We start from the raw sequence: 56,299 nt of genomic DNA, 5'->3' as shown, positions 1-56,299 counted from the left end.
TCCTGACCGCGAGAGGAGCGCTCCAGCTTCCCGAGCAGCGCCGTCCGCGCGCTCTCGGAGAGGCCGAACTCCGGCTGCCACTGCCGCAGTTCACGGGTGAGGGCGAGCCGTGCCCAGTACAGCGGCCGGTCGTCGTCCCGGCTCAGATCGCCGCGGGCGGGACCGCGGCCCTGCGCCCGGTCCACCGCCCGCTGCCACAGCCGCGCGCCGCTCCGTACGACGGCCCGCTCGGCCTCGGCGTACGAGTCCGTGCCGCGCAGTGACCGTACGAAGTCCGGCGCCACCGCGTCGAAGCCGCTGCGCCGCAGGATCTCCTGGGGTACGGCGCGGTCCAACCGCTGTTCCTCGATGGTGAACGCGGTGGCGGCGGTGGCGGGCCGGGCGGGGGCCGGCCGCGCGGCGAGGGGCTGCGCGGCGGCGAGCGGGGGCGCCGCGCCGAGGGTGAGCGCGGTGGTGGTGAGGAGTACGAGCCCGAGCAGTTCGGGGCGTACACGTATGTGGCCCAGGGGCCTCATGAGTCTCACGGGGGAGTCCTTCCATCGGATGGCGGAAGTATCACCTCCGGGCAGGGCGGATGACCATGGGCACCTCAAACTCGGCGTGCGGCGCCCGCACGCGTACAACCACTCCGCGCGGCCGGGATCGCTGTGCGACGATCCGGCGGAGAGACTTCGACGAGGAGGTACGGCCGTGGCAGACGCATCCGACATCCGGGCCCGTCACGCACGCGAGGCAGCCGTCGAGGCGGCGTTCGGCAAGCTGGACCTGGACGCCAAGGCGAGGCTGCTGGCAGGCCAGGACATGTGGTCCCTGCCCGCACTCCCGGAGATCGGGCTGGCGTCCCTGGTGATGTCCGACGGCCCGATCGGGGTCCGGGGGGTGCGCTGGACGGCGGACGACCCGTCCATCGCGCTGCCTTCGCCGACCGCTCTCGCCGCCTCCTGGGATCCGGAACTGGCCCGCCGGGCCGGCGGACTGCTCGCGCAGGAGGCCCGCCGCAAGGGCGTGCACGTACTGCTGGCGCCGACCGTGAACCTGCACCGTTCACCGCTCGGGGGCCGCCACTTCGAGGCGTACAGCGAGGACCCGTACCTCACCGGCGAGATCGGCACCGGCTATGTGCGGGGCGTTCAGGACGGCGGGGTCGGCACCACCGTCAAACACTTCGTCGCGAACGACGCCGAGACCGACCGCTTCACCGTCGACAACATCGTCGCCCCGCGCCCGCTGCGCGAGTTGTATCTCGCCCCCTTCGAGGCCATCGTCGCCAACGCCCACCCCTGGGGCATCATGGCCGCGTACAACCAGGTCAACGGCTCGACGATGACCGAACACCGCTATCTCCAGAACGAGGTCCTGCGCGGTGAGTGGGGCTTCGACGGCTATGTCGTCTCCGACTGGCTGGCGGCACGTTCCACCGTCGGCGCCCTGCTCGGCGGCCTCGATGTCGCGATGCCCGGACCGCGCACGGTCTACGGAGAGGCGCTCGTCGCCGCCGTCCGCGCCGGTGAGGTGGCGGAGTCCGCGGTCGACGACGCGGTACGCAGGGTGCTGCTGCTCGCCGCCCGGGTCGGCATCCTCGACGGTGCCCCCGCGGCCGTCACCGACCTGCCCGCGCCGATCGACGGCGATGCCCTGGCCCGCGAGATCGCGTGCCGCTCCTTCGTCCTCCTGCGCAACGAGCCACGGGCACCCGGCCAGGGAGCCGGAGACGACGGCGCCGGGCACCCGGCCCTCCCGTTCGATCCGGCCAGGACCGGTACCGTCGCGCTCAGCGGCGCTCCCGCGCGCGACGCCCGGGTGCTCGGCGGCGGCTCCGCGGTGGTCTTCCCGGACCATGTGGTCTCCCCGCTCGACGGCCTCACCGCCGCCCTTCCCGACGGCTCCCTGACCTACTCCCTCGGCGCCGACCCCCACGAGGAACTCGCCGACGCGGGCACCGGCTTCGAGTTGACCGCCGTCTGCCGCGCGGCGGACGGACGGATCCTCGGGACCTCCACCGTCCCGGGCGGCCGGGTGCAATGGGCGGGCAGCGACCTGCCCGACGGCGTCACCCACGAGGAACTGCACAGCGTCGAACTGACCGGCACCTTCAGCCCGCGCGAGAGCGGCGAGCACACCTTCGGCACGCGCGGTCTCGGCGGCTTCGTCCTCACCGTCGGCGGCCGGGTCCTCTTCGAGGGCACGGAGGAACCGGGCGCCGCCTCCGACCCGTTCGAGGCGTTCTTCGGCGGGCGGGTGGAGCGCGCCCGCGCGGAACTGACCGAGGGCGAGCGCGTCACGGTCTCGCTGCTGCACACCGCCCCCAAGATCCCGGACGCCCCGATCAGGGCCGTCGCGTTCTCGCTGCTCCACCTCGGCCCGCGGCACGACCCCGACGAACTGATCGCCGAGGCCGTCGAGGCGGCCCGTACCGCGGGCACGGCCGTCGTGGTGGTCGCCACCACCGAACGCGTCGAGTCCGAGGGCTTCGACCGCGAGAACCTCGAACTCCCCGGCCGCCAGGACGATCTCGTCCTCGCGGTCGCCGCCGTCAACCCGAACACCGTCGTGGTCGTCAACACCGGCTCCCCGGTGGAACTGCCGTGGCGCGAGGACGTGGCGGCGATACTGCTCAGCTGGTTCCCCGGCCAGGAGGGCGGCGCCGCGCTCGCCGATGTGCTGCTCGGCGCCGCGGAGCCGGGCGGCCGGCTGCCCACCACCTGGCCGGTCGCGCTGGCGGACGTACCGGTCTCGGCGACCACTCCGTCCGACGGCGAACTGCGCTACAGCGAAGGTCTGTTCATCGGCTACCGCGCCTGGGAGCGGTCGGGCGTGGCCCCCGCGTACCCGTTCGGACACGGCCTCGGATACACCGGCTGGGAGTACGAGACGATCGCGGTCACCACGGACGACGCGCGGGTACGGCTGCGCAACACCGGTATCCGCGAGGGGCGCGAGGTCGTGCAGATCTATCTGGCCCCGGTGGACGACACCGTGGAGCGCCCGGCCCGCTGGCTGGCCGGCTTCTCCTCGGTCGAGGCCGGACCGGGCGAGACGGTCGAGGTGCGGATCCCGCTGCGCCGCAGGGCCTTCGAAATCTGGGACGAGGAGTCCGGCCGCTGGTCGTTCGTCCCCGGTAGGTACGAGATCCAGGCGGGCCGGTCCGTCGCCGACCGCCGGCTGAGTTCCCTGGTGGACGCGCGGGCCTAAGGCGTGTCTTCAAAGGAGCGCCGTCCGCCCGAAGGGCGGGCCCGGCGGCGGCCGGCACGCGCGCTCGCGGCGTTGGCCAAAAGCCCGGGTAGCTCCGCTACCAGGACTTCCGGCCGCCTCGCGATCACACGCACCGGCCGCCGCTCCTCGACGGGCAAACCTTGCCGGTCGCGGCACCAGCGAGCGAGACATACGGGACGCGACGGCCCCGGGGGCGGACCCGACACCGCTCCCGGGCCGTAGCCGTACTTCTTCTACCGGACGCCGAAACCGAACGTCGTGGTCGAGACGAACACCTCACCCGGCCGCAGCACCGTGCTCGGGAACGCGGGCCGGTTGGGGGAGTCCGGGAAGTGCTGCGTCTCCAGGGCGATTCCGTCCCCGGGACCGTACGGCTCTCCGTCGAAGTGGTCGCCGGTGTAGAGCTGCATCCCCGGCTCCGTGGTGGTCACGGTCAGCACCCGGCCCGACATCGGGTCGTACAGCTCGGCCGCCGGATCCGTCCCGTCCAGGACGAAGTTGTGGTCGTAGCCGGAGCCCACCGGGCGCGGCTCGCGGAAGTCGAAGCGGGTGCCGTCGACCGGAGCCGGCTTCCCGGTCGGTACGGCGGTGCCGTCCACCGGCGTGATGTGCCCCGCCGCGATGCGCAGTTCGTGGCCGGTCGCGGGGCCGCTGCCCGCGCCGCCCAGATTCCAGTACGTGTGATTCGTCGGATTGACATGGGTCGGAGCGTCCGTCACCGCGCGGTAGCCGATCCGCAGCGCACCGTCCGCTTCCAGCGTGTACGTCGCCGAGATGTCCAGCCGGCCGGGGAAGCCCTCCTCGCCGTCGGGGCTGATCCGCGACAGCCGTACCCCGTGGTCCCCGGCCGGTTCCGCGTCCCACACGCGCCGGTCGAAGCCCCGCTCACCGCCGTGCAGACTGTTCGGCCCGTCGTTGGCCGCGAGCCGATAGGTGCGGCCGTCGAGGGTGAAGGCCGCGCCCCCGATGCGGTTCGCGTACCGGCCCACCAGCGCCCCGAAGTACGGCCCGCCGACGCCCAGATAGCCCCGGAGATCCGGGAAGCCGAGCGCCACATTGGCGACGTCGCCGTTCCGGTCGGGAGTCTCGACCGACTGCACGATGCCGCCGTACGTCAGCAGACGTAGCCGGGTACCGGCCCGTTCGAGGGTCCAGCGGTGGACGGGCGTACCCTCAGCGGTCGCACCGACGGGCTCCGTGCTCATGACAGTCACGATCGAGAACCCTACGCCGGGGAGGGCCGGAGAAGCCCTTCCGGGCCACCCGGGCTCCTCACAGGCCCCTTGCCGGGCCGCCGGGCTACGCGGGCGGCTTCACGGCCGTGACATTGCGGTACGCGATCTCCGCGAGCCGGCTCTGCCCGTTCTTGCTGGGGTGGAACCAGTCCCAGTGGCTCAACTGGTCCCCGGTGAACCGGAAGTCGAAGACCGCACCGCCGTCGTAGCGGCAGCGCGGATCCTTCGCGCACACGTCCTTCAGCACGTCGTTGTACGCCACGACCCGCTCGTACACCATGGTCCGCCGGTCCTGCGCCTGCTTGCTCATGTCCTGCGAGTCCCCGAGCATCGTGGCGCAGATCCCCAGCTTCCAGATCTGCCGGCCCAGCGGATTGCCCCGGCCGGTCGACCAGAGCCGCTTCAGATCCGGCACGCTCGACACATACACCTGCGCCTTGGGCGCGCCGGCGCGCAACTGGCGCATCGACGCCTCGAACGACTTACGGAAGTCGGCGACCGGCGTCATCTGCTTCGCCGTGTCCTGGCAGGCGTCATTGGCGCCCACCATGATCGTGACCAGCTCGGGCTTGTTCTGCGCGGCCTGTGCCAGCTGGCCCGGGAGATCGGACATCTTGGCGCCGGTCGCGGCGTGGTTCCAGCTGCGCTCCTTCGCCGCCGGAGCGCCGAGCAGCCGCAGGGCCAGGCTGCGTACCTTGCTGTCCGTACCCGTCGACCAGGACACCTCCGGGCAGTCGGCGAGCACCACACACGCGTCGAAGCCACGGGTGATGGAGTCACCGACCGCCGCCACCGAAGCCGGGGCGCGGTTCCACAGGGGCGGGCGCGAGGAGGGGGCGGAGCGCTTGACCTCCGTGTCGGTGGAGGACCCGCCGAGAGCGCCGCAGCCGGTCAGCAGGCCGGTCACGGTCAGTGCCGTGGCGGTCGCGGCGGCCGTCCCGGCGCGTGACCGCCGCCCTCGGCACCCCTTCGGGGCCGGGCCGCGATCCCCGCTCCGACCGCCGTTCGCGCTCCGGCTCCGAAGACTCTTCCGCATCAGGGTCCCTCCCCTTGGCGTCCTCTTTGGCATCCTTTTGAGGAGTCTGGCGTTGTCAGGCATCCGGTGGCGTCCTGCCGAGTGAAAGCTTCGCGCATATCGGCCCCGGGACTGACCGTACGTCACCGCGGGCACCCCGCCGCACGGTAGTTTTTTCCACGTCGAACCAGAGGCGTCCGTTCCCTTGGCTCCGGTAAATTACATCACGTCACATGCTGTCCCTTTTGCGGAGTTTCACTCCCGATGCTGTTTACTGAGGCCGCTGGGAAAGGCGAACCTCGTCCCACACTGGAGGTCCCGGTGACGACACGTGGAGTTCTGTACATTCACTCCGCACCACGCGCGATGTGCCCGCATATCGAATGGGCGGTGGCAGGAGTGCTCGGCCTGCGGGTCCAGCTCGACTGGATCCGGCAGCCGGCATCGCCCGGCACCTGGAGAGCCGAGGTCTCCTGGAAGGGCCGGGCGGGCACCGCCTCCAAACTCGCCTCCGCCCTGCGCGGCTGGCAGATGCTCCGCTTCGAGGTCACGGCGGAACCCTGCGCCACCGCCGAGGGCGAGCGCTACAGCGCCACGCCCGATCTGGGCATCTTCCACGCCGTCACCGGTATGCACGGCGACATCCTGGTCCCCGAGGACCGGCTGCGCGCCGCGCTCGCGCGCTCCCAGCAGGGCGAGACCCAACTGGAGGCGGAGGTCGCCAAGCTGCTCGGCAAGCCGTGGGACGACGAGCTGGAGCCGTTCCGGTACGCGGGTGAGGGCGCCCCGGTCCGCTGGTTGCACCAGGTCGTGTGAGCAGGCGGGGCTCCCCCGCCCTACCGTGGTCCCATGGCTGATCATCTCGCAGTAGCTGTCCTCGGCACCGGCATCATGGGCGCCGCGATGGCCCGTAATCTCTGCCGCGCCGGACATGACGTCCGCGTCTGGAACCGCACCCCCGCCAAGGCCGAAGCGCTGGCCGCCGACGGCGCACGGGCCTTCACGACCCCCGCGGAGGCCGTCGCCGACGCGGATGTCGTCCTCACGATGGTGTACGACGGCCCGGCCGCCCTGGAGGCCATCACGGCCGCCGGCCCGGGTCTGCGGCCCGGCGCCATCTGGCTCCAGACGACGACCGTGGGCGTCGAGGCCATCGCCTCGCTCGCCGATCTGGCCCGCCATCACGGACTGGTCTTCGTCGACGCACCCGTGCTCGGCACCAAGGCGCCCGCGGAGAGCGGCGACCTCGTGATCCTGGCCGCGGGCCCCGAGGAGGCGCGCGGCCCGCTCACGTCCGTACTCGACGCCATCGGCCGCCGTACCGTCTGGCTGGACGAGGACGGTTCCGGCGGCGCCGCCAGCAGGCTGAAGCTCGTCTGCAACAGCTGGGTGATCACTCTCACCAACGGCACGGCCGAGGCGCTCGCCCTGGCCAAGGGCCTCGACGTGGACCCGAGGTACTTCCTGGAGGCCATCGCCGGAGGCACGCTGGACTGCGGCTATCTCCACGCCAAGTCCGCCGCCATCATGGAGGGCGACTACACCCCGAGCTTCTCGGTCGCCACGGCGGGCAAGGACGCCCGGCTGATCGTGGAGGCGGGGGCGTCGGCGGGCGTACGGCTGGATGTGGCGGCGGCGTCCGCCGAGCGGTTCCGCCGGGCGGAGGCCCAGGGGCGCGGTGACGACGACATGGCGGCGACGTACTTCGCGAGCTTCGACGGCTGAGGCGCTGCCGGTCGTTCCTCCTGCCCAAACCCCGTTCCCCCGATGGGGTGTTCGTCCGGCCGGTCCGGGCGTGTCGTTGTGTCCGGCTGCGAGCCTTCGTATACGGCGACTTCGTCATACGGCGACTTCGTGTGCGGGTGCCTGCGTGCGCGGGCGCCTTCGGGAACACGGGACAGGGCACGGGACAGGGGGGAAGCGGTGTGACCACACCCGGGACGGTCTGGGGTGCCTTCCAGCCGCTGGGAGGCACCCTCGTCAACGATCCGGCCGTGGTCGCCCGCCCGGACGGCCGGCTGATCGTCCTCGCCGAGGGCCGGAACCACGCTCTCCTGTCCATCCGGCAGAACAGAGATCTGAGCTGGTCCCCGTGGACGGAGTTACCCGGGGCCCGGATCAGCGGGGTGCCCGCCGCGATCCTGGGCCGTGACCGACAGATACGGGTCTTCTGGCGCACGCCCGGCGACGAGCTGTTCGCCGGCCGGATCCCGGGGATCCCGGGCGAGTCCGGCACTCCCGCGGTCGAGGTGGCCGACGGCGCCGTGGGCGATCCCGCCGCGGTCCTCAACGCCGACGGGCGGATCTCGGTGTTCTACCGGGGTGGAGACCACACGGTCCGGTCGGTCAGCCACACCTCGGTGGCGTACGCCGTCTGGGCCCCCGCCGCCACGATCGGCGGAGTTGCCGAGGGTGTTCCGTGCCCGGTCCTGGCGGCCGACGGGCGGGTGGCGGTGTTCGTCCGGTGCGGTGACGACGAGCTGTGGATCTCGGAGCAGCGGGTCCCCGACACCACCAGCGACTGGATCCCCTTCGGGCGGTTCGCCGAGCTTCCGGCCGTCTCCGACCCGAAGGCCGCGCTCGACGCGGACGGCCGCATCCGGGTCTTCTGGCAGGGCCGGGACGGAACGGGCTGCTTCCTGGGCCGGCAGGGGGACTACACCGCGTGGAATCCGGAGGGCACGCTCAAGGGAGGTCTGGCGGGCGCGCCGTATCCGTTCCGCTCCCCGCTCGACGGCCGTCTTCGGATCTTCGCGGCCGGCCCCGACCACGCGCTGTGGGTCGCCGGGCAGAAGACCGTCAACAGCGACCAGTTCACGGACTTCGCCTGCCTGAACGGCGCTCTCGCGGGCGCTCCGGTCGCCGCGTGCCAGCTCGACGGCCGGATCTCCGTCTTCGTCCGCGGCACCGACGGCGTGCTCCGGTACGTGACGCAGGACTGGGTTCCCTAGGGCCTGTCTTCAAAGTCCCGCCTGCCCGGCGGCGTCCGGCACGCACGCTCGCCGCGTTGTCGGGGTCTCCCCAGTACGTCCAGTACGGGGGTGACCCTCCGCCTTGCGATCGCGCTCGGCATCCGCAGGACAGTTCCCTGTGCCGAGACGGAGCGAGCGAAGCGAGTGCAGTGCACCGGACGCCGCCGGGCCCGCCCTTCGGGCGGACGGCGCTCCTTTGAAGACAGGCCCTAGGTCTGGAGTCCGGGCCGATGGATCCGGGCCCGGTCCGACGCCGAGCGGAAACCGAAGACGCCCGGCCGGGAACCCCGGGCCGGGCGTCTGGGCGAAGGTTCGCCGGGAACCGCCGCGCGATCAGACCGTACGCAGCGCCAGCACCACGTTGTGGCCGCCGAAACCGAACGAGTTGTTGATCGCCGCGATGGTGCCGCTGGGCAGATCGCGGGGGCCGTCGACGACGATGTCCGCGACGACCTCCTCGTCCAGGTCATCGACGTTGATGGTCGGCGGGGCCTTGCGGTGGTGGAGCGCGAGGACCGTCGCGACGGTCTCGATACCGCCCGCGCCGCCCAGCAGGTGGCCCGTCATCGACTTCGTCGCGGAGACCGCGACATGGTCGAGATCGTCGCCGAGTACCCGGCGCAGCGCCTTGATCTCGGCGACATCGCCCTGCGGCGTCGACGTGGCGTGCGCGTTGAGGTGCATGACCTCGGCCGGCTTGAGGTCCGTCTGGTCGAGCAGGTTCTCCATGGCCTTGGCGATACCGCGGCCGGTGGGCTCGGGCTGGGCGATGTGGTGGGCGTCCGAGGACAGGCCCTGGCCCAGCACCTCGCAGTAGACCCGCGCGCCGCGCTTGGCCGCGTGCTCCGCCGACTCCAGGACGATCACGCCCGCGCCCTCACCGAGGACGAAGCCGTCGCGGCCCTTGTCGTACGGGCGCGAGGCCTTGGTGGGCTCGTCGTTGTTCTTGGACATCGCCATCATGTTGGCGAACGCCGCGATGGGCAGGGGGTGGACGGCCGCTTCCGTACCACCGGCGACGACCACGTCGGCGCGGCCGGTACGGATCATCTCCACCGCGTAGCCGACGGCCTCGGCGCCCGACGCGCAGGCGGAGACCGGGGTGTGCACACCCGCGCGGGCGCCCACTTCCAGGCTGACGTTGGCGGAGGGGCTGTTGGGCATCAGCATCGGCACGGTGTGCGGGGAGACGCGGCGTTCGCCCCGCTCCTTGAGCACGTCGTACTGGTCGAGCAGGGTCGTCACGCCGCCGATGCCGGAGGCGATCACGGTACCGAGCCGGTCGGGGTCGACCGAGGGGTCCTCCCCGGCTCTGGCGGTGTAACCCGCGTCCGCCCAGGCCTCCCTGGCCGCGATCAGCGCGAACTGCGCCGAGCGGTCCAGTTTGCGGGCAAGGGGACGGGGCAGGACATCACCCGGATCGACCGCGGCGACCGCGGCGATACGGACCGGCAGTTGGGCGAAGCGTTCCTCTTCGAGGGCACGTACTCCGGAGCGGCCCGCGAGCAGACCCTCCCAGGTCGTTGCGCTGTCGCCACCCAGTGGTGTGGTTGCGCCGATACCGGTGACGACCACAGTGCGATTGGTCGAGTTCACTGGAATTCTTTCTCCACGTGTAGAGGGTGCTGAATTTTTACGGCGCCACCACCGGGTGGCGGATGCCGCGCGATGGGTCAGCGCGAGAGATCAGGCGGTCAGGCGGCCTGGTGCTTCGCGATGTAGTCGGCGGCGTCGCCAACCGTCTTGAGGTTCTTGACGTCGTCGTCCGGGATCTTCACGTCGAAGCGCTCTTCGGCGGCGACGACGACCTCGACCATGGACAGCGAGTCGACATCCAGATCGTCGGTGAAGGACTTGTCCAGCTGGACGTCCTCGACCGGGATACCGGCGATCTCATTAACGATCTCGGCGAGACCGTCGACGATCTCTTCCTGGGTGGCGGCCATGTTGGCGCTCCTTCGATGTTGAGCAGAGGGATATATCGGAACACGCTCCGGAAAGATCCGGTGTGCCTAGGGGAGGGTAACGACCGTCGCGGCGTAGGCAAGACCCGCCCCGAAACCGATGACGAGCGCGGTGTCGCCGCTCTTCGCCTGTCCGGTCGCCAGGAGCCGCTCCATCGCGAGCGGGATCGAGGCGGCCGAGGTGTTGCCGGTGGTTTCCACGTCACGGGCGACCATGACGTGCTCCGGCAGCTTCAGAGTCTTCACCATCGAGTCGATGATCCGCATATTGGCCTGGTGCGGAATGAAGACGTCCAGGTCGGCGGAGCTGATTCCGGCGGCGTCCAGCGCCTGCTGGGCGACCTTCGCCATCTCGAAGACGGCCCAGCGGAAGACCGCCTGGCCCTCCTGCGTGATGGCCGGAAACTTCTCCGCCGTTCCGTCGCGGTAGACGTCCCACGGCACGGTCTGTTTGATGGTGTCGGACTTGTCGCCCTCGGAGCCCCAGACGGTGGGGCCGATCATCGGCTCCTTGGCGGGTCCGACGATCACGGCGCCCGCGCCGTCACCGAACAGGAAGGCCGTCGCGCGGTCCTCCAGATCGGTCAGGTCCGAGAGCCGCTCCACGCCGATGACGAGTACGTACTCCGCCGAGCCCTCGACGACCATGCCCTTGGCCAGGGTCAGTCCGTAGCCGAAGCCGGCGCAGCCCGCGGAGATGTCGAACGCGGCGGGCCTGCCCGCCCCGATCTTGTCCGCGATCTCGGTCGCGACGGCCGGGGTCTGCTTGAAGTGTGAGACGGTGGAGACGATCACACCGTCGATCTGCTCCGGTGTGATCCCGGCATCCGCGATCGCCTTGCCGGACGCCTCGATGGACATCGCGGCGACCGTCTCCTCCCGAGAGGCCCAGTGGCGGGTCGCGATGCCGGAGCGGGAGCGGATCCACTCGTCGGACGAGTCGATCGTTTCGAGGATCACCTCGTTGGGCACGACCCGCGTCGGGCGATAGCCGCCGACGCCCATGATGCGCGCGTACGGGGAGCCCTTGCTGGGCTTGATCTTCGGCATGCTCTCTGACTCCTATTCAGCCGTGGAGGAGTGCTCGGCGATCAGCTCGCGGGCCGCGTCGAGATCGTCCGGTTTCTTCAGCGCCAGGGTCTTCGTACCGGGCAGGGCGCGCTTGGCGATACCGGTCAGGGTGCCGCCGGGGCACAGCTCGATCAGCGCGGTCACGCCCCGCTCCTTGAAGGTCTCCATGCACAGGTCCCAGCGGACCGGGTTGGCGACCTGGCCGACCAGGCTCGTCACGATCCCGGAGCCGGTGGCGACCGTCCGGCCGTCGCGGTTCGAGACGTACGGTACGACCGGGTCGGCGACGGAGACGGAACGCGCGGCCGTGTCGAGCTTCTCGACCGCGGGCGCCATGTGGTGCGTGTGGAACGCGCCGGCGACCTTGAGCGCCACCACGCGCCGTACGCCCTCCGGCTTGTCCGCCTCCAGCGCCGCGAGTTGCTCACGTGTGCCGGCCGCGACGATCTGGCCCGCGCCGTTCACATTGGCGGGGGTCAGACCGAGCTTCTCCAGATGCGCGAGGGTGGTTTCCGGCTCGCCGCCGAGCAGCGCCGCCATCCCGGTCTCCGTGATGGCGGCGGCCTCGGCCATCGCCATACCCCGGGCGCGTACCAGCGACAGGGCCACCTCGTCGGTGATCACACCGGCCAGCGCCGTGGCGGCCAGCTCACCGACGCTGTGGCCGGCCGTGACACCGACGGCGCGCGCCACGTCCCCGGTGGTGGGGAAGAGCTGGCGGGCGGAGAGCAGGGCCGCGGCGACCAGCAGCGGCTGGGCCACGGCGGTGTCCCTGATCTCGTCCGCGTCGGCGTCGGTGCCGTAGTGGACCAGATCCAGGTTGATGGCGTCCGACCAGGACCGCAGCCGGTCTTCGGCACCGGGCAGTTCGAGCCAGGGGGTCAGGAAGCCGGGCGTCTGAGCGCCTTGGCCGGGAGCGACGAGTACGAGCACCCTCACACTCTCTCTTGCGATGGGTCTTCACCGCCCGTGGGGAGGGGAACGAAGAACCGACAGGGGAATTGTTGAAGTACCACAAAAGTCTAGGTCTGCGGATCCCCGCCGGCCAAGCGCCCCAGGATCAGGGCAATTCGCAGCGTGAACGCGGACCTCACATCGGAGGGTGACCACCCGGTGACGTCAGTCACACGTCGCAGCCGGTAGCGCACGGTGTTGGGGTGCACGAACAGCATCCTCGCCGCGCCCTCAAGACTGCTCGCCTGCTCCAGATAGACACTCAGAGTCTCCAGCAGAGCGGACCCCGCTTCTTCAAGCGGTCTGTAGATCTCCTCCACCAACTGCTCACGCGCGGCGGGGTCGGAGGCGATCGCGCGCTCCGGCAGCAGATCGTCGGCGAGCACCGGGCGCGGTGCGTCCTGCCAGGCAAAACACGCCTTGAGGCCGGCCGCCGCGGCCTGCGCGGACTTGGTGGCGGCCAGCAGATCGGGTACCACGGGGCCCGCCACGACGGGGCCCGCCGCATAGGGGCCGATCAGCGCCTTGGCGACCTGGAGCGGGTTGTCGCTGCCGCCCGCGATCACCACGAGCCGGTCGCCGAGCACCCCGGTGAGGACCTGGAGCTTGGCGTGCCGGGCCGCCCGGCGGATCGCCTCCACGGTCAGTTCGCTGTCGCCGTCCGGGGCGGTGCCGAGCAGGACGCAGACATGCTCGGGGGAGTTCCAGCCGAGGGCCGCCGCCCGGGAGACGGCGCCCTCGTCGGCCTCCCCGGAGAGCACGGCGTTCACGACGAGCGACTCCAGCCGCGCGTCCCACGCGCCGCGCGCTTCGGCGGCCTGCGCGTACACCTGCGCCGTCGCGAAGGCGATCTCCCGCGCGTACACGAGCAGCGCCTCGCGCAGCGCGGACTCGTCGCCCGGGGCCGCGACCTCCTCGATCGCCGTCTCCATGACCTCGATCGTGGTCCGCACCATCTCGACGGTCTGGCGCAGGGTGATCGCCCGGGTCAGCTCGCGGGGGGCCGTGCCGAAGACATCGGTGGAGATGGCCTGCGGGGTCTCGGGGTGGCGGAACCACTCGGTGAACGCGGCGATACCGGCCTGGGCGACCAGCCCGATCCAGGAACGGTTCTCCGGCGGCATCGCGCGGTACCACGGCAGCGTCTCGTCCATGCGGGCGATGGCGTTCGCGGCGAGCCGTCCTGAGGACTGCTCCAGCCGGCGCAGCGTCGCGGGGTGCGGATGGGGTTCGTTCGAGGGTTCGGCCACGGGGTCAAGAGTGCCTTATCGGAGCCACCGCCCGCCGGGCCGGGGTCGGCGGGCGTCTCGTGCCGACCCCGGCGGAGCGCCTACCGTGAAGCCGTGATCCTCGTACGGTACGCAGCGCAGCGCTATGTCGGCGGCGACCCCTCGGCGGGCATCGAGTCCCTGCACGCCTTCTCCTTCGGACACTTCTACGATCCGGACAATCTGCGCTTCGGCGCGGTCCTCGCCTGCAACGAGGAGCGGCTCGCGCCCGGCGCCGGGTTCGACGAGCACCCGCACAGCCATACGGAGATCGTCACCTGGGTCGTCGAGGGCGAGCTGACGCACCGTGACTCGGCCGGACACGCCACCGTCGTGCGGCCGGGGGACGTCCAGCGGCTCAGCTCGGCCGGCGGGGTGCGGCATGTGGAGCGCAATGACGGCGACCGGCCGCTGGTCTTCGTCCAGATGTGGCTGGCGCCGCTGGAGCCGGGCGGCGACCCCGCGTACGAGGTCGTGCGGGGCATCGCCGACTCCACGCCGTACGCCCTGCCGGGGGCCGGGGCCATGCTGCACGTACGGCGTCTGCGGGACGGCGAGCGCTCGGCCGTGCCGGACGCGCGCCATGTGTATGTCCATGTGGTGCGCGGTGGGGTACGGATCGACGGCGCGGGCGGGGCGGAGAGCGGGGCGGAGGGTGCGGCCGGGCCCGCGCTGGGGCCCGGCGACTCGGTGCGGATCACGGACGCGGAAGGGCTCGAACTGACCGCGGGCCCGGCGGCGGAGGTACTGCTCTGGGAGATGTCGGGCTGAGCGCTCGGGCTGAGCGCTCAGCCCGACAGCTCAGGCCGCGAGCTCCGCGAGGACCGCGTCGGTGAACGGCGGCCAGGCCGCGACCGCCCACGGCCCGAAGTCCCGGTCGGCCAGCGCCACACAGGCCGCCCCCGCGTCCGGGTCGACCCACAGGAACGTACCGGACTGCCCGAAGTGCCCGAAGGTGCGCGGCGAGGACGAGGCGCCCGTCCAGTGCGGGGACTTGGTGTCCCGGATCTCCAGGCCGAGACCCCAGTCGTTGTTCTTCTGGTAGCCGTAGCCGGGCAGCACTCCGGAGAGCCCGGGATGGACGACCGTCATCGCCTCCAGCACGGTGCGCGCGTCCAGCAGCCGGGGTGCCTGGAGTTCGGCGGCGAACCGCGTCAGATCGTCGACGGTCGAGACCGCGTCCCTGGCCGGCGACCCGTCCTCGGGCAGCGAGGTGGCGGCCATGCCGAGCGGCTCGAACACGGCCTCGCGGAGATAGTCGGCGAACGGGATCCCGGTGGCCTTGGCGATATGTTCGCCGAGCGTCTCGAAGCCCGCGTTGGAGTAGAGCCGGCGGGTGCCGGGCGCGTTGGCCACGCGGTGCTCGTCGAAGGCCAGACCGCTGGTGTGGGCGAGCAGATGCCGGACGGTGGACCCCTCGGGCCCGGCCGGCTCGTCCAGCTCGACCGCCCCCTCCTCGTACGCCACCAGCGCCGCGTACGCGGCCAGCGGCTTGGTCACGGAGGCGAGCGGAAAGCGCCGCGCCGTGGGACCGTACGACCCGGCGACGGTGCCGTCCGCGCGTACGACGGCGGCCGCGGCGTTCGTCACCGGCCAGTTCTCGATCATCGCCAGGCTCTGCATGGCTACGAGGTTAGCGAGAGCATCGAACGCGTCGAGGGGGCGGGGGTACGGACACCCGCAAGGCGGCGTCGGCGGGGACCGCGGGACGTACGAGACTCATGGGGCAGGAGACTCATCCGAGGCGGCGGGAAACGCGCCGACCTTTCCGCTTGCTTCGAGTGCACTCCAAGGATCTAGCGTTGAGGGTATGACGCTGATGGAGAGCACCCCGGTACGGACGGCCCGCGTGGACGAGTGCGCGGCGGCGCCGCGCGCGCATCCGCGGCCCGACGGCGCGGCGCGCTACACGATCAGCGAGGTCGTCGCCTTCACCGGGCTCTCGGCGCACACCCTGCGCTGGTACGAGCGGATCGGCCTCATGCCGCATGTGGACCGCTCGCACACCGGCCAACGCCGTTTCAGCAACAAGGACCTGGACTGGCTCGCCTTCGTGGGGAAGCTGCGGCTCACGGGCATGCCCGTGGCGGACATGGTCCGGTACGCCGAGTTGATCAAGATCGGTGAGGACACGTTCGAGGAACGGCAGGAGCTGCTGGAGCGGACACGCCGCGACGTCCATCGGCGGATCGCGGAGCTCCAGGACACTGTCGCCGTACTCGACCACAAGATCAGCTTTTACGCGGACGCCCGCAAGGCGTCGGAGAGGGTCTGAAACCGCGATGAGTGACAGCAAGATCGAGAAGGTGCGGCTCGGTACCGGTGGCCCGGAGGTCGGTGTCCAGGGGCTCGGCTGCATGGGAATGAGCCAGTCCTACGGACCGACGGACACCGACGAGGCGCGGGCCACCCTGGAACGCGCCCTGGAGCTGGGCGTGACGTTGTACGACACGGCGGACGTCTACGGGGGCGGGGAGAACGAGAAGTTCATCGCGCCGTTCGTCCGGGCGCACCGGGACGAGATCGTCCTCGCCACCAAGTTCGCCCTGGGCGTCGACCCGGCCGACCCCACCAAGCGGACGATCCGCAATGACGCGCCCTATATCCGCCAGTGCGTCGAGGGAAGTCTGAAGCGCCTCGGCGTCGACCACATCGACCTCTACTACATGCACCGGCGCGATGTGAACGTGCCCATCGAGGAGTCGGTCGGCACGATGGCCGAGCTGGTGCGCGAGGGCAAGGTCACCCACCTCGGGCTGAGCGAGGTCACCGGCGGTGAGCTGCGGGCCGCGCAGGCCGTGCATCCGATCGTCGCCCTCCAGTCGGAGTGGTCGCTGTTCAGCCGTGACATCGAGGCCCGCGCCGTACCGGTCGCCGCCGAGCTGGGCGTCGCGCTCGTGCCGTACTCCCCGCTCGGCCGGGGCTTTCTGACCGGCGCGTTCGTCAACGCCGACCAGGAGCTGGGCGCCGACGACTTCCGCCGCCAGCAGCCCCGCTTCACCGGTGACAACGCCGCCGCGAACGCCGCGCTGCTCGACCCGGTACGCAAGATCGCCGAGGGCAGGAACGTCACCCTGGGGCAGGTCGCGCTGGCCTGGGTGCAGCAGCAGGCGGAGGTGCACGGGCTGGCCGTCGTACCGATCCCTGGGACCCGCAAGCGCAGCCGGATCGAGGAGAACACCGCCGCCACACGGCTCGTCCTCACCGAGAGCGAGCTGCGGCTGCTGGAGCCGATCGCGGGGCAGGTGGCCGGCGGCCGGTACACCGATATGTCGTTCACGTCGGCCGGCCGCGAGTAGCCGGACCGTCCGACGGCCCGCACGGGACCGGCGCTCACGCCAGGCCCAGTGCGAAGACCGCGAAGCCCGCCGCCAGCAGCCCCGCTGCCGCGCGGCGGGCCTTCGACGCGCGCGTCCCGGTCTGCCACGGGGCGTCGAAGCGGCGCGCGTAGCGCCCGATGAGGACGAGCAGCGTCGCGAAGAGCGGCATCCAGGTCAGTCGCGCCACGATCCAGCCGAGGGAGTCGGGGGAGGTCGTCAGACCGGTCACCGGCCCGAGGAAGGACGCGGGCACGGCGGCGGTCAGCATCGCCGTCTGGTGCCAGCACAGGATCGTCATCGCGCACAGGTTGATGACGACGACCGGTGCCCACAGCGCGGGCTTGCTCAGCAGCCGCCCGATCCGGTCGCGCAGCAGGATCGCCGCAGCGCTCTGCGCGGCGGCGAGGGCGAGCACCAGCAGGGACGGCGGATGCGAGTTGGTACGGGTCTCGCCGGGCACGCCGACCATCGACGCCGGGTAGTGGAAGACGATCAGCAGCGCGGCGAAGAGCAGCGTGCCGCCGACGAGCAGGGCACGCGCCCCGCGCCGGCCGATCCGGCCCTCGCCCCAGGAGACTCCGAGCTGATACGCGAACAGCCAGCCGGGCAGGATGTTCACCATGCTCAGCCAAGACGGCATGGTGTCGGCATAGGGGCCGTAGCGCAGGAAGTCGACGACGGCGACCGAGACCAGCAGGGGAGCGGCGGCCCAGCCGCCCAGCTTGTGTGCGGCGCGCACACAGTACGGGGTCAGCGCGGTGACCACCGTATAGACCCCGACGAACCACAGGGGCTGGATCACCAGCGTCGATCCGGTGCGCAGCGTCGTTTCGGGCACGCCGAGCGCGTACAGCAGGGGCATCGCCGCCGCCCAGACGGCCGTCACCCCGAGGACGGGCCTGCCGAGCCGAATCATGCGCTGCCGGAGCCAGGCGGCGGTCGTGGACGTCCTTCTGCGGTACGAGAGTACGGAGGCGTATCCGCCGACCAGGAAGAAGATGCCCAGCATCTGGAGCACCCAGCTCACCGGCGCGAAGCCGCCGAAGGTGGCGAGCGGGCTGGCGTTGTGCAGCGCGCCGTCGGCGTCCAGGGTGAAGCCGCCGAGCAGCCAGTGCCCGGTGGGTACGGCGAGCAGCGCGAGGGCGCGCAGCCCGTCGATCGCGCGGTCGCGGTGGGCGGGGGTCCGTGCCTCGATCTTCTCGATCGTTGTCGCGAGCGTCGTCATCGGACCTCTCCCTGCGTGCCCTGTCCCTGCGTGATCTGGCTCTGTGTGATCTGGTTCTGCGGGGCGCGGTCCGGCGCGATCCGGCCCTGGGCGATGGCGGCGAAGGCGCGGAGCGAGTCCGTGCCGGGAACGAAGTAGCCGGCGTGGCCCTCGGCCAGGTCGGCGGGCACCCGGCGGGCGCCGAAGGACGGGGCGGTCGGATCCTGGCCATGGCCCAGGCCCGCGATCTCGACGTGGGGGACCTTGGAGATCCAGTCGGTGGGGTCCTTGGCGGCCCAGACCCGTGCGTCGGTATGGAGGTCCGCCACACGTCCGGCCCGCATTCCAGGGGCGCCGAGCACCACGATGTCGGTGGCGTTCACTTCGGAGGCGGCGAGTCCGCACACCACGGCGCCATAGCTGTGGCAGAACAGCGCGGGCTTTTCGGCACCGGCCGCCGTGAGCCCCTGGGTGAACCGGGCCAGCCGGCCGGCCCCCGCCTCGGCGAGATCACCGGTGGCCACGTCGAGACCGATCCCGTCCGGGGTGGTGTAACCGGCCCACGCGATCACGGCGGTACGGCCGTCCGTCGCGGCCCGCAGCGCCCCGGCCATGCCGGCGGGGGTGCCGTACGGATCGTCCGCACGGTCGAAGGTCGCCGCGTCGATGCCCGAACCCGGTACGACGACGGACACATGGCGGGCGGTCGCCAGATCCCCGTACACCTCGGCGACCTGGCCCCGGCCGCGCGGGTCGAAGGCGAGGATCTGCCGGCCGGGCTCCGCGAGCCGCCCGTAGCGGGGGTCGTGCTCGGCCCGTACCGCGCGGGAGTTGGCCTCGTACCGCAGGGCGACCGGCGCCCCGTCGAGATTGCCGACGACCAGCGGATGGCGGCGGACGAGCTGTCGGCTCTGACCGGGCGTCAGCGTGGTGAAGAAGCGGGCCACTTGGGCGGGCGTGGCGCTCGCCGGGTCGGGCAGTGCCCGGCCGAGCGAGTCGTCCGCGCGCCAGGCGGCGCTTCCCATGGGCGGTCCTGTGACGGCCCGTTGACTGCTCCCGGAGGCCCAGCCCGCTGTTCCCCCGACCATGGTCGTCGCCAGTGCGGCGGCGACCAGGGTCCTCCTGTAGCGGCGCATTCCCGTCTCCTTCTTCCTGCTCGTCCCTGAGGTGGCGAGGAGGAAGGTAGGAAGAGGGTGTGTGGCCGGACGTCACACCGGGGAGCCAACTGGCCTGTCATACCGGGGTAGAGGGGGTGCCGGTCCGAGGCGGTGCCGGTGCCGGTGCCGACCCGAGGCGGGACGGAGGCCGGGGGTCAGGCGGGCGCGTCGCCCGGGGTGACCAGACCCGACTCGTACGCGAAGATCACCGCTTGCGCGCGGTCCCGCAGCGAGAGTTTCGACAGGACACGGCCGATATGGGTCTTCACCGTCTGCTCGGCGACCACGAGATGATCGGCGATCTCCTGGTTGGACAGCCCTCGGGCGATCAGTTCGAGCACCTCGGTCTCCCGGGGCGTGAGGCCGCGCAGCCGCTGCGAGGGGTCCTTGCGGCCACGGGCGGGGCGCTGCTGGGCGAAGTCCGCGATCAGCCGCCGGGTCACGGACGGCGCGAGCAGCGCCTCACCGGCCGCGACGATCCGTACCGCCGCGATGAGATCGGCCGGGGGCGCGTCCTTGAGCAGGAAGCCCGACGCCCCGGCGCGCAGCGCCTCGTAGACATAGTCGTCGACGTCGAAGGTGGTCAGCATCAGCACCTTCGGCAGATGCACCACCCCCACCGGCGGGTTGAGCAGATCGCGGGCGGCGGCGAGTCCGTCCATCTCCGGCATCCGGACGTCCATCAGGACCACGTCCGGGTGGACGGCGCGGCTCACCTCGATGCCACGGCGGCCGTCGGGTGCCTCACCCACCACATCGATATCGGCTTGCGCCGACAGCAGAGCGGCGAACCCCGCGCGCACCATGGCCTGGTCGTCGACGATGATCACGCGGATGGTCAAGGAGCGTCCTTCTGGGCCGGACCGGCCGGGCCGGTGGAGTGGGTGGAGTCGGTGGAGCCGGAGAAATCGGTGGAGCCGGTGGATTCCGTGGAGCCGACAGACGGGGCGGGCGGGGCGGGCGGACCTGATGTGGCCGATGAGGCGTTCGCGTCGGCCAGCGGGAGCCGTGCGGCGACCCGGAAGCCCCCGTCCGGCAGCGGTCCGGTGTCGAGCGTGCCGCCGGTCAACCGTACGCGCTCACGCATACCGATCAGGCCGTGGCCCGTTCCGCTGGTCTCCAGCGGCGAAGTGCGCTCGGCGCCAGGGCCGTTGATGATCAGGACGGTCAGCCAGCCGCCGTCGGAGACCACCGAGACCCGGGTCGGCGCCCCGGACGCGTGCCGCACGACATTGGCGAGCGCCTCCTGCACGATCCGGTACGCGGAGAGGTCCACGGCCGGCGGGACGGGCCCCAGCTCGGCGGGGAGCGACACCTCGGCCGGTACCCCTGCCCGTACCGTCGCCTCCACCAGCTGCTGCACCCGGTCGAGTCCGGGCTGCGGGGCGCGCTCGCTGTCCGTACCGTCGCTGCGGAGCACCGTGAGCAACCGCCGCATCTCGGTCAGGGACTCCCGCGCGCTCGCCGCGATGGTGGAGAACTCCTCACGCGCGGAGTCCGGCAGATCGTCTATCCGGTACGGCGCCGAGTCCGCCTGGACCGTGATCACCGACATGTGGTGGGCCACCACGTCGTGCAGCTCACGAGCGATACGGGCGCGCTCCTCCAGCAGTGTGCGCCGGGAGCGCTCGGCCTCGCTGATGGTCTCCTGCTCCACCAGTCTGCGCTGGGCGTCGCCCCGTTCGCGCAGCGCCGCCGTCACGACGAGGACAACGCCGCTGAGGACGAACAGCAGCAGATGGGTGCCCTCGCTGCGGTCCTGCGAGATCAGCTCGAAGAACATTCCGGCCGCACCGGTCGCCAGCCAGACCGCGAGCAGGGTACGGCGCGATTCGCGCAGCCCCAGACAGATCATCAGCGCCAGATAGCCGACGGTCACCATGGGGGTCCACGGCCAGGGGCGGCCCGAGACACCGTCCGCGCCCAGGAGCAGGATCCCGCCCATGACATCGGCGGTGAAGATGATCCACCAGGCCTGGAGGGGCCGGCTCACGGCGAGCAGCAGGGGCGCGGTCTGCGCGGTGGCCAGCGCCCCGGCCCAGCCGCCGCCCAGCCGGTAGTCCTGGATGAGGATCGTGGTGGTGGTGGGCAGCAGGCTCACGGCGAAGCCGAAGAGCACCACGTACGGTGCGAACCGCTGCCATTGCTTGGGCGCCCGCGCGAACAGAGGTTCGGTGGACTGCGCCGGCGTACGCAGCGCGCCGAAGAGAGAGCGCGCCGCGTCACGCCACAGGGTGGGGCGCGGCGGCGAGGGCGGCGACGACGGCCGGGGCGGGGCGGACGGCCGGGGCGGCGGCGGTGCTGGGGTACTCATGACCCGTTCAGCCTAAGCAGCGCCGCACGAACCGGCGTCATACCGAGGAGTCGGTCCCGACCTCATACCGCAGTATGACGTCAGGGCCCGGGGAGCGAGTATGACGTCACGGCCGGGGAGTGCGGTGGGTCACAGCTCCGCCAGCAGCTCCGCCTTCTTCGCGCTGAACTCGTCGTCCGTCACCAGGCCCGCGCGGTGCAGCTCGCCGAGATGCCGGATCCGCTCCGCCACCCCGGCCGGATCGCGGCGGGCGGGAGCCACGGCGTGCACCGGTATGGCGGCGCGGCCCGTCGCCGCCGCCTGGACCGCTTCCAGAACCGCCGCCGCGAACGGCAGCGACTCATGCACCGGTCCGTAACCCAGCCCGAAAACAACGGCCGCCGGGTCGTGGTCCGCCTGGGCGGGCTGCCGCTGCGCCGAGCCCGGTCCGTCGCGCCGCAGCAGTCGCAGATAGCCGTCGAAGAGTTCCGGGGAGCGCCACTCGACGCCCTGGAGCTCGCCGACCGGGAGACTCTGGTCGCCCGCCTTCCACTTGGCGGAGGAGGCGCCCGTCCAGAACCAGCGGAAGGACACCCGGTCCCCGTCGAAGGACGCCTTGGCGTCGTACGCCTTGAACTGGAGCGGTGGCTCCGGCGCGGTCACCAGATAGCGCTCGGCAGGCTCCTGCTCGTCCCGTATGCCGCCAATCCCGGCCCTGCGGACCCGGGCGAGCGCGGCCCGCAACTCGTCGGCGTAGTACTCGGCGAGGGTCTCGCGCTCGGCCGGCAGCACCAGCCGGTACGGATCGCCGCTCGCCTTGAGCTGCCCGGCCGCCGCCTCCGTGAGAGGGTCGGCGCCGGCTCGCGGCACAGCGTGCAGCACCACCGTCCCGCGTCTGCCGGGAGTGAGCGTCACCGATGACAACGCCTCATGGGGGATACGGCGTTCGCCCAGCGCCTGAAAGAGCTTCGGCGTCCGGATCCCCCGTTCGAAGCGGATGAGCACGGAGTCGCTTTCGAACTCCCAGGTGGCATGAATCCCCTGAAGCACATCACCCATGTGCTTCATGGTAGGCGGCGGGCGCCCGCGCGTCGCCTGCCCCAGCGAGGGAATTCTACGCGCGTCAGCTCGGAGAACCGTCTCCGCGCCGCCGCCGGCCCCCGGTTCTCAGTCAGCGCCCGGGATGCCGCTCCGACAGATGTCGGCGTCGTCCGCGCAGCTCACCGCGAGATAGGAACCCACCCCGATCTCCGCGAAGTTGTCGAGGCTCTCCGTACCCGGCTGGAAGTAGCCGGCGTGGCCGATCGCTCCGCGCGCCGAGATCACCCGTGCCCCGAAGCCCCGGGCCACCGGATCGGCGCCGTGGCCGAGACCGCCGACCGCCATGTACGGGACGTCCTGGATCCAGTCGTCACGGTCCCGCATCGCCCACACATACGCCTTGGTGTGCAGCTGCGCGGCGTTGCCGACCCGCATTCCGGGGCTGCCCGCCACCGCCACGTCCGTGACCCTGTCCGGCAGGGCGTGCGCGGCGACGCCGCACAGCACTGAGCCGTAGCTGTGGCAGAAGAGCGAGACCCGTGACGTCCCCGGCAGCGCGGCGGTCAGCGCGGTGAGCCGTACGGCACCGTCCTCCGCGAGCTTGCCGATCGCCGCGTCCACGCCGAGACCGGAGGGCGTGGTGTAGTCGGCCCAGGCGATGACGGCGGTGCGGGTGTCGGCGTCGGCGGTCCGCTCGGCGGAGTACAGCGACTCGGCCATGCCGGCCGGCGCGCTGTACCAGCGGTTGGTCCGCTCGAACGTCAGCACGTTGGTGTCGACTCCGGGGACGATGACGGAGACGCGCTCGGCGCGGTCGAGGTCGCCGAGGACCTCGGCCGCCCGGCCCTTCCCCGACGGATCGAACGCGAGGATCTGCCGGTCGTCGCCGAGCATCGACTCGTAGCGGTTCATCCGGCGGCCCGCCTGCTGCCGGCCGTCGTCGGACAGTCTCGTGTCGCGCATACGGCGCTCCTCCACCGCGCGCGCCTGCATCAGGGCCAGCCGGTTGGCGCGATAGCGAAGGGCGACCGGGGCGCCGTTGAGATTGCCCACGACCAGCGGGTACTTGGCGGCCAGCCGTTCCTGCTGCCCTCGGGTGAGGGAGGCGAAGAAGGCGGCCAGCCGCTTCGGCGACGCGTCGGGACTCGGCAGGTGACGGACGCCGATCCGGCCCCTTTCCCACGCGCTGAGGGCGAGCTTCAGGGGCTCGCCGGGACCGCGCTGGTTCGCCACGGCGGTCCAGCCGGTGGATGTCAGCATCACGAACACCACGGCGAGAGCGAGGAGAGCGCGCCATGCGTTGAGGGTGGGTGAGGAATCGAAGGAAGTCACTACCGCTCAGCCTAGGACGAGCGCGGGGGCCCGCGTGACGAGGGTGAGTCAGATCACGCGCCAAGGAGGATTGGACCGAGGGTAACCGCACCGAACGTGCAGGCGGCGTCTACGCTCCGGCGCGTCGCGGAGCTGTCATTGGGCGGGTCCGTGTTCCTTGTCGCACTCCGGCGTCCGCCAGTTCCCGGCGAGTGCGGGGCCCAAGTGGTCGAGATACGCCCTGGTGACCTCCTGGAGCGCCTCCACGCTCGCGTCCCGGCCTCGCCCCCAGATCTGACCGGTCACCCGCATGACGCCGGTGAACGAGGCGACGGCGACCCGCGGCCGTGGATCGGTGTTCACATCCAGGCCCTCGCGGTCCGCGATCAGTTGGGCGATCCCCTCCTCCAGCTCGGCGGTGCGCCGCAGATGAACGGCGATCAGGGCCGGAGTCGACTCGATCAACAGATACGTGCGCATATAGAGCTCGACCGGGACGACGGCTTCGAGCGCTTCGCTGACGGAATCCCAGGCCGACTCGACGGCGTTGCGCATCGCCTCGAACGGGGTCTCCTCGGCGGGCCGGGCGCGCAGCGAGTCGAGGAACTTGTTCTCCACCATGTCCACGACGGCGAAGGCGGCCTCCTCCTTGCTGGCGAAATAGCGGAAGAAGGTGCGCTGGGACACCTCCACGGCGTCCGTGATCTCGTCGATGGTGGTCTGTTCGTACCCCTGGGTGGTGAACAGTTCGAGCGCCACACGCACCAGGGCGTCCCGGGTACGGCGCTTCTTGCGGGCACGCAACCCGATGCTCGTGTTCTGCCCAGGGGTCAATGCAATATCCTCATTCCACCGCTTTTTACTACTTTGTGTTGGTCGGTCTAACTGTGAGCTACGTGACAGTTACTTGCTTAAGAAATGGTTTGTCAACTGTCAGCGGCTGACACTAGCATTCGCGGTATGACTAGTCAGACCACTGTCGACAAGGCGCCGCTTTCGCCGGACCCCCCGGAGCCGACGCCGACCAAGGGGCTGCGCGGCCACCCCTGGCTCACGCTGTTCTCCGTGGCGATCGGCGTCATGATGGTGGCCCTCGACGGCACCATTGTCGCGATCGCGAACCCTGCCATCCAAAAGGACCTCGGCGCCACTTTCGCCGATGTGCAGTGGATTACCAACGGCTACTTCCTCGCGCTCGCCGTGGCGCTGATCACCGCGGGCAAGCTCGGTGACCGGTTCGGTCACCGGCAGACCTTCCTCATCGGCGTCGTCGGTTTCGCCGCCGCCTCGGGGGCCATCGGGCTGTCCCACAGCATTTCCCTCGTGATCACCTTCCGGGTGCTCCAGGGGCTCTTCGGCGCTCTGCTGATGCCGGCCGCGCTCGGTCTGCTGCGCGCCACCTTCCCCGCCGAGAAGCTCAATATGGCCATCGGTATCTGGGGCATGGTCATCGGTGCCTCCACCGCGGGCGGCCCGATCCTGGGCGGCGTGCTGGTCGAGCACGTCAGCTGGCAGTCGGTCTTCTTCATCAATGTGCCGGTCGGTGTTATCGCCCTGATCGTCGGCGGGCTGATCCTGCGGGACCACCGGGCGAAGAACGCCCCGAGGTCCTTCGACATCCTCGGCATCGTGCTGCTCTCGGGTGCGATGTTCTGCCTGGTCTGGGCGATCATCAAGGCGCCGGTCTGGGGCTGGGGCGACGGCAAGACCTGGCTCTTCATGGGCGCCGCCGTGCTCTCCTTCGTGCTCTTCGCCTTCTGGGAGACGAAGGTCAAGGAACCGCTCGTACCGCTGGCGCTCTTCCGTTCCGTACCGCTCTCCGCCGGTGTGGTGCTGATGGCGCTGATGGCGATCGCCTTCCTGGGCGGCCTCTTCTTCGTCACCTTCTACCTCCAGAACGTGCACGGCATGAGCCCGGTCGACAGCGGTCTCCATCTGCTGCCGCTCACCGGCATGATGATCGTCGGCTCGCCCCTCGCGGGCATCCTGATCACCAAGGTGGGGCCGCGGATCCCGCTGGCCGGCGGCATGGCGCTGACCGCGGTCGCGATGTTCGGCATGTCCACCCTGGAGACCGGCACCGGCAGCTTCACCATGTCGATCTGGTTCGCGCTGCTCGGCCTCGGCCTGGCGCCGGTCATGGTCGGCGCGACCGAAGTCATCGTGGGCAACGCCCCGATGGAGCTGTCCGGGGTGGCCGGCGGAATCCAGCAGTCCGCCATGCAGATCGGCGGCAGCCTCGGTACGGCCGTACTCGGCGCCGTCATGGCCTCCAAGGTCTCCAACGACCTGCCCGGCAACTGGACCGGGGCCGGTCTGCCGCCGCTCACCCCCGCGCAGGCCGACCAGGCCGCCGAGGCGGTCCAGGTCGGGGTGGCTCCGGTACCGCCGAACACCCCCGCCGCGGTCGCCGAGAAGATCACGGGCATCGCGCACGACACCTTCATGTCGGGCATGGGTCTGGCTTGTCTCGTCGCGGCCGGTGTCGCGGTCGTGGCGGTCTTCGTCGCCCTGCTGACGAAGCGCGGCAGCAACGCGGACGCCGCGGGCGGAGGGGTGCACATCTGACGTCAGCCCCTGGCTGACCCGACGTCAACTCAGCGCCCGCGACAGCCCCGCCGGAAGGTTCCGGCGGGGCTGTCGCCTATCCGGGTGGACGCTGCCGTATCCCCTTCCCGTGGCCAAGCGCCGCAGGTCAGAGTGTGGTTGACCGATTTCGCACCACACACGGGGACCGATCCACATGCGCAAGACCACCCTCACAGCCATGTCCGTCGGGGCGCTCGCCGTCGCCGCCCTGCTGCCGGCGACCGTCGCCGAGGCGGTGCCGCCACGCCTCGGGGAGTGCGCCACCGGCGAGTTGTGCCTCTGGCCGAAGGAGGACTTCCTGGGCGCGCGGCAGACGTACGAGCTGTCGGGCACCGATATCGACAGCTGTGTACCGCTCCCTGCGGGCACCAGCGCGCAGTCACTGGCCAACCGCACAGGGCGGAACGTGACCACCTATCAGTCCGCCGAGTGCGCGGAGACGGCGGAGTTCGAGACGTATCCGGGCAAGGGCAGCTGGATGCCGCGGTCGCCCTACCGGGTACGGGCCTTCAAGATCTGGGAGCGCTGACCGGACCGCGGAAACCGGACCGCGAAAAGCTGGAGGGCGGCGGAACCCATGGGTCCCGCCGCCCTCCTCATGCCTCACGCGTCCTGCCTCACGCGCGACGAGCCGTCAGGCGTCGCCGCCTGCCGCGCCCGGGTCCGCCGCCGCGGCGTCGAGCAGCTGGTAGCGGTCCACCGCCTGCTTCAGCACCGAACGGTCGACCTTGCCCTCCTTGGCCAGCTCGGTGAGCACGCTGAGCACGATCGACTGCGCGTCGATGTGGAAGAAGCGACGGGCCGCGCCGCGCGTGTCCGCGAAGCCGAAGCCGTCCGCGCCCAGCGACTGGTACGTGCCCGGCACCCAGCGCGCGATCTGGTCCGGCACCGATCGCATCCAGTCGGAGACCGCCACGAACGGCCCCTCGGCGCCGGACAGCTTCTGGGTCACATACGGGACGCGCTGGTCCTCCTCCGGGTGCAGCAGATTGTGCCGCTCCACCTCGACGGCCTCTCGGCGCAGCTCGTTCCAGGACGTCGCCGACCAGACATCGGCCCGTACGTTCCACTCCTCGGCGAGGATCCGCTGGGCCTCCAGCGCCCAGGGCACCGCCACGCCGGACGCCATGATCTGGGCCGGGATCGAGCCCCACTCGCCGCGCTTGTAGCGGTGGATCCCCTTGAGGATGCCCTCCACGTCCACGTCGGCGGGCTCGGCGGGGTGCTGGATCGGCTCGTTGTAGACGGTGAGGTAGTAGAAGATGTCCTCGCTGTCGGGGCCGTACATCCGGCGCAGACCGTCCTGGACGATATGCGCGATCTCGAAGCCGTAGGCGGGGTCGTACGCCACACAGCCCGGGTTGGTCGAAGCCAGCAGATGCGAATGGCCGTCCGCGTGCTGAAGTCCCTCACCGGTCAGGGTCGTACGTCCGGCGGTCGCGCCCAGTACGAACCCGCGCGCGAGCTGGTCGGCCATCTGCCAGAACTGATCGCCGGTGCGCTGGAAACCGAACATCGAGTAGAAGACATAGACCGGGATCAGCGGCTCGCCATGCGTGGCGTACGCCGAGCCCGCCGCGATGAGCGAGGCCGTACAGCCCGCCTCGGAGATGCCGTCGTGCAGCATCTGGCCGGTCGGCGACTCCTTGTACGCGAGCAGCAGCTCACGGTCCACGGACTCGTACTGCTGGCCCAGCGGGTTGTAGATCTTGGCGCTCGGGAAGAACGAGTCCATACCGAACGTGCGGTACTCGTCCGGGGCGATCAGCACGAAGCGCCTGCCGATCTCCTTGTCCCGCATCAAGTCCTTGAGCAGCCGGACGAACGCCATGGTGGTGGCGATCGACTGCTGGCCCGAGCCCTTCTTCACCGCTGCGTAAGTCTGGTCCCCGGGCAGATTCAGCGGCTTCGCCCGTACGAGCCGGGTCGGTACGTACCCGCCCAGCGACTTGCGGCGGTCGTGCATGTACTGGATCTCTTCCGAGTCCCGGCCGGGGTGGTAGTACGGCGGCGCGCCGTCCTCCAGCTCCCTGTCCGCGATCGGCAGATGCAGCCGGTCACGGAAGCCCTTGAGGTCGGAGACCGTCAGCTTCTTCATCTGGTGGGTCGCGTTGCGGCCCTCGAAGTTCGGCCCCAGCGTCCAGCCCTTGACGGTCTGCGCCAGGATCACGGTCGGCTGGCCCTTGTGGGCCTTGGCCGCCGCGTACGCCGCGTAGACCTTCCTGTGGTCGTGGCCGCCGCGGCCCAGATGCAGGATCTGGTCGTCGGTCATGTTCTCGACCATGGCGCGCAGCCGCTGGTCGTCGCCGAAGAAGTGTTCACGGATGTACGCGCCGGTCTCGGTGGCGTACGTCTGGAATTGCCCGTCCGGCGTGGTGTTCAGCCGGTTGACCAGGACGCCGTCCCTGTCCTGCGCGAGCAGCGGGTCCCAGGAGCGGTCCCAGACCAGCTTGATGACATTCCAGCCGGCGCCGCGGAACTGCGACTCCAGCTCCTGGATGATCTTGCCGTTGCCGCGCACCGGACCGTCGAGACGCTGGAGATTGCAGTTCACGACGAAGGTCAGATTGTCCAGGCCCTCACGGGCGGCGATGGACAGCTGGCCCAGCGACTCGGGCTCGTCCATCTCACCGTCGCCGAGGTACGCCCAGACATGCGAGGAGGAGGTGTCGGCGATGCCGCGCGCCTCCATGTAGCGGTTCATCCGGGCCTGGTAGATCGCGCCGAGGGGGCCGAGGCCCATCGAGACGGTCGGGAACTCCCAGAAGTCCGGCATCAGCCGCGGGTGCGGATAGCTGGACAGCCCGTACGGAGCCTTCGACTTCTCCTGGCGGAACGCGTCGAGCTGCGTCTCGCTCAGCCGGTCGAGCAGGAAGGCACGGGCGTAGATACCGGGGGAGGCATGGCCCTGGAAGAAGATCTGGTCGCCGCCGTCACCGCCGTCCTTGCCCCGGAAGAAGTGGTTGAAGCCCACGTCGTAGAGGGAGGCGGAGGAGGCGAAGGTGGCGATATGGCCGCCGACGCCGATCCCCGGGCGCTGCGCGCGCGACACCATCACGGCCGCGTTCCAGCGGGTCGCGTTGAGGATCTTGCGTTCGATCTCCTCGTTGCCGGGGAAGAACGGCTCGTCCTTGGTGGCGATGGTGTTGACGTAGTCCGAGCTGCGCATCTCCGGCACAGCCACACGCTTCTCGCGTGCGCGCTCGATCAGCCGAAGCATCAGATAACGGGCGCGCTCACGGCCGCGCTCGTCGACAGCGGCGTCGAGCGAGTCGAGCCACTCCTGGGTCTCTTCGGGATCAAAGTCCGGGACCTGGCTGGGAAGGCCGCCAATGATGATCGGGTTGCGATCGGATCCGGAAGCCACGCTTGTCCTTCGCTGTTTGGGTCGTATCGTGCCCTGCACGCGATCGTTGCGGTGCACGCCGTCGGGTTACTGCTGATACGCGGGCCCGGGATCCGGGGTGTCTCACCGGAGCCCCCGGGGCACGGGCACGTACGCCGCCTCCATCGTGTACCGCGGCGGCGGAAACGTCATCTCTACCGAGGGGTAACCCGTACTTCGCGGGAAAATACCGCGTCCGAGTACGGCTTCCACAGCGGTCAAATCGCAACCTTACGCCCACTCCGTCCATGTGTTTCGTTCGGTCGTTCGGACCTGATTGACGTACCGAAACGGCATAACATGGCAGAAGATGAGAAAACGTACGGCCTGTGTCGCAGGGTGCGAGGTCGAAGTGACAGGAGATGCGACGAAGGAGCCCGGAACGTCACCGTTTCGGCGGTCTCGGCGGCCGGGTACTTGCGCGATCCGCCCCGCCCGTGTGGACAATGGCCAATGCCCCGCGTACGCGCGGCCGAAGCATTTATCCGAAACATGATCAGGAGGCAATCCGTGAGCGCGACCGCGGACCACGCGGAGGAACGAACCAACCTCGCCGCACGGCTTGGGTTCGAACCCGGACAGGTGGTCCAGGAGCTCGGCTACGACGACGACGTCGACCAGGAGCTCCGCGAGTCCATCGAGGCCGTCATCGGCCAGGACCTTGTCGACGAGGACTACGACGACGTGGCCGACGCCGTCGTCCTGTGGTTCCGTGACGAGGACGGCGACCTTACGGACGCGCTGGTGGACGCCATCGGTTTGATCGAAGACGGCGGAGTGGTCTGGCTGCTGACGCCCAAGACCGGCCGTGACGGCTACGTCGAACCGAGCGACATCAGTGAGGCGGCCCAGACCTCGGGCCTGTCCCAGACCAAGAGCGTGAGCGCCGGCAAGGACTGGACCGGCGGCCGTCTCGTCACCCCCAAGGCGGCGAAGACCAAGCGCTGACTCCGAGCGCCGAGCGCGCAAGACGCAGCAGCCGACAGCAGCAGCCTTGAGGGCCCCCGCCGACTCCGATCGGCGGGGGCCCCGTGCGTAGGCTGGTCGGGAGACAGTCAGAGTCACAGCCTTCGAAAGGACGTGCATCCATGGCGATCGAGGTCGGCGCCCCAGCCCCGGACTTCGAACTGAGGGACAACCACGGACGGACCGTGCGACTGTCCGATTTCCGCCGTTCCGAGGACGGTGCGGACGGTGGCAAGAACGTGGTGCTGCTCTTCTACCCCTTCGCCTTCACCGGTGTGTGCACCGGTGAGCTGTGCGCCCTGCGCGACGAGCTCCCCTCGTTCGTCAACGAGGACACCCAGCTGCTCGCCGTCTCGAACGACTCCATCCACACTCTGCGCGTCTTCGGCGAGCAGGAGGGTCTGGAGTACCCGCTGCTGTCGGACTTCTGGCCGCATGGCGCGGTCTCGCGCGCGTACGGCGTCTTCGACGAGGAGAAGGGGTGCGCGGTGCGCGGGACCTTCATCATCGACAAGCACGGCATCGTGCGCTGGACGGTCGTCAACGATCTGCCGGACGCCAGGGACCTCGACGAGTACGTCAAGGCGCTCGCCGCGCTCTGACCGGTCCGTGGAATCCGGACCGGACCCCCGAAATCGCACAGCAACGGGGAACCGGTCACTAGGATCCAGTCGTTGATCCGATGCCAACGCCTCAGGGGACGCGCGACCCGCGGCGACAGCCGCCGAGCCGGCCGCCGGCCCCGAGAAACCAAAGGGAGGACTCGTGGGAGTCAGCCTCAGCAAGGGCGGAAACGTCTCGCTGACCAAGGCCGCGCCCAACCTGACCGCGGTCACCGTGGGTCTGGGCTGGGACGTCCGTACGACCACCGGCAGTGACTTCGACCTCGACGCCAGCGCCCTGCTGACGAACGCCGAGGGCAAGGTCGCCGTCGACGGGAACTTCATCTTCTTCAACAACCTCAAGAGCCCCGACGGATCCGTCGAGCACACCGGTGACAACCTCACCGGTGAGGGCGAGGGGGACGACGAGGCGATCAAGGTCAATCTGGCCGCGGTCCCCGCCGATGTGGAGAAGATCGTATTCCCCGTCTCGATCTACGAGGCGGAGAGCCGCCAGCAGTCCTTCGGTCAGGTGCGCAACGCGTTCATCCGCGTGGTCAACCAGGCCGACAACAATGAACTCGCCCGGTACGACCTGAGCGAGGACGCCTCGACGGAGACCGCCATGGTCTTCGGCGAGCTGTACCGCAATGGCGCGGAGTGGAAGTTCCGCGCCATCGGTCAGGGGTATGCCTCGGGTCTGCGTGGTATCGCGCAGGACTTCGGCGTCAACGTCTGATCTGCCGGGCCCTGTCCTCACCGGACAGCGGCTGGGTATCTTCGAGCACGGCGCCGCACGCTCCTGTGCGGCGCCGTACGCGTCTCGCATCAGCCGTACGCGTCTCGCATCAGTACGGAGGCGAGCCGCATGAACAGGGTTTGAACGGGCAGGACGTCAGGCGCGTCTTGCCTGCAGGACGGCAGCACATCATTTCGGGGAGGACTCACCATCATGGGCGTCACACTCGCCAAGGGAGGCAATGTCTCCCTCTCCAAGGCCGCACCCAACCTCACCCAGGTGTTGGTAGGGCTCGGCTGGGACGCGCGCTCCACCACCGGAGCCGACTTCGACCTCGACGCCAGCGCGCTTCTCTGTCAGTCGGGCCGCGTGCTCGGCGACGAATGGTTCATCTTCTACAACAATCTGACCAGCCCGGAAGGATCCGTTGAGCACACCGGTGACAATCTGACCGGTGAGGGCGAGGGCGACGACGAATCCCTGTTGGTCGACCTCTCCAAGGTGCCTGCTCACTGCGACAAGATCGTCTTTCCTGTCTCGATCCATGACGCGGACAATCGCGGTCAGACGTTCGGGCAGGTCAGCAACGCCTTCATTCGAGTGGCCAACCAGGCCGACGGTCAGGAGCTCGCTCGCTACGACCTCAGCGAGGACGCCTCCACCGAAACCGCGATGATCTTCGGCGAGCTCTACCGCTATGGCGCCGAGTGGAAGTTCAGGGCCGTGGGACAGGGGTACGCGTCGGGGCTGAGGGGCATCGCTCTAGACTTCGGGGTCAACGTTTCGTAAAGCAGTGCGCTGCGCGGGGGAAATCCCGTTAATCACCAGATGGGGTAGCCAGTGATCCTGAAAACCTTCGGCTGGTCGTTCGCCATCACGGCGGCCGGCCTCGCCTTCGCGGCTTGGCAGTGGGGGTGGGAGGCGTTCGGGATCGTACTGATCCTGTCCGTCCTTGAGATCTCGCTGTCCTTCGACAACGCGGTTGTCAACGCCGGGGTCCTGAAGAAGATGAATGCCTTCTGGCAGAAGATCTTCCTCACTGTCGGCATCCTCATCGCGGTGTTCGGTATGCGACTGGTGTTCCCCGTCGTGATCGTCGCCATCAGCGCCAAGGTCGGGCCCATCGAGGCCGTCCAGATCGCACTGGACAACCCCGACCGGTACGAAGCCCTGGTCACCGACGCCCACCCGGGCATCGCCGCCTTCGGTGGAATGTTCCTGCTGATGATCTTCCTCGACTTCATCTTCGAGGAGCGGGACATCAAGTGGCTGGGCTGGCTGGAGCGCCCGCTGGCCAAGCTCGGCAAGGTCGACATGCTGTCGGTCTGCGTCGCGCTGATCGTGCTGCTCATCACCGCGCTGACGTTCGCCACCCACGCCCACACCAGCACCGGCTACCAGGACAAGTCGGCCACCGTACTGCTCGCCGGGGTCGCCGGTCTGGTCACGTACCTCGTCGTCGGCGGTCTCTCGGGCTTCTTCGAGAACCGGCTGGAGGAGCAGGAGGAGCAGGAGCACGAAGCGGAGGAGAAGGCCAAGGCCGAGGGCAAGCAGGTCTCCGCGATCGGTCTCGCAGGCAAGGCCGCGTTCTTCCTCTTCCTCTACCTGGAGGTCCTGGACGCGTCCTTCTCCTTCGACGGTGTCATCGGTGCCTTCGCCATCACGAACCAGATCTTCTGGATGGCGCTGGGCCTCGGTATCGGCGCGATGTACGTACGTTCGCTCACGGTCTACCTGGTCCGCCAGGGAACCCTGGACGACTACGTCTACCTGGAGCACGGCGCGCACTACGCGATCGGCGCGCTCGCCGCGATCCTGCTGATCACCATCGAGCACTCGATCAACGAGATCATCACCGGTCTGATCGGCGTGCTTCTCATCGCCGCCTCCTTCTGGTCCTCGGTACGCCGTAACAAGGCGGTAGAGGCCGAAGAGGGCGACAAGGACGCCGACGACGACAAGGCAGCACTCCAGGTCTGAGCCGGTGCTCCGGTGAGCCTTTGGTGAGCCGGTCCTCCGGAGGGTGACGCGGAGGGTAATCAGGGAACGCTCTGAACGGGGCGACCGAGAGGCGCAAGCCTGCGGCCGCCCCGTTCTTCCATGTGAAGTTGGCGAGTTGACGACAGGGGTGGGGTGGGCATGGCCTTCTGGGACAACCTGTGGCAGGGACAAAGGGCAACGCAATTCGATTCGGGCAACGCCGCGTCCAACTCCATCGAGCTGACCAAGCGGAGGCCGACGGTCTCGCTCACCAAACAGGGAGCGGCCACCGGAAATCTGCGGGTGAACCTCTCCTGGCAGATGCGCACCTCCGACATCGAGGGACGCTCCAGGCAGAGCGGGCGGCTGCTGGCGAATCCCCTCAAGCTCTTCAAGCCCGAGGTGGTGCAGGCCCATACGCAGGGCATGGTCAACGTGGACCTCGACCTCGGCTGCATGTATGAGCTGACCGACGGCAGCAAGGGCGTGGTCCAGCCGCTGGGCAACTTCCTCGGGGATCTGAACGATCCGCCGTACGTCAAACTCAGCGGCGACGACCGGTTCGGTGCCGCCTCGGGCGAGACCGTCTATGTCAATCTCGATCACCGCGAGTCGATCAAGCGGCTGCTGTTCTTCGTCTACATCTACGACCAGACGCCCGCCTTCGACCGCACGCGCGCGCATGTGACGCTCTACCCGAGCAATGGCCCGCGCATTGAGATCGATCTCGACGAGCACGCGCCGCAGGCCCGCTCCTGCGCGGTGTTCTCGGTGGAGAACGTCAAGGACGACCTGGTGGTGCGGCGCGAGGTGAAGTTCGTCTACGGCTTCCAGGCGGAGCTGGACCGGCTGTACGGCTGGGGGCTCCAGTGGGGGCGTGGCTACAAGACGAAGACCTGAACCGGCCCCCGTGGCCGCACCGGCTTCTACGGGCGGATGAACTGCGGCCCCATGGGGGGCAGCCGGAAGTTCGGATCGGGGGCGGGTGCGGCGGCCGCGGCCGGCTGCGGATAGCCGTACGCCGGCCGCGGGGACGACACGGGCTGGGGATAGCCGTACGGCGGCTGGGCCGACGGCAGGGGAGGCTGCGGATACCCGTACGCGGGCTGCGCGACCGGCTGGGCGGGAGGCAGCGGCGGAGGCGGCGGCAGCTGCCTCCCGGCGGCCACCGTGGGGCCCTCGGAGGCCGCGGCGACGGTGCGGTCCTCGGGGGCCGCGGCCACCGTGGGGCCCACGGAGGACCCGGGCGCCGCGTCCGCGGCGGCCTCTTCCGTCTCGTCCACCAGAATGCCGAACGCGGTGGCCAGACCGTCCAGACCGGTCGGATATCCCTGCCCCACCGCCCGGAATTTCCAGCTGCCCCCGCGCCGGTACAGCTCGCCGCAGATGATCGCGGTCTCCTCGCCGGTCTCCGGCCGGACTTCGAAGACGGCCAGCGGCTCGCCGTCGGCCGCGGCCGCGTCGTAGAGCAGGATCCGCAGATCGGTCACATGCTGGAAGCTGGCGCCGTCCGAGGAGGCGGCGAGCACCACCTGGTCGACCGAGGGGTCGAGCGCCGAGAGATTGGCCTCGACGGTATCGGTCAGCTCGTCTCCGACCTGTTTCTTGGGCAGCCGCCGCACCAGCCCGGAGGGATGGCGCGGCTGGTTGTAGAAGACGAAGTCCTCATCGGAACGGACCCGGCCGCTGTGCCCGAGCAGCAGGGCGGAGATGTCCACATCGGGAACCCCCGTACCCGGGGACCAGCGCAGCACGGCTCGTACGGCCATGGCATCGAGGGGGACGTTCGAGCCCTTGAGCATCGCGTGCGTCATACCTGTCATCCTGCCTTCCCGCCGCCCGCGAGGACAACGCGGGCCCAGATCCGCTCCGTCCGGGCCATGGACGAGAACCGGACGAGTAACCAGGATTTCATGTATCGGGGGAACTCTTGACACTCACCCATACGTACTATTACCGGCCACATGACCGACGGGCCATCTCGGCAGTACGGGGGATTCACATGCGTCATTTCGGGCATATCCCGACCGCTGCTCGGCAGGCACTGTTCCATCAGGAGCCGTGCGAGTTCACCGCGGACTCGCCCGCCAGGTTGCTCGCGGCCGCTCTGGGGGCCACGCTCTACAGCCCGGCCACCCGGCCGCGGCTCGCCGACGACGTGCTGAAGCAGGCCGGGCGCGGAGTCGTCTCCATGGTGCTCTGCCTGGAGGATTCCATCCATGACGCCGAGGTCGAGGACGCCGAGACCAATCTGGTCCGGCAGTTCGCCGACCTCGCCGAGCGGGGCGTCGCCACCCCGCTGCTCTTCATTCGCGTACGTGCGCCAGGACAGATATCCGACCTGGTCGGGCGCCTGGGTGACTCGATCCGGCTGTTGTCCGGATTCGTACTCCCCAAGTTCACCGAGGAGCGTGGGACGGCCTTCCTGGAGGCGCTCATGGAGGCGGAGAGCGCCTGTGGCCGCACGCTGTACGCCATGCCGGTACTCGAATCGCCCGAGCTGCTGCATCTGGAGACCAGGACCCGGACGCTCACCGGCATCGCGACCGCCGTCGACAAGTACCGCGACCGCGTACTCGCGCTGCGACTGGGCGTGACCGACTTCTGCTCGGCGTACGGCCTGCGCCGGTCGCCCGATATGACGGCGTACGACGTGAGCATCGTGGCCGGCGTTATCGCGGACGTGGTGAACGTGCTCGGACGTGCCGATGGATCGGGCTTCACGATCACCGGCCCGGTCTGGGAGTACTTCCGGCTCCAGGAGCGCATGTTCAAGCCCCAGCTCCGGCGCAGCCCGTTCCTTGAGGGCCGGGCCGAGGAACTGCGTACCGCCCTGATCGAGCACGACCTCGACGGGCTGCTGCGCGAGATCGAGCTGGACCGGGCCAACGGGCTGCTCGGCAAGACCTGTATCCACCCCTCCCATGTCCCGCCGGTCCACGCACTCTCCGTGGTCAGCCATGAGGAGTTCAGTGATGCCCGGGACATCCTGCGGCCGGAGCGCGACGGTGGCGGGGTGCTGCGCTCCGCGTACACGAACAAGATGAATGAGGTGAAGCCCCACCGCGCCTGGGCCGAGCGCACCCTTCTGCGGGCCGAGGTCTTCGGCGTCGCCCGGGAGGACATCGGCTTCGTGGACCTGCTCACCGCCGGTCTCGCCGCGTGAGCGTCTTGGAACAGACCACTCGGACCGGACGGACCGGACCGTCGTCGAAGGAAGAGATCGTCACTATGGTGTGGTCGGGCACATGGGTCGCCGAGCGGCTCGGCGTCGAACTCGCCGGCGGCGAGGGTCTTCGGGATCTGCTGGGCCTTGCGCTGCGCCGCAACCCCAAGCGGGCCCACCTCCTTGTCTCGAACGTGCTGGGTAAACACGTTCCGCAGCGCCCCGGCGTCGTCTACGGAACGGGCGTCGAGCTGGGCGAGCGCGTACGCGAACTGCTCGGCGCGGACGTGGGCCGCGCCGTAGTGCTCGGCTATGCGGAGACCGCGACCGGACTCGGCCACTCGGTCGCCGACGGGGTGCGCCATGCCCCGTATCTCCACTCCACCCGACGCCCCGTGCCGGGTGTCGCCAGGGCGGGCGGCTTCGAGGAGTCGCACTCGCACGCCACTTCCCATCTGCTGCTTCCCGAGGACCCGGAGCTGCTCTCCTCCGGCGGTCCGCTGGTCCTCGTCGACGATGAGTTCTCCACCGGCAACACCGTTCTCAACACCATCCGCACCCTCCATCAGCGCTACCCCCGTGCCTGGTATGTCATCGTCGCCCTGGTCGACATGCGCTCGGCGGCCGACCAGGGGCGGCTGGCGGAGTTCGCCCAGGAGATCGGGGCCCGCGTCGACCTGGTCACCCTGGCCTCCGGTACGGTCCGGCTTCCGGACGGCGTGCTGGAGAAGGGCCGGGCGCTGGTGGCGGAGCACGAGACCGAGGCCCCCGCTCCGCGCCCCGTGCACGGCACCCCGGCCATCGGGTCGCCCGAGGTCCACGCCACCGGCGTGGCTCGCGTGGCCCTGGAGTGGCCGGCTGGAGTCCCCGACGGGGGCCGACACGGCTTCACCCCCGCCCACCGGGCCGCCCTGGAGGCCGCGTTGCCCGCCATGGCGGGCGAGGTGGCCGCCGGGCTGGGCGACGCCCGGCGCGTGCTCGTCCTCGGCTTCGAGGAGCTGATGTACGCCCCCCTGCGGCTCGCCGAAGCACTGGAGCGCTCCTGCGCCGCCGAGGTGAGGTACTCCACCACCACGCGGTCGCCGGTGCTGGCCGTGGACGACCCCGGATACGCGATACGCAGCCGCCTTGTCTTCCCCGCCCATGACACCGCGGCCTTCCCCGACGGCGATGGCACTGGAGATCGATATGCCTACAACGTCGCGGGCGCCGGTTTTGACGCCGTGGTGGCGGTCGTCGACTCCGTGGCCGACTCTCCCGAGCTGCACGCCCCCGGCGGTCTGCTGGCCCGGCTCGCCACACACATACCCCGGGTGGTCCTGGCCGTGATCCCCTCGTATCTCCCCTCCTCCGCGCGCCTCCCGCGTTCTTCGCACGACCCCGAACGGCAGGAACCCTCCATGCTGCCCGAGCCCCTTCGCGGCCCCGCCTTCTCCTCCTACGCACCCGACGATGTGGGCTGGCTCCTCCAGGACCTGTCCGAGGTGGAGCTGGAGGCCCCGACGGAGGAGCGCGAGGAGGCCATACAGAGCGGTGGCGCGCACTACGCCGAATCCCTTCCCGTTGAATACCAGCCGAGCGCCCAGTACCAGGAGCTCTTCAAAGCCGCGCTGGAGACCTCGGCGGCCCGGATCGCGCGGGCCGTCGGCACCGTCACCGAAATGGTGCTCGCCGAGCGGTCCCCCCGCCCCGTCCTGGTCTCGCTGGCCCGCGCCGGCACGCCGGTCGGCGTACTGATGCGCCGCTGGGCCCAGCACGGGCACGGCCTGGACCTGCCGCACTACGCGGTCTCGATCGTGCGCGGCCGGGGCATCGACGCCAACGCCCTGCGCTGGCTCGCAGCGCACCACGACCCCGCCGATGTCGTCTTCGTCGACGGCTGGACCGGAAAGGGCGCGATCACCCGTGAACTCGCCCAGGCCCTCGAAGCGTTCGGCGGATTCAACCCCGAGATCGCGGTCCTTGCCGATCCGGGCGGCTGCGTGCGGACCTACGGCACCCGAGAGGACTTCCTCATTCCCTCCGCCTGTCTCAACTCGACTGTCTCCGGCCTGATTTCCCGTACCGTCCTCCGATCCGACCTGGTCGGCCCCAACGATTTCCACGGCGCGAAGCACTATCGCGAACTCGCCGACGCCGATGTCTCCGGCCACTTCCTGGACACCGTCGCGGCCCGCTTCGGCGAGGTCACCCACGCCGTGGACGCCGAGGTCAAGGAACTGCTCTCGGCGGACCGCGCGCCCACCTGGGAGGGCTGGGCGGCCGTCGAGCGGATCAGCGAGGAGTACGGCATCCACGATGTGAACCTCGTCAAACCCGGTGTCGGTGAGACCACCCGCGTCCTGCTGCGCCGCGTCCCCTGGAAGATCCTCGCCCAGCGCGACGCGGGCGCCGACCTCGATCATGTCCGGCTGCTGGCAGAACAACGCGGCGTGCCCGTGGAGGAGGTCGACGACCTCCCGTACACCTGCGTCGGACTGATCCACCCGCGGTACACCCGGGGCGCCACCGGCGCGGACGGCAAGGCGGTCGTCGCGCCGTGACCTTCTCCCACACTCCGGGTACTCCCGCGAAGCCGCCGGTCCTGGTCGCCAGCGATCTGGACCGCACCCTGATCTATTCGGCCGCGGCGCTCCAGCTCCCGATGCCGGACGCCGAGGCCCCCCGGCTGCTCTGTGTCGAGGTGTACGAGAGCAGACCACTGTCGTATCTGACCGAGACGGCCGCCGGACTGCTCGACGAGCTGGCCCGCGCCACCGTCTTCGTACCGACGACGACCCGCACCCGCGAGCAGTACGGCCGTATCCATCTGCCGGGCCCGGCACCGCGGTTCGCGATCTGCGCCAACGGTGGCCACCTCCTGGTGGACGGGGTGTCCGACCCGGTCTGGCGGGCCCAGGTGGCCGACCGGCTGGCCGACGAGTGCGCCCCCCTCGCCGAGGTCCGCGCCCATCTGCTCTCCGCCGCCGACCCCGCGTGGCTCCTCAAGGAGCGGATCGCCGAAGACCTCTTCGCCTATCTCGTGGTCGACCGCGCCCTGCTTCCCGAGGGCTGGGTGAAGGAACTCGCCGCATGGGCGGACGGCCGGGGCTGGACCGTCTCCCTCCAGGGCCGCAAGATCTATGCCGTACCGCGACCGCTCACCAAGAGCGCCGCGATGCGCGAGGTGGCCCGCAGGACCGGCGCGGAACTCACCCTTGCCGCGGGGGACTCGCTGCTCGACGCCGACCTGCTGCTGGCCGCGGACCGCGCCTGGCGCCCCGGCCACGGCGAACTCGCGGACAGCGGCTGGAACGCCCCGCATGTCGACATACTCCCGCAGACAGGTGTCGCGGCCGGAGAGGAGATCCTCCGACGCCTCACCCGCGCCGCTGTCCCTGACCCGGCCTGACCAGCCGCGCGCCCACGAAGCCAAGAATCGCGAGCACCGCCGCCACCAGCACCACCTTCGAATACGTGGAGACATAACCTGTCACCTCCTCCCAGTTCTCCCCCAGCGCGTATCCGGCCAGGATGAAGACGCAGTTCCACAGAGCGCTGCCGAGCGTGGTCAATATCAGAAAGAGCGGGAGCGGCATCCGCTCGATCCCGGCCGGCACGGATATGAGGCTGCGGAAGACAGGGATCATCCGGCCGAAGAACACCGCCTTCGTGCCGTGCCGGGCGAACCACGCCTCCGTCCGCTCTATGTCGCTCACCTTCACCAACGGCAGCCGGACCGCGATGGCGACCGTCCGCTCCCGGCCCAGCAACGCCCCCGCCCAATACAGGGCGAGCGCGCCGACCACCGACCCCGCCGTGGTCCACAGCAGGGCCGCGACGAGATTCATCCGGCCCGTACTGGCCGCGAAACCGGCCAGCGGCAGGATCACCTCGCTGGGCAGGGGCGGGAACAGGTTCTCCAGCGCGATCGCGATACCCGCGCCAGGTGCTCCGAGGCTGTCCATCAGGCTGTTGACCCATGAGTCCGCACTGCTTTCGATCATGCATTCAACGCTAGGCAGCCGCAGCCGATCGCACATTGAAGCGGACCGCACAGAACATTGCGGTTTTCCGCAATGCGCGCCGTCGCTCGGCCCCGCTAGCGTGACTGATCATGAAAGCGGTGGTGCGACGCGGGCTGAGACTCGCGGCAGGACTTCTGATCGGTAGCGGCGCGGCCGCCATCGAGCTGCTCTTCACGCTGCTCGTGGGCATCGCGCTGCTGCTCGTGCTCGCCTGGCCGCGCGGCCGGCGGGCCGTCATGCGCCCGCTCGCGGCCGGCGCGGGAAAACTGGTGGAGATGGAGCGCCACCGGCTCCGCACGCTGCTCGGTGAGCGGGTCGCCGGCACCTACGAACCGGTCGGCGCGCTGCGTTATCTCGCGGTGCGCTGGGCGCTCGGAGTGCTCGGCGCGGTCGTGCTGCTGTCGGTGATAATCGGTGCGGCGTACTGCACCTTCTTCTTCTACGGCTGGTTGATAGTCGACATACGCGACCCCGGCACGGTCGCGCTGGGCACGCTCGGCGGACTCTTTCTGCTCTTTCTGGCGATGCAGGGGATCTTTGGCGTCGCCGCGCTCGAAGGGAACCTGGCCAGGCACTTCCTGGGCCCCAGCCACCAGGAGGAGTTGGAGCGACGGATAGAGCAACTGGCCACCAGCCGCGCGGGGGTCGTGGACGCCGTCCATGACGAACGCCGCCGCATCGAGCGGGATCTGCACGACGGAGTGCAGCAACGGCTTGTCGCACTGGGCATGCTGCTGGGCCGCGCCCGGCGCAGCGGTGACCCCGAGCGCGCGGACGATCTGCTGCGCCAAGCACATGAGCAGAGCCGCGAGGCGCTGACCGAACTGCGCGAAGTGGCCTGGCGCGTCTATCCGACCGTGCTCGACGAGGCGGGGCTGCGGGCGGCGCTGGAGACCGTGGCGGAACGGTCCTCACTGCCCGTCCGGCTGAAATGCGTCCTCAAGCAGGAGCCCGGCAAGGCCGCGGCGAATGTCGCCTACTTCGTGGTCTCGGAGAGCGTCACCAACGCGGTCAAGCACTCCGAGGCCCCTCATATCGATGTCGAGGTGGTCGAGGAAGCACGCACGCTGCGCATACGGGTCAGGGACTACGGGCGGGGCGGCGCCGACCCCGAGGGCAGCGGACTGTTCGGCCTCTCCCGCCGGGTCGCCGCTCTTGACGGACTGCTCCAGATCAAGAGCCCGCTCGGTGGTCCCACCACCATCACCGCGGAGATTCCATGCGAGTAATCCTTGCCGAGGACTCGACGCTGCTCAGGGAGGGGCTCGCACGGCTCCTCGCGGAGGAGGGCCATGAGGTGATCGCCTCGGTCGCCGACGGTGACGCGCTACTCGCGGCGGTCGCGAGGGACCGGCCGGACGTGGTCGTCGCCGACGTCCGGATGCCGCCCACCCACACCGACGAGGGGCTTCGGGCAGCGCTGGAGATCCGCGAGCGCTGGCCGGATGTGGGAGTGCTCGTCCTCTCCCAGTACGTGGAGAAGCGCTACGCGACGGAGTTGATGACCGGAGAGTCGGAAGGAGTCGGCTATCTACTCAAAGACAGTGTTGTTCAAGTGGATGAGTTCCTTGACGCCCTGGAGCGGGTCGCGGCGGGCCGGGCAGCCTTCGACCCGGAGGTCGTACGGCAGTTGCTGGCCCGGTCCAACCACAGCCATCCGCTGTCCAGACTCACCGACCGGGAACACCAGGTCCTGGCCGAGATGGCCCAGGGGCACACGAACGCGGCCATCGCCCAGCGGCTGCACATCTCACAGAGCGCGGTCGAGAAACACATCAACGCGATCTTCGAGAAGCTGGAACTCAGCGGGAGCAGTGGATACAGCCGCCGAGTCCTGGCGGTGCTGCGCTACCTCGGCACCTGAGCCACGGCAGGGACAGCCGGCGCCGGGTGGATCAGCCGCAGCAGCCACCGCCGCAGCAGCCTCCGCCACCACCGCTCGCCGGGGCAGGGGCGCCGCCCTTCGCGGTTCCGCCGACCGCCACGGTGGAGAGGAGTTTCACGGTGTCGTCGTGACCGTCGGGGCACGAGGCGGGGGCCGCGGACTCCGACATCGGCCGGCTGAGCTCGAAGGTGTCGCCACAGGGGCGGCAGCGGTACTCGTAGCGAGGCATGTGCCCAGATTAGGCCCTGTCCGGCCGAAGCAGGACCTAGCCGACGCCCACTTGGCCCTGACGGCCCCTGGCCCTGAGGCGCTGTTCGCGCTGCGCCTCTTCGGGATGGCGGGCCCGCCAGTACGGATTGTCGTGCGGCAACCCACCGCTGACTCTTCCGTACATGCCGAAGAACATGAGCAGCAGACCGACCACAAAGCTGAAGAGCACATTCTGGAGGTGGAAGGCCAGGAAGTTGTAACTGGTGTCCAGCAGAGCGAGATTGACGAATCCGCTGGCTATGAAGAGAACACCGAGGGTCATATTCAGGCTCGACGCCGTATTTCCGCCGATCACCATGCCGGTCATGAGGATCAGCCCGACGCAGATGGACAGCACGCTCAGCGCCCCATTGGTGTTCAGGCCCGCGACCGTGTCGCCGCCGGTATCGAAAAAACCGATCTTGTCGATCAGTCCGAGGATGCCGAAGACGATCAGGATGAGTCCCATCAGCCCGGCCCCGACGCGATAGACCTGGTTGAGCCGGTGATCGACGGGGAGCTGCGCGTCGAGCCTGACATGCCGCCGGGGCGGCGGACGGAGCACTCGCGTGGCCATGGGCGGCCTCCTTCGGCGGTGGCGGCGCTTGATTCCAGCATCCGCCCGTCACGACCCACGGACAACTCAGGTGCCGTGCCCGGCGCCCCGCTCCTCGCGGATCTCCGAGACCACCTGGGCCACGGTGTGCCGTACCGCCTCGGTTTCGGTCAGGAAGTGCCAGTAATCGGGGTGGCGGCCCTCCAGCGCGGCCACCGCCCGGTCCAGCCTGGCCACGGACTGGTCCAGCGGACGCGCGTGACGGGGCTCGGGGGTGTTCCGTCCGGTCATTGCCAGTCGCTGGGCGTCCCGGATCGCGAACCGGGTGCGATCGATCTCCTGCTGCGGGTCCTTCGACACGGCGTTCAACCGCCGCAGCCGGTCACCGGCCGCGGAAACCGCCTCATCCGTACCGTTCAGCAGCGCCCGCGCGGTGCTGAGCAGCGAGGTCGCGTCGGCCCACCGCTGTTCCTCGCGTGCCTTGCCGGCTTCCTTGAGCTTCTCCTCGGCCTGGCGGACGCTGGTCGCGGCATGGTCGGGAACCTGCTGAAGGTCCTGCCAGCACGCCGCGGCGAATCGGCGGCGCAGCTCGCTGAGCACCGGCTCCACGGTTCCCGCCCGGGTCGTCAGGGCCTGCGCGCGGGTACGGAGCGACACCAGCCGGCGGTCGATCTCCTGGGCTCGCTCGGGCAGCCGTGCCGCCTCGGCCCGTACGGCCTCGGCGTCGCGCAGGACCCGGTCGGCGCGCTGGAGCGTCTCCGCCACGCCATGCTGTCCCGCGCCCTGGTTGAGCTTGGTCAGATCGGGCCCGAGCGAGGCGAGGCGGGCGGCGAGATCGTCCGCGCGCAGCCCGGAGGCGCGCACCGCGTCGAGGGCGTTGCTCGCGGCGAGCAGTGCCTGCCGCGCCCGCTCCACGGCGGGGGCGAGTCGCGCCAACTGTGTCTCGGCCTTGTCGAGCAGCGGCCCGAGCCCCTGCTCGAAGCGGTCGAGATCGCCCTTGACCCGGATCAGCTCGTCCTTGGCCTTCGTCAGCTCGTTGCGCGCCTTGGAGGCGGCGGACGGCTCCAGATCGTCGCGGTCCAGATCGTGCGCGTCGACGGCCTCAATGTAGCCGTGGCTCACCTCGTCGATCCGCTGCCCCAGCGCCGCGAACCCCTCCGCGGCCCTGCGGGCTCCCGGCGAGCTGTCCACCGCCGTGATCGTCTCTATCGAGATCCGCAGATCGCGCTGGGCCGTGTCCAGCTCGTAGAAGGCGGCCGCCGCGGCATCCTTCGCCGCCTGCGCGTCCGCGCGCTGGCTCTCGCCCCGGCCGCCGAACCACCTCCGCGTACCCCCGCCGGCGAAGGCGAGCGGCAATGCCGCCACCACCAAGGGCACCGGCAACAGCATCAGCGTGAGGACATCACGAACGGCACTCGCTTTCGCTCTTACGTGCGGCTGCGCGTGTGTCGCCGTCACATCCCTCTCCCGTGCCGAGTTCGCCCTGCCTGGTTCATTGTCCCACCAGGTAGAGACGAACACACGGGCCGGTTAGTTCGCGCTTTGGATGGTGATCTTTCCGTTGCTGGTACGGGCCTTCAGGACGTGGGCGCTGCTCTTGTCGGTCGGTACGCCGACGTCGACCGAGCCGTTGTCGGTCGATGTGGTCACCGCGTAGGAGGTCCCCGAGCCGGGCAGATGAATGTCGATCCGCCCATTGTCCGTGGTGGTGTCCACGCTGTCCGGCACGACGGTGAGTCCGACCCGGATCGCTCCATTGCTCGACTTGGCGGCCACGGTCTTGGCGGACACGTCCTCCGTCGTGATCTTTCCGTTGTCGCTTTCCAGATCGAGCGGCCCGCTGGAGCCCCGTACCGTCACCGCGCCGTTGTCCGAGGTCAGCTTCAGCGCGGTGGTGAACCCGGTGGCGGTGATCCGTCCGTTGTCGCCCTTCACCGTCACCGTCGCCCCGCGCGGCACCTTCACCTTGTGCAGCGCCTCGCAGTTGGTCACGACGGCCCTGCACTTCACCTTGAGCGTGAGCGTGTTGTCCGTCATCTTCCAGCTGGCATCGGGCCCGCTGCCCATGAAGACCCAGCCGTCGACCTGCCGGGTCACCTCGACGTCCTTCACATCGGCGGGGACGAGTTCGACCGCCGCGTTCCCGGTGTCGACCGTGAGCGTCTTCCCTGTGAAGGGGAACGACCTGGTCTCGACGGGGGCGTCGGAGGCGTCCGCGCTGCCGCACCCGCTGACGGCGAGCGCGACGAGTACGACTCCGCCGGCGGCGAGAAGCGTACGAGAGCGGTGATGGCGTGCGGCCACGGTGATCGTCCCCCAGAGAGTTCTGTAGTGGTGCCGGAGCCTTCCGGCGGATGTCTCTCGGCGCGTCCTGACAGTGCTGCGTCCTGGCTGTCGCACCACCGTACGAACGGAAACAGCCGAAGCCGATCCGGCCGCCCACCGTGTCCGTGGTGGGGATACCCCCCGTACACCGCGCGCTCCGGTACCGCGCCCCGCATACGGTTTGCGGCTCCGCCCTGTGGGCCATGTACGCTGTTGCCTCATCCACGGGTGCGTAGCTCAGGGGTAGAGCGCTGCTCTTACAAAGCAGATGTCGGCGGTTCGAAACCGTCCGCGCCCACCAGTAACACGTCACCGGCCGCGGCCGGTCCGGACGACCGCGGGCGAGGGGTCCGATCACCATGTACCAGGCGCCGAAGCGGTCCGTCGCGTGAGTACGAAGGCCGGGGTTCTCGTACGGCCGCTGCTCGCCGCGCACGCCGCTCAGGTGCTGGCGATCTACCAGGCGGGCATCGAGGAAGGCAACGCGACCTTCGAAACGGCCGCCCCCTCCTGGGACGCGTTCGACGCGGGGAAGCTGCCCGAACACCGGTTCGTCGCGCTGGCGCCGGACGGCGAACGAGTGCTGGGCTGGGTCGCCATTGCCAAGGTGTCCGGGCGGTCCGCCTACGCCGGGGTGGTCGAGCATTCCATCTATGTCCGTCCCGAGGCCCGTGGCCAGGGGGTCGCGCGCTCGCTGCTCGACGCGCTGATCGTCTCGACCGAGGCGGCCGGGATCTGGACCATTCAGGCCGGCATCTTCCCCGAGAACGCCGCGAGTCTGGCGCTGCACCAGCGTGCGGGGTTCCGGATCATCGGCACCCGCGAGCGCGTCGGCCGTCATCACGGGGTCTGGCGGGACGTACAGCTCATCGAGCGCCGCAGCCCCGTCGTCGGCTGAGCGGGACGGTCGGGTTCCGGCCGGGCGGGACAGCCGGGTTCGTGGCTACGTGGGCGCGTGGCAGGCATGCGCGTCGAGCGTCTCGATCATCTCGTCCTCACCGTCGCCGATATCGAGGCGACCGTCGATTTCTACACGCGGGTCCTCGGCATGGAGCCGGTCACGTTCGGCGGCGGGCGGCGCGGGCTGGCCTTCGGGCAGAGCAAGATCAATCTGCATCGGGCGGGCCATGAGTTCGAGCCCAAGGCCGAGCGGCCGACCCCGGGCAGCGCGGACCTCTGCTTCGTGGTCGCGGATCCACTCGAACGGGTGATCGCCGAGCTGGCGGTGCAGGGAGTCCCGGTCGAGGAGGGCCCGGTGGAGCGCACCGGTGCGCTGGGGCCGTTCGTCAGCGTGTATGTGCGCGACCCCGACGGCAATCTTGTCGAGCTCAGCAACTACCCCGGCTGACGGACTTCTCCCGCGCGGACGCGCGCCGACGTGGTGAGAGACCGGCACTCATGGGCGCACACTGAGGCCATGAGCAACTACCAGGGACCCGCGACTCTTGTCGCCGGTGACTCCGAGATCGCGGTCGAGGCCACGCTGAGCGCGAGCCTGTCGGGTGAGGTGCGCCAGTGGGGCGGCAGCGTACAGACAGGGGACGCGGGGGAGGCCCTGCGTGCGGCGCTGGACAGCGGAGATGTACGCATCCGGTTCCCCGACGGCCAGGAAGGCGCTGTCGTGGCCACGCATACGGCCATCGGCAGTGGCCGGCTGAGGGTTTCGGGGAGTGGCACCATTCCCTTCTAGCGAGGCCCGGTCCGCTCCTGTCCGTTACTGGTGGTTACAGTTTCGCGTTCTGTCTCAGGTCAGGCCCGCCCTGTTCGGGGGCCTGACGGGCGCACACCGCATCGGTCACACTGGAAGCATGTGCCGCAGCATCAAGACCCTCCGCCCGCCCGTCCTCCCGGAAGAGGCCACCGAGGAGGACATTCGCGCCGCCGCCCTCCAGTACGTGCGCAAGGTCTCCGGCTTCCGTGCGCCCGCCGCGCACAATCGCGAGGTCTTCGAACAGGCCGTCGCCGAGATCGCGGAGTCGACCGCGAAGCTCCTCCAGGGGATCGAGGTCCGGGGAGGCGCGGCACGTATCGCCTCTCAGGCGGCCCACGCAGCCGACGCGGCCCACGCAGTTCAGGCATCCTAGGGCCTGTCTTCAAAGGAGCGCCGTCCGCCCGAGGGGCGGGCCCGGCGGCGTCCGGTGCACTGCACTCGCTTCGCTCGCTCCGTCTCGGCACAGGGAACTGTCCTGCGGATGCCGAGCGCGATCGCAAGGCGGAGGGTCTCCCCGGTACTGGACGTACTGGGGTCATCCCGACAACGCGGCGAGCGTGCGTGCCGGGCGCCGCCGGGCAGGCGGGACTTTGAAGACAGGCCCTAGGAGGTCGTCCGTGCCTGGCCCGGACGCCGTATGACGTACGCGGCGAGCACGCCCGCCGCGAACAGCGCCAGTACGGACACGCCCGCACCGATCCAGGTCGTCCCGAGCCACTGGCCGCCGAAGTAGCCGAGGCTCGCGCTGTAGCCCGTCCACGCGACGGCCGCCAGTGCCGACCAGGGCAGGAACTCCTTCACCTCGCGGTGGCCCGCGCCCGCGCCCAGGGAGACCACCGAGCGTCCGGCCGGTGCGAATCGGGCGATGACGACCAGGATTCCGCCGCCCCCGCTGAGGGCCCCGCCGAGACGTTCTTGCGCGGTGGTCAGGCGGCGGGAGCGGGTGATGGCCCGACCGAGCCGCTCACCGCCGCGCCGGGCGAGCCGGCAGGCGACCAGATCGCCGAGTACGGACGCGCTGAACGCGCAGAGCATCAGCAGAAGCAGCGAGGGCACTTCCTCCGGTACCTCCGCCACCTTGCCGGTCGCGCCCGCGACCGTGGTCGTACCGGCCGCGGCGGCGGTTGCGGCCGTGATCACCAGAACGCCGCTGGGCAGCACCGGAAGGAATACGTCGAACAGTATGGAGAGGGCCACGACGGCGTAGATCCATGGGCTGCCCGTCAGCGACCCCAGACTCTCCAGCACCTACGTCACTTCCCGCCCGCTCCCGTTGACAGCGCCTCGATGTCGCAGGTGGAGCGGCGGTGGCGGCTGCGACCAGCCAGCCTACGCGTGTGCGGGACCGGCAGATCGGCCGGGGCCCGGCCCCGGCGAGGGCCGGGCATATCGCCGGCCCCCGGCGGCCGGGGGCCGGACCCGCCGGGGGCCGGACCCGCCGCGGGCCGGGCACCCGGCGCGTCCGGTACGGATCAGGCGGCCACGGCCGTCTGCTGATCCCGCCTCTCCTCTCCGGACATGCCCCCGGAGCCGCCCGCTCCGAACAGCTGGTCCAGGGCGAGCGCCCCTGGCCCGGTGAAGACGATGAGCAGGAACGCCCAGCAGAACATGGCCGCGGGTTCGCCGTTGTTCTCTATGGGGAAGAGGCCGTCGCCCTGGTGCACGTTGAAGTACGCGTACGCCATGGAGCCGGAGGCCAGCAGCGCGGCCACCCGGGTGCCGAGGCCGAGGAGTACGAGGGTCCCGGTCACGAGTTGGATGACGGCGGCGTACCAGCCCGGCCAGGCGCCGGCGGGGACGGTGTCCTTGGCGAAGTACCCGAAGAGCGAAGCGGCGCCGTGACAGGCGAAGAGGAGCCCGACCACCACGCGGAACAGGCCGAGTGCATAGGGCTGGGCGTGATTCAGACGTGTGTACATGGGGGGTTGTACTCCTTCGATCATTGGTCTGGACCGATGAGAAGCTCCTGCCTCAGGTTAAGTACGCCTAATCAATGCTTGCAAGTTCAACATTCAGCTGAGGGTCAATTCGCGTCGCGTATTCGGGCCGCAGAATGTCCGGTGTCTGCAGGGTGGCACGTGCCACCGCGTCGGAGTCCGAGAGCATCACCGAGTCGACCCCGGGGCGCGCTCCCGCCGCCGTCACCCAGTGGACTCCTTCCGTGGGCACCCCGAGCGCGAACCTCCGTGGGTGGGCTTCCCCCCGACGGTCTATCAGGCGATATGGACGACGCGTTACATCCAGCCCACCGGTTTCGTAACCACCGACCTGGTGCGGCCGGCACTGACCGGTCTTCAGGAGCCGGGAGAGCAGCGGATCGCAGCTGCGCCTGAGATCCGGTTCCGGAAGCCGGGCTTCCACGAGCGTCGTGGCGTGGATCAGCGACCCCGGAACGTCGGGGGACTCGGCGGTGAACATGCCGTCCCCTGTCCGTACGGTCGTCCGCGGGCCGATCACATCCAGCACCCCGGCCTCGATCAGGGCCGCCATCTCCTCGATACGGCGGCGCGGCGGCCCGATGGAGAGGAAAGCGTTCAAAGGCGTATACCAGCGGTCGAGATGGTCGCGTCGGGAGGCGCCGGAGAGACCGGCGTGGTCCACGATCTGCCGTACTTCATTGCGGAGATCGCGCAGCACGTCCAGGGCCGCCTTGACCGGGCCCGTGACATTGCCGAGCGCCGCCTGGGCCGCGTCCTCGCGGAGACGGGCGAGGAGCCAGGCGCGGTGATCGGCGGGATCGCGGAAGGTCTCCCCGTGGTACGGGCGCGCGATCCGGTCCCAGGACCAGCGGTCGGCGGGGGCGATCCCGGCCTCGTCGAGGACGGCGGCCTCCTGCGGGCTGCCGTGGGGCGCGGCGAGGAACCGGTCGAGGACGCGTTCCCACGAGTCCACCGGGCGGTCGGCCGCCGCTGTCGATGTCGCTGTCGATGCCGTCGCTGTCGCCGATGCCTCCGCCGTCGGGCGGCGGACGGCGCCGGGGCCGTCCTCGCGGGAGGCCGCGCGGAGCGTCGCCTCGTAGAAGACCGCCTCCACCTCCTTGGCGACCAGCGGCCATATCTCCCGCAGGAAATCCGGCGGGTCGCCCTCGTCCGCGCGTTTGCGGAACACCGCGATCGCATCCGGGGTCAGCAGCAGCGGGCGGTGTCGGCCGGAGGGCCCCTTCGCGTTGTCCCCGCGCGCCTGGTACGGGACGCCGCGCCGCGACCCCGCGTACAGCTGCGGCTCGCGCCCCGACGGGTGGTATACGAGAACGCCGTCGGCGTCGCGTGTGAAGAGGCCGCCCCGGCCCGCCGTCAGCAGCGCCATGTGGTCGAAGAAGTTCAGTCCGAGTCCGCGCAGCAGAACCGGTTCGCCGGGGGCGACCGCCGAGAGATCGACATCCGCGGGGTTGGCGGGCGGCAGATAGCGGAGCCGGTGACGGACCGCGTACTCCGCGAGGGCCGCCTGGGTCTGGCCGGAAACCACCGGTAGATGGCCCTGCGCGAGCACAACGGCGCTGAGGCCGGAAATTGTCGTGCCATCGTCGAGAATGAGCGTCTGGGTGGGGCGGTGCGCGCGGGAGCTATCGGGTGTTTGGGGTGAAACAGATGTGACGGGTGGTTCTGACACGTCGAGAGCCGCGCTGTCGGCGTCGTCATCGAGCCGGATCGCACGGGCCCGGTGAACGAGAACCGTCACGCTCTCGGGTGCGTTCTCCACCGTTCTTTGGAAGGCCCATTCCAGATATCGGCCGTAGGCGGCACGGCTCGGGTAGTCGTCGGGCCCGAGCCGCTCGTCGGGCCGGGACGCGGCCCACTCGTACAGACTCGGTCCTGGGAGTATCGGCCCCTCGCACTCGACGCTGTCGTCGGTGAAGACGGTCACCTGTGAGGCGACGGTGTTCATCAGCAACTCGGCGGACTGGTCGGTGCGCCAGACGAGCCCCGCGCCGGGCGGCGCGGGGTCGATGAGATGGACGGTGAGGGGCACGTCCGGGGCCAGTTCGGGCACGGACGCGCAGAGTCTTTCGAGGACCGAGGTGCCACGGGGGCCGACGCCGACGACTGCGAGAGAGCGGGGCAGGGTCTGCCGTACATCGCACAAAGCTGTGACTCCCGGGGCGGGTGGGGTGCTGGAAGCGAATAGTCCGCTCATCATGCCGCTCGTGCATGGCGAGTTCGAACCCTTGGGTGAAGGATCACGCCGTGTGGGAATGATCACGGCAACGTTGTCGGGGCACAGCGGACACGGAACCGCCGTCAGCGGCCCGGCCGGACAGCCGCCAGGAGCCCAACGGGGCAACCGGGCCAACCGGGCCAACCGGGCCAACCGGGCCAACCGGCCCGGCCGGCCCCGGCGGAGCCGGCCGTCAGGAGCCCCGTCAAGGAGTCAGGGGCCTTTCCTCTACGGTCACCAGTTCCGCGCCGGGCGTCCGGCCCGGTTCAGGGGCGTGCCCGTGCGCGCGGGCCTGTTCCAGCCGCAGATCGGCGGAACGGCCGTGCAGCGTCAGGGTCATCAGCTGGTTGCCGAACCAGGGACCGCCCGTTTTACGCCAGTTGACGGACGACCGGACGACCCGCCCATGCCGGACCAGCGCATGGCCGAGCTGCCGGGCCACCCCGCTCCAGCCGAAGCGGAAGCCCAGCTTCATATAGTTGGGAATGGAGTTGTGCACGGGCGAGCAGGTCAGCTGCGCGACCCGCGCGTCCGGGCCACCGCCTGCCGTCCACGAGGGCTCGGCCACATACGCGTGGTGCACATCGCCGGACAGTACGCACACCGTCGCCGGGGCGTCGGGGCCGCTGCCCGCCTCCGCGATCAGCGCCGCCAGCTCCTCGAAGGAGTCGGGGAAGGCGGCCCAGTGCTCCAGATCGGCCGCCCTGCGCAGCCGCTCGCCGAACCGTGCCCAGCGGGGGCCGCGTTCGCCGCGGCAGAGGGCCGAGTCCCAGGACTCGACGTCATGGATGAAGGCCGGCAGCAGCCAGGGCAGTGAGGTACCGATCAGAAGGTGGTCGTACGGTCCGCGCGTGCCCGCGCCGTCGGTGTGTCCGCTGCTCGTGTCCCGGCCGTCGGCGCTCGTGCCCGCGCTCGTGCCCGCGCTCGTGCGCTCAGCGCTCCGGACCGTCGTGCTCCGGACCGTCGTGCTCCGAACCGTCGTGTTCCGGACCGTCGTGCTCCGGCCGTCCAGTACCTGGTCGCGCAGCCAGCGCGCCTCGGCCTCGTCGAGCATCGCGCGGTTCTGCTCCGCCAGCACCCGGGCGGCGCGGGAGTCGACCATCAGGAGCCGCGTACGCCCGAAGTCGCGCCGGTAACTCCAGCGCACGCACGCCGGATCGCGGTCGGCCTCGGAGGCGAAGCGCCGCAGCAGTTCCGTGCCGTCCGGTTCCGCGCGTATCGCCTCGTACAGCTTGTCCGCCGCCAGTTCGGCGGGGGAGAGGTTGCCGAGGTGCTGATAGACCCAGTACGACATCAGGCCGCCCAGCACGCGCTCCTGCCACCAGGGCTTCGCCCGCATGCCGGCCAGCCAGGCGGCGCTGGTGTTCCAGTCGTCGATCAGATCGTGGTCGTCGAAGATCATGCAGCTGGGGACGGTGGAGAGCAGCCACCGTACGGCGGGGTCGCTCCAGGACTCGTCGTAGAGGTGGGTGTACTCCTCGTAGTCCGCCACCTCCGAGCCCGGCGGCTCACTGAGATCGCGGCGCTCGGCCAGCCGCCGCCGCGTCGCCCGCGACGTCTCGTCCGCGTACACCTGGTCGCCCAGGAGCAGCAGGACGTCGGGGCGCGCGGCGGCGGGGTCGCCCGCGATTCGCGTGGCAAGGGCACCGAGCGCGTCCGGGCCGATCGGGTCGGGCTCGTCGTGCGGCGGTGACGCCCAGCGGCAGGAGCCGAAGGACACCCGCAGTTCGGCTTCGGGCACGGCCGGGGTGCGGATCGTGCTCGGCGGGAACCGCGAGTCCTCGGGCGGCCAGACACGGCGGTCGTCGAGCAGCACTTCGTAGGAGGTGTCGGTGCCGGGGGTCAGACCGGTCACCGGGATCAGCGCGTAGTGGTGGCCGGCGATGTGGAACGTACGCGAGGTGCCGTACGCGCCGTCCCCGCAGCGGACCTCCGCCGTGGACGGCCGGTCGGCCTCGACCCATACGGTCGCGGTGCCGCCGCCGTCCCCGTCGACGTACCGCAGCAGTGGTCCCAGGCGCAGCCGGGTCATAAAAGCCTCCTCCGTCGCCCCGTACGGTACGGAACGACCGTACGGAGTCGACGGGAGGGACCATGGGACCGGGAAAGTGGTTGCTCAGCAGCCGTTCAGGGTGCTCTGGAGCGCGCTCTTCTCGGCGGAGTCGATCTTCAGGTTGTAGTAGTACTTCACCTGCACCCAGGCGCGGACGTAGGTGCACTTGTACGCGGTGCGCGACGGCATCCACTTGGCCGGGTCCTGGTCGCCCTTGGACTGGTTCACATTGTCCGTGACGGCGATGAGCTGCGGGCGGGTCAGGTCGTTGGCGAAGGACTGCCGCTGCGCCGTGCTCCAGCTGTTCGCGCCCGACTTCCATGCCTCGGAGAGCGGCACCATGTGGTCGATGTCCACGTCGGACGCGGCGCTCCAGGTGGCGCCGTCGTACTCGGAGTACCAACTGCCGCTGACGGCGGCACAGCTGGAGTCCTGCTGGACGTTCGAACCGTCGCGCTTGAGCACGACCTCACGGGTGTTGCAGGCGCCGGACTGGGTGATCCAGTGCGGGAACAGGTCGCGGCTGTAACCGCTGGAGGAACCTTCCGCCTGAACGGTCAGCTGGCTGAGGTAGCTCCGCGCCGTGGCGGCGCTGACCGGGGTGGGCATGGCGGCCTGCGCCGCGGGCGCGGTGAGCAGGGTGGTGGCGGTGGCGAGGGCGGCCGTGGCGGCGAGGACGCCGGCACGGGACATTCGACGCGCGTAGACACCGGACATGTGAACTCCCTTGGAGTGGGGGGAATCTGACGGGACCATGCGAGGTGGTGCGAGTGGAGCCGTGGGGGGCTGGACCATGCGCTACCTGGACCGTGCGGGGCCGTGGGCCCGGCCGCCATCGTGGTCGCGGTGGGTTTCCGGAAGGTGGGCTTCAGGTAACAGGGTGACGACATGAGCACGTCACATCAAGAGGGTCAGGCGAATCGGTTCTTCCTGAGGGGTGGGCAATTGTGTTCTATCCGGGCGAGGTTGGTGAGATCGGCGCGGGGCGGTACGCCAGGGCGCGGCCAGGCGCGCGGGGTGGCCGGGACGTACGGGCCGGTGTCGTCGACGGGCTGGTGTCGTCGACAGGCTGGTGTCGTCGACGGGCCGGTACGCCGGGGAGCGACCGGGCGCGGCATAGGGTGAGCCCGTGCTGCTGCGGGTCGATATCACGTTCGGGGCCGTACTCGGCGCGCTGCTGATCGTGGCCGTGGCGGTGGCCGCGCTCGCCCATCTGGGCCGGGCCCGCGAGATCGCCGTCGCGGGGGTCAGGGCCGCGGTCCAACTCGGCGTGGTCTCCCTGGTGATCGGGTGGGTGGTCGGTTCCGTACCACCGTTGCTGGGCTTCGTCGCGCTCATGTACGCCGTCGCGGTATGGACCGCCGGCCGCCGGGTCACCGACAACAGGACCTGGTGGTGGGCGGCCGTGCCGATCGGGGCGGGGGTGGCGCCCGTCATGACCGCGCTGCTGTTCACGGGGGTCGTGCCGGCCAAGGGCATCGCGGTCATCCCCATCGCCGGCATCCTCATCGGCGGCGCGCTCACCGCGACGGTGCTGGGCGGCCGTCGGGCGCTCGACGAACTGCACGCGCGGCGCGGGGAGGTGGAGGCGGGGCTCGCCCTCGGGCTGCTGGACCGTGACGCCCGGATGGAGGTGGCGAGACCGGCCGCGGCGGACGCGCTGCTGCCGGGGCTCGATCAGACGCGGACGGTGGGGCTCGTGACGCTGCCCGGCGCGTTCGTCGGCATGCTGCTGGGCGGCGCGTCACCGGTACTGGCGGGGGCGGTCCAACTGTTCGTCCTGGTGGCGCTGATGGCGGTGCAGGCGGTGGCGGTGAGCGTGGTGCTCGAACTGGTGGCGCGGGGACGGCTGCACCGGGACGGGTGAGTTCCGGTGCGGCCGGCCCCGTTCCGGACCCCAGTGGAACCCGGAT

At 70.1% G+C, this 56,299-nt stretch carries 53 protein-coding genes and 1 tRNA gene (1 of these 54 running past the window's edge); 26 read left to right on the top strand and 28 right to left on the bottom strand.

Annotated elements, in window-relative coordinates; genetic code table 11:
* Positions 1–515: the 5' end (the start) of a pyroglutamyl peptidase gene (locus tag ACIRQP_RS09355; protein WP_403886361.1), read on the bottom strand. Its footprint begins 829 nt before the window's first position; only the first 515 of its 1,344 coding nucleotides appear in the window; the start codon lies at positions 513–515; the stop codon falls past the left edge of the window.
* A 175-nt stretch (positions 516–690) separates the two neighbouring features.
* Between ACIRQP_RS09355 and ACIRQP_RS09350 the strand changes: the two genes are divergently transcribed.
* On the top strand, positions 691–3,192 hold the full coding sequence (locus ACIRQP_RS09350; RefSeq protein WP_403885841.1) for a glycoside hydrolase family 3 protein: 2,502 nt from the start codon (positions 691–693) through the stop codon (positions 3,190–3,192).
* 254 nt (positions 3,193–3,446) lie between these two features.
* Here ACIRQP_RS09350 and ACIRQP_RS09345 read toward each other — a convergent pair whose 3' ends face one another.
* Together ACIRQP_RS09345 and ACIRQP_RS09340 are read right to left on the bottom strand one after the other, a co-directional pair.
* Positions 3,447–4,418 (bottom strand): aldose epimerase family protein, encoded by a 972-nt coding sequence (locus ACIRQP_RS09345; RefSeq protein WP_403885838.1) that lies wholly within the window; start codon positions 4,416–4,418, stop codon positions 3,447–3,449.
* A 94-nt stretch (positions 4,419–4,512) separates the two neighbouring features.
* A complete protein-coding gene (locus ACIRQP_RS09340) occupies positions 4,513–5,355 on the bottom strand; it encodes an SGNH/GDSL hydrolase family protein (protein WP_403885836.1) in 843 nt (280 codons plus the stop codon).
* A gap of 429 nt (positions 5,356–5,784) precedes the next feature.
* Here ACIRQP_RS09340 and ACIRQP_RS09335 point away from each other — a divergent pair, with 429 nt between their 5' ends.
* The 3 genes from ACIRQP_RS09335 to ACIRQP_RS09325 all read left to right on the top strand — a co-directional run bounded on the left by ACIRQP_RS09335 (position 5,785) and on the right by ACIRQP_RS09325 (position 8,414).
* Positions 5,785–6,279, top strand: a complete 495-nt coding sequence (locus ACIRQP_RS09335) for a DUF3145 domain-containing protein (protein ID WP_030352565.1) — start codon at positions 5,785–5,787, stop codon at positions 6,277–6,279.
* A gap of 33 nt (positions 6,280–6,312) precedes the next feature.
* Positions 6,313–7,188: an NAD(P)-dependent oxidoreductase gene (locus tag ACIRQP_RS09330; protein ID WP_403885831.1), complete on the top strand. Its 876-nt coding sequence runs from the start codon at positions 6,313–6,315 to the stop codon at positions 7,186–7,188.
* Positions 7,189–7,388: 200 nt separating this feature from the next.
* On the top strand, positions 7,389–8,414 hold the full coding sequence (locus ACIRQP_RS09325) for a hypothetical protein (RefSeq protein WP_403885828.1): 1,026 nt from the start codon (positions 7,389–7,391) through the stop codon (positions 8,412–8,414).
* Between the two features lie 354 nt (positions 8,415–8,768).
* Here the strand turns inward: ACIRQP_RS09325 and fabF are convergent, their stop codons facing one another.
* The 5 genes from fabF to ACIRQP_RS09300 all read right to left on the bottom strand — a co-directional run bounded on the left by fabF (position 8,769) and on the right by ACIRQP_RS09300 (position 13,674).
* The gene (fabF, locus tag ACIRQP_RS09320) at positions 8,769–10,031 is read right to left on the bottom strand and encodes a beta-ketoacyl-ACP synthase II (protein ID WP_403885825.1); all 1,263 of its coding nucleotides are present in this window, start codon (positions 10,029–10,031) and stop codon (positions 8,769–8,771) included.
* 98 nt (positions 10,032–10,129) lie between these two features.
* Positions 10,130–10,381: an acyl carrier protein gene (locus tag ACIRQP_RS09315; protein WP_129768692.1), complete on the bottom strand. Its 252-nt coding sequence runs from the start codon at positions 10,379–10,381 to the stop codon at positions 10,130–10,132.
* A 66-nt stretch (positions 10,382–10,447) separates the two neighbouring features.
* The gene (locus tag ACIRQP_RS09310) at positions 10,448–11,449 is read right to left on the bottom strand and encodes a ketoacyl-ACP synthase III (protein WP_403885822.1); all 1,002 of its coding nucleotides are present in this window, start codon (positions 11,447–11,449) and stop codon (positions 10,448–10,450) included.
* 12 nt (positions 11,450–11,461) lie between these two features.
* Positions 11,462–12,403, bottom strand: a complete 942-nt coding sequence (locus tag ACIRQP_RS09305; RefSeq protein WP_403886358.1) for an ACP S-malonyltransferase — start codon at positions 12,401–12,403, stop codon at positions 11,462–11,464.
* An 89-nt stretch (positions 12,404–12,492) separates the two neighbouring features.
* Positions 12,493–13,674: a PucR family transcriptional regulator gene (locus tag ACIRQP_RS09300; protein ID WP_403885819.1), complete on the bottom strand. Its 1,182-nt coding sequence runs from the start codon at positions 13,672–13,674 to the stop codon at positions 12,493–12,495.
* 93 nt (positions 13,675–13,767) lie between these two features.
* Here ACIRQP_RS09300 and ACIRQP_RS09295 point away from each other — a divergent pair, with 93 nt between their 5' ends.
* Positions 13,768–14,463, top strand: coding sequence for a pirin family protein (locus ACIRQP_RS09295; protein WP_403885816.1), 696 nt, complete (start codon positions 13,768–13,770; stop codon positions 14,461–14,463).
* 30 nt (positions 14,464–14,493) lie between these two features.
* On the opposite strand, the gene ACIRQP_RS09290 is transcribed toward ACIRQP_RS09295, so the two are convergent.
* Positions 14,494–15,315, bottom strand: a complete 822-nt coding sequence (locus ACIRQP_RS09290) for a serine hydrolase domain-containing protein (RefSeq protein ID WP_403885813.1) — start codon at positions 15,313–15,315, stop codon at positions 14,494–14,496.
* Positions 15,316–15,502: 187 nt separating this feature from the next.
* Here ACIRQP_RS09290 and ACIRQP_RS09285 point away from each other — a divergent pair, with 187 nt between their 5' ends.
* Positions 15,503–15,967: a MerR family transcriptional regulator gene (locus ACIRQP_RS09285; RefSeq protein ID WP_403885810.1), complete on the top strand. Its 465-nt coding sequence runs from the start codon at positions 15,503–15,505 to the stop codon at positions 15,965–15,967.
* A gap of 7 nt (positions 15,968–15,974) precedes the next feature.
* The gene (locus ACIRQP_RS09280) at positions 15,975–16,991 is read left to right on the top strand and encodes an aldo/keto reductase (protein WP_403885807.1); all 1,017 of its coding nucleotides are present in this window, start codon (positions 15,975–15,977) and stop codon (positions 16,989–16,991) included.
* A 34-nt stretch (positions 16,992–17,025) separates the two neighbouring features.
* On the opposite strand, the gene ACIRQP_RS09275 is transcribed toward ACIRQP_RS09280, so the two are convergent.
* From ACIRQP_RS09275 to ACIRQP_RS09245, 7 genes are all read right to left on the bottom strand, one after another.
* On the bottom strand, positions 17,026–18,237 hold the full coding sequence (locus tag ACIRQP_RS09275; RefSeq protein ID WP_403885804.1) for an acyltransferase: 1,212 nt from the start codon (positions 18,235–18,237) through the stop codon (positions 17,026–17,028).
* Positions 18,234–19,352 (bottom strand): alpha/beta hydrolase, encoded by a 1,119-nt coding sequence (locus ACIRQP_RS09270; protein WP_403885802.1) that lies wholly within the window; start codon positions 19,350–19,352, stop codon positions 18,234–18,236. Before ACIRQP_RS09270 ends, ACIRQP_RS09275 begins: the two co-directional genes overlap by 4 nt.
* Before the next feature lie 176 nt (positions 19,353–19,528).
* A complete protein-coding gene (locus ACIRQP_RS09265; RefSeq protein ID WP_403885799.1) occupies positions 19,529–20,215 on the bottom strand; it encodes a response regulator in 687 nt (228 codons plus the stop codon).
* On the bottom strand, positions 20,212–21,687 hold the full coding sequence (locus ACIRQP_RS09260) for a sensor histidine kinase (protein WP_403885796.1): 1,476 nt from the start codon (positions 21,685–21,687) through the stop codon (positions 20,212–20,214). The genes ACIRQP_RS09265 and ACIRQP_RS09260 overlap by 4 nt, the downstream gene beginning before the upstream one ends.
* Positions 21,688–21,816: 129 nt before the next feature.
* Complete coding sequence (locus ACIRQP_RS09255; protein WP_403885793.1) at positions 21,817–22,725, bottom strand: DUF4429 domain-containing protein; 909 nt, start codon at positions 22,723–22,725, stop codon at positions 21,817–21,819.
* A gap of 108 nt (positions 22,726–22,833) precedes the next feature.
* Positions 22,834–24,039, bottom strand: a complete 1,206-nt coding sequence (locus ACIRQP_RS09250) for an alpha/beta hydrolase (RefSeq protein ID WP_403885790.1) — start codon at positions 24,037–24,039, stop codon at positions 22,834–22,836.
* A 135-nt stretch (positions 24,040–24,174) separates the two neighbouring features.
* Positions 24,175–24,852, bottom strand: a complete 678-nt coding sequence (locus tag ACIRQP_RS09245) for a TetR/AcrR family transcriptional regulator (RefSeq protein ID WP_403885787.1) — start codon at positions 24,850–24,852, stop codon at positions 24,175–24,177.
* A 126-nt stretch (positions 24,853–24,978) separates the two neighbouring features.
* Between ACIRQP_RS09245 and ACIRQP_RS09240 the strand changes: the two genes are divergently transcribed.
* Together ACIRQP_RS09240 and ACIRQP_RS09235 are read left to right on the top strand one after the other, a co-directional pair.
* Positions 24,979–26,586 (top strand): MFS transporter, encoded by a 1,608-nt coding sequence (locus ACIRQP_RS09240; protein WP_403885784.1) that lies wholly within the window; start codon positions 24,979–24,981, stop codon positions 26,584–26,586.
* A gap of 175 nt (positions 26,587–26,761) precedes the next feature.
* Positions 26,762–27,136: a peptidase inhibitor family I36 protein gene (locus tag ACIRQP_RS09235; RefSeq protein ID WP_403885781.1), complete on the top strand. Its 375-nt coding sequence runs from the start codon at positions 26,762–26,764 to the stop codon at positions 27,134–27,136.
* Between the two features lie 105 nt (positions 27,137–27,241).
* Here ACIRQP_RS09235 and aceE read toward each other — a convergent pair whose 3' ends face one another.
* Positions 27,242–29,974, bottom strand: a complete 2,733-nt coding sequence (gene aceE, locus ACIRQP_RS09230) for a pyruvate dehydrogenase (acetyl-transferring), homodimeric type (RefSeq protein WP_403885778.1) — start codon at positions 29,972–29,974, stop codon at positions 27,242–27,244.
* Between the two features lie 528 nt (positions 29,975–30,502).
* Here aceE and ACIRQP_RS09225 point away from each other — a divergent pair.
* From ACIRQP_RS09225 to ACIRQP_RS09200, 6 genes are all read left to right on the top strand, one after another.
* Positions 30,503–30,940, top strand: a complete 438-nt coding sequence (locus tag ACIRQP_RS09225; protein WP_030352588.1) for a DUF3052 domain-containing protein — start codon at positions 30,503–30,505, stop codon at positions 30,938–30,940.
* Positions 30,941–31,080: 140 nt separating this feature from the next.
* Complete coding sequence (locus ACIRQP_RS09220) at positions 31,081–31,560, top strand: peroxiredoxin (RefSeq protein ID WP_403885776.1); 480 nt, start codon at positions 31,081–31,083, stop codon at positions 31,558–31,560.
* A 163-nt stretch (positions 31,561–31,723) separates the two neighbouring features.
* Positions 31,724–32,299 carry a TerD family protein gene (locus ACIRQP_RS09215; protein WP_030352590.1) on the top strand — a complete coding sequence of 192 codons (576 nt, stop codon included), beginning with the start codon at positions 31,724–31,726 and terminating at the stop codon, positions 32,297–32,299.
* A gap of 213 nt (positions 32,300–32,512) precedes the next feature.
* The gene (locus ACIRQP_RS09210; protein ID WP_403885773.1) at positions 32,513–33,088 is read left to right on the top strand and encodes a TerD family protein; all 576 of its coding nucleotides are present in this window, start codon (positions 32,513–32,515) and stop codon (positions 33,086–33,088) included.
* A gap of 51 nt (positions 33,089–33,139) precedes the next feature.
* Positions 33,140–34,279 (top strand): DUF475 domain-containing protein, encoded by a 1,140-nt coding sequence (locus tag ACIRQP_RS09205; RefSeq protein WP_403885770.1) that lies wholly within the window; start codon positions 33,140–33,142, stop codon positions 34,277–34,279.
* A 159-nt stretch (positions 34,280–34,438) separates the two neighbouring features.
* Entirely contained in the window at positions 34,439–35,179 is a 741-nt protein-coding gene (locus ACIRQP_RS09200; protein ID WP_403885767.1) for a Tellurium resistance, read from the top strand.
* Between the two features lie 26 nt (positions 35,180–35,205).
* Here ACIRQP_RS09200 and ACIRQP_RS09195 read toward each other — a convergent pair whose 3' ends face one another.
* The gene (locus ACIRQP_RS09195) at positions 35,206–36,102 is read right to left on the bottom strand and encodes a TerD family protein (RefSeq protein WP_403885765.1); all 897 of its coding nucleotides are present in this window, start codon (positions 36,100–36,102) and stop codon (positions 35,206–35,208) included.
* Positions 36,103–36,281: 179 nt separating this feature from the next.
* Between ACIRQP_RS09195 and ACIRQP_RS09190 the strand changes: the two genes are divergently transcribed.
* The 3 genes from ACIRQP_RS09190 (at position 36,282) to ACIRQP_RS09180 (ending at position 40,836) form a co-directional block, all read left to right on the top strand.
* The gene (locus ACIRQP_RS09190; protein WP_403885762.1) at positions 36,282–37,445 is read left to right on the top strand and encodes an HpcH/HpaI aldolase/citrate lyase family protein; all 1,164 of its coding nucleotides are present in this window, start codon (positions 36,282–36,284) and stop codon (positions 37,443–37,445) included.
* A gap of 65 nt (positions 37,446–37,510) precedes the next feature.
* Positions 37,511–39,988: a phosphoribosyltransferase gene (locus ACIRQP_RS09185; RefSeq protein ID WP_403886354.1), complete on the top strand. Its 2,478-nt coding sequence runs from the start codon at positions 37,511–37,513 to the stop codon at positions 39,986–39,988.
* The gene (locus ACIRQP_RS09180; RefSeq protein ID WP_403885759.1) at positions 39,985–40,836 is read left to right on the top strand and encodes an HAD family hydrolase; all 852 of its coding nucleotides are present in this window, start codon (positions 39,985–39,987) and stop codon (positions 40,834–40,836) included. The genes ACIRQP_RS09185 and ACIRQP_RS09180 overlap by 4 nt, the downstream gene beginning before the upstream one ends.
* On the opposite strand, the gene ACIRQP_RS09175 is transcribed toward ACIRQP_RS09180, so the two are convergent.
* Positions 40,805–41,431 carry a DedA family protein gene (locus tag ACIRQP_RS09175; protein WP_403885757.1) on the bottom strand — a complete coding sequence of 209 codons (627 nt, stop codon included), beginning with the start codon at positions 41,429–41,431 and terminating at the stop codon, positions 40,805–40,807. The two genes, ACIRQP_RS09180 and ACIRQP_RS09175, sit on opposite strands and share 32 nt — an antisense overlap.
* Before the next feature lie 110 nt (positions 41,432–41,541).
* Here ACIRQP_RS09175 and ACIRQP_RS09170 point away from each other — a divergent pair, with 110 nt between their 5' ends.
* Together ACIRQP_RS09170 and ACIRQP_RS09165 are read left to right on the top strand one after the other, a co-directional pair.
* Positions 41,542–42,681 (top strand): sensor histidine kinase, encoded by a 1,140-nt coding sequence (locus ACIRQP_RS09170; protein WP_403885754.1) that lies wholly within the window; start codon positions 41,542–41,544, stop codon positions 42,679–42,681.
* Positions 42,672–43,316 (top strand): response regulator, encoded by a 645-nt coding sequence (locus ACIRQP_RS09165; RefSeq protein ID WP_403885751.1) that lies wholly within the window; start codon positions 42,672–42,674, stop codon positions 43,314–43,316. Before ACIRQP_RS09170 ends, ACIRQP_RS09165 begins: the two co-directional genes overlap by 10 nt.
* A 31-nt stretch (positions 43,317–43,347) precedes the next feature.
* On the opposite strand, the gene ACIRQP_RS09160 is transcribed toward ACIRQP_RS09165, so the two are convergent.
* From ACIRQP_RS09160 to ACIRQP_RS09145, 4 genes are all read right to left on the bottom strand, one after another.
* Positions 43,348–43,566, bottom strand: a complete 219-nt coding sequence (locus ACIRQP_RS09160; RefSeq protein ID WP_403885748.1) for a zinc ribbon domain-containing protein — start codon at positions 43,564–43,566, stop codon at positions 43,348–43,350.
* Positions 43,567–43,602: 36 nt separating this feature from the next.
* Positions 43,603–44,163 (bottom strand): DUF4383 domain-containing protein, encoded by a 561-nt coding sequence (locus tag ACIRQP_RS09155; protein WP_403885745.1) that lies wholly within the window; start codon positions 44,161–44,163, stop codon positions 43,603–43,605.
* Between the two features lie 66 nt (positions 44,164–44,229).
* Complete coding sequence (locus ACIRQP_RS09150; RefSeq protein WP_403885742.1) at positions 44,230–45,600, bottom strand: hypothetical protein; 1,371 nt, start codon at positions 45,598–45,600, stop codon at positions 44,230–44,232.
* A gap of 72 nt (positions 45,601–45,672) precedes the next feature.
* The gene (locus ACIRQP_RS09145) at positions 45,673–46,446 is read right to left on the bottom strand and encodes a DUF4097 family beta strand repeat-containing protein (RefSeq protein WP_403885739.1); all 774 of its coding nucleotides are present in this window, start codon (positions 46,444–46,446) and stop codon (positions 45,673–45,675) included.
* Between the two features lie 247 nt (positions 46,447–46,693).
* Between ACIRQP_RS09145 and ACIRQP_RS09140 the strand changes: the two genes are divergently transcribed.
* The 5 genes from ACIRQP_RS09140 to ACIRQP_RS09120 all read left to right on the top strand — a co-directional run bounded on the left by ACIRQP_RS09140 (position 46,694) and on the right by ACIRQP_RS09120 (position 48,551).
* Positions 46,694–46,768: transfer RNA gene (locus tag ACIRQP_RS09140), tRNA-Val, on the top strand.
* Positions 46,769–46,855: 87 nt separating this feature from the next.
* Positions 46,856–47,365 (top strand): GNAT family N-acetyltransferase, encoded by a 510-nt coding sequence (locus ACIRQP_RS09135; RefSeq protein WP_403885736.1) that lies wholly within the window; start codon positions 46,856–46,858, stop codon positions 47,363–47,365.
* Positions 47,366–47,431: 66 nt separating this feature from the next.
* Positions 47,432–47,815: a VOC family protein gene (locus ACIRQP_RS09130; RefSeq protein ID WP_403885733.1), complete on the top strand. Its 384-nt coding sequence runs from the start codon at positions 47,432–47,434 to the stop codon at positions 47,813–47,815.
* 69 nt (positions 47,816–47,884) lie between these two features.
* Positions 47,885–48,157 (top strand): DUF4873 domain-containing protein, encoded by a 273-nt coding sequence (locus ACIRQP_RS09125; RefSeq protein ID WP_030352614.1) that lies wholly within the window; start codon positions 47,885–47,887, stop codon positions 48,155–48,157.
* Between the two features lie 118 nt (positions 48,158–48,275).
* A complete protein-coding gene (locus ACIRQP_RS09120) occupies positions 48,276–48,551 on the top strand; it encodes a DUF2277 domain-containing protein (protein WP_403885729.1) in 276 nt (91 codons plus the stop codon).
* Positions 48,552–48,781: 230 nt separating this feature from the next.
* On the opposite strand, the gene ACIRQP_RS09115 is transcribed toward ACIRQP_RS09120, so the two are convergent.
* The 5 genes from ACIRQP_RS09115 to ACIRQP_RS09095 all read right to left on the bottom strand — a co-directional run bounded on the left by ACIRQP_RS09115 (position 48,782) and on the right by ACIRQP_RS09095 (position 55,103).
* Positions 48,782–49,426: a DedA family protein gene (locus ACIRQP_RS09115; protein WP_403885725.1), complete on the bottom strand. Its 645-nt coding sequence runs from the start codon at positions 49,424–49,426 to the stop codon at positions 48,782–48,784.
* 224 nt (positions 49,427–49,650) lie between these two features.
* Positions 49,651–50,097, bottom strand: coding sequence for a DoxX family protein (locus ACIRQP_RS09110; protein WP_403885722.1), 447 nt, complete (start codon positions 50,095–50,097; stop codon positions 49,651–49,653).
* 67 nt (positions 50,098–50,164) lie between these two features.
* Positions 50,165–52,312 carry an FAD/NAD(P)-binding protein gene (locus ACIRQP_RS09105; RefSeq protein ID WP_403886351.1) on the bottom strand — a complete coding sequence of 716 codons (2,148 nt, stop codon included), beginning with the start codon at positions 52,310–52,312 and terminating at the stop codon, positions 50,165–50,167.
* Between the two features lie 226 nt (positions 52,313–52,538).
* On the bottom strand, positions 52,539–54,365 hold the full coding sequence (locus ACIRQP_RS09100) for an alkaline phosphatase D family protein (protein WP_403885719.1): 1,827 nt from the start codon (positions 54,363–54,365) through the stop codon (positions 52,539–52,541).
* 84 nt (positions 54,366–54,449) lie between these two features.
* Positions 54,450–55,103: an HNH endonuclease family protein gene (locus ACIRQP_RS09095; protein WP_403885716.1), complete on the bottom strand. Its 654-nt coding sequence runs from the start codon at positions 55,101–55,103 to the stop codon at positions 54,450–54,452.
* Positions 55,104–55,515: 412 nt separating this feature from the next.
* Here ACIRQP_RS09095 and ACIRQP_RS09090 point away from each other — a divergent pair, with 412 nt between their 5' ends.
* Positions 55,516–56,253 (top strand): ABC transporter permease, encoded by a 738-nt coding sequence (locus tag ACIRQP_RS09090; RefSeq protein ID WP_403885713.1) that lies wholly within the window; start codon positions 55,516–55,518, stop codon positions 56,251–56,253.
* Positions 56,254–56,299: the final 46 nt, after the last annotated feature.

This window comes from Streptomyces sp. NPDC102274 (genome assembly GCF_044766385.1).
In the GTDB taxonomy this organism is placed as follows: Bacteria; Actinomycetota; Actinomycetes; order Streptomycetales; family Streptomycetaceae; genus Streptomyces.
This window is presented reverse-complemented; position numbering and strand designations above follow the sequence as displayed.

What these genes read in the sequence shown, in the direction of transcription:
- ACIRQP_RS09345 (WP_403885838.1), bottom strand. Translation starts at nt 4,418, where the DNA reads ATGAGCACGGAGCCCGTCGGTGCGACCGCTGAGGGTACGCCCGTCCAC.
- ACIRQP_RS09330 (WP_403885831.1), top strand. Translation starts at nt 6,313, where the DNA reads ATGGCTGATCATCTCGCAGTAGCTGTCCTCGGCACCGGCATCATGGGC.
- ACIRQP_RS09315 (WP_129768692.1), bottom strand. Translation starts at nt 10,381, where the DNA reads ATGGCCGCCACCCAGGAAGAGATCGTCGACGGTCTCGCCGAGATCGTT.
- ACIRQP_RS09310 (WP_403885822.1), bottom strand. Translation starts at nt 11,449, where the DNA reads ATGCCGAAGATCAAGCCCAGCAAGGGCTCCCCGTACGCGCGCATCATG.
- ACIRQP_RS09290 (WP_403885813.1), bottom strand. Translation starts at nt 15,315, where the DNA reads ATGCAGAGCCTGGCGATGATCGAGAACTGGCCGGTGACGAACGCCGCG.
- ACIRQP_RS09285 (WP_403885810.1), top strand. Translation starts at nt 15,503, where the DNA reads ATGACGCTGATGGAGAGCACCCCGGTACGGACGGCCCGCGTGGACGAG.
- ACIRQP_RS09280 (WP_403885807.1), top strand. Translation starts at nt 15,975, where the DNA reads ATGAGTGACAGCAAGATCGAGAAGGTGCGGCTCGGTACCGGTGGCCCG.
- ACIRQP_RS09275 (WP_403885804.1), bottom strand. Translation starts at nt 18,237, where the DNA reads ATGACGACGCTCGCGACAACGATCGAGAAGATCGAGGCACGGACCCCC.
- ACIRQP_RS09270 (WP_403885802.1), bottom strand. Translation starts at nt 19,352, where the DNA reads ATGCGCCGCTACAGGAGGACCCTGGTCGCCGCCGCACTGGCGACGACC.
- ACIRQP_RS09260 (WP_403885796.1), bottom strand. Translation starts at nt 21,687, where the DNA reads ATGAGTACCCCAGCACCGCCGCCGCCCCGGCCGTCCGCCCCGCCCCGG.
- ACIRQP_RS09255 (WP_403885793.1), bottom strand. Translation starts at nt 22,725, where the DNA reads ATGGGTGATGTGCTTCAGGGGATTCATGCCACCTGGGAGTTCGAAAGC.
- ACIRQP_RS09240 (WP_403885784.1), top strand. Translation starts at nt 24,979, where the DNA reads ATGACTAGTCAGACCACTGTCGACAAGGCGCCGCTTTCGCCGGACCCC.
- ACIRQP_RS09235 (WP_403885781.1), top strand. Translation starts at nt 26,762, where the DNA reads ATGCGCAAGACCACCCTCACAGCCATGTCCGTCGGGGCGCTCGCCGTC.
- ACIRQP_RS09220 (WP_403885776.1), top strand. Translation starts at nt 31,081, where the DNA reads ATGGCGATCGAGGTCGGCGCCCCAGCCCCGGACTTCGAACTGAGGGAC.
- ACIRQP_RS09210 (WP_403885773.1), top strand. Translation starts at nt 32,513, where the DNA reads ATGGGCGTCACACTCGCCAAGGGAGGCAATGTCTCCCTCTCCAAGGCC.
- ACIRQP_RS09200 (WP_403885767.1), top strand. Translation starts at nt 34,439, where the DNA reads ATGGCCTTCTGGGACAACCTGTGGCAGGGACAAAGGGCAACGCAATTC.
- ACIRQP_RS09195 (WP_403885765.1), bottom strand. Translation starts at nt 36,102, where the DNA reads ATGACAGGTATGACGCACGCGATGCTCAAGGGCTCGAACGTCCCCCTC.
- ACIRQP_RS09190 (WP_403885762.1), top strand. Translation starts at nt 36,282, where the DNA reads ATGCGTCATTTCGGGCATATCCCGACCGCTGCTCGGCAGGCACTGTTC.
- ACIRQP_RS09185 (WP_403886354.1), top strand. Translation starts at nt 37,511, where the DNA reads ATGGTGTGGTCGGGCACATGGGTCGCCGAGCGGCTCGGCGTCGAACTC.
- ACIRQP_RS09175 (WP_403885757.1), bottom strand. Translation starts at nt 41,431, where the DNA reads ATGATCGAAAGCAGTGCGGACTCATGGGTCAACAGCCTGATGGACAGC.
- ACIRQP_RS09170 (WP_403885754.1), top strand. Translation starts at nt 41,542, where the DNA reads ATGAAAGCGGTGGTGCGACGCGGGCTGAGACTCGCGGCAGGACTTCTG.
- ACIRQP_RS09165 (WP_403885751.1), top strand. Translation starts at nt 42,672, where the DNA reads ATGCGAGTAATCCTTGCCGAGGACTCGACGCTGCTCAGGGAGGGGCTC.
- ACIRQP_RS09160 (WP_403885748.1), bottom strand. Translation starts at nt 43,566, where the DNA reads ATGCCTCGCTACGAGTACCGCTGCCGCCCCTGTGGCGACACCTTCGAG.
- ACIRQP_RS09155 (WP_403885745.1), bottom strand. Translation starts at nt 44,163, where the DNA reads ATGGCCACGCGAGTGCTCCGTCCGCCGCCCCGGCGGCATGTCAGGCTC.
- ACIRQP_RS09130 (WP_403885733.1), top strand. Translation starts at nt 47,432, where the DNA reads ATGCGCGTCGAGCGTCTCGATCATCTCGTCCTCACCGTCGCCGATATC.
- ACIRQP_RS09125 (WP_030352614.1), top strand. Translation starts at nt 47,885, where the DNA reads ATGAGCAACTACCAGGGACCCGCGACTCTTGTCGCCGGTGACTCCGAG.
- ACIRQP_RS09120 (WP_403885729.1), top strand. Translation starts at nt 48,276, where the DNA reads ATGTGCCGCAGCATCAAGACCCTCCGCCCGCCCGTCCTCCCGGAAGAG.
- ACIRQP_RS09110 (WP_403885722.1), bottom strand. Translation starts at nt 50,097, where the DNA reads ATGTACACACGTCTGAATCACGCCCAGCCCTATGCACTCGGCCTGTTC.
- ACIRQP_RS09105 (WP_403886351.1), bottom strand. Translation starts at nt 52,312, where the DNA reads ATGAGCGGACTATTCGCTTCCAGCACCCCACCCGCCCCGGGAGTCACA.
- ACIRQP_RS09100 (WP_403885719.1), bottom strand. Translation starts at nt 54,365, where the DNA reads ATGACCCGGCTGCGCCTGGGACCACTGCTGCGGTACGTCGACGGGGAC.
- ACIRQP_RS09095 (WP_403885716.1), bottom strand. Translation starts at nt 55,103, where the DNA reads ATGTCCGGTGTCTACGCGCGTCGAATGTCCCGTGCCGGCGTCCTCGCC.